The 56,378-nt window shown below is 72.1% G+C and carries 55 protein-coding genes and 2 pseudogenes (2 of these 57 running past the window's edge); 38 read left to right on the top strand and 19 right to left on the bottom strand.

Features of this window, described 5'->3' with window-relative positions:
- The 5 genes from FB382_RS12760 to FB382_RS12740 all read left to right on the top strand — a co-directional run.
- Positions 1-604 carry the 3' portion of a nucleotidyltransferase domain-containing protein gene (locus FB382_RS12760; protein WP_182539674.1) on the top strand. 50 nt of this gene lie to the left of the window's left edge, so only the last 604 of its 654 coding nucleotides appear in the window; its start codon lies beyond the left edge, outside the window; it ends in the stop codon at positions 602-604.
- A gap of 62 nt (positions 605-666) precedes the next feature.
- Positions 667-1,866 carry a cysteine desulfurase family protein gene (locus tag FB382_RS12755; protein WP_182539671.1) on the top strand — a complete coding sequence of 400 codons (1,200 nt, stop codon included), beginning with the start codon at positions 667-669 and terminating at the stop codon, positions 1,864-1,866.
- A 7-nt stretch (positions 1,867-1,873) separates the two neighbouring features.
- Complete coding sequence (gene mnmA, locus FB382_RS12750) at positions 1,874-2,980, top strand: tRNA 2-thiouridine(34) synthase MnmA (RefSeq protein WP_182539669.1); 1,107 nt, start codon at positions 1,874-1,876, stop codon at positions 2,978-2,980.
- A complete protein-coding gene (locus FB382_RS12745; RefSeq protein WP_182539667.1) occupies positions 2,977-3,978 on the top strand; it encodes a uroporphyrinogen decarboxylase/cobalamine-independent methonine synthase family protein in 1,002 nt (333 codons plus the stop codon). Before mnmA ends, FB382_RS12745 begins: the two co-directional genes overlap by 4 nt.
- Before the next feature lie 16 nt (positions 3,979-3,994).
- Positions 3,995-5,104 (top strand): hypothetical protein, encoded by a 1,110-nt coding sequence (locus FB382_RS12740; RefSeq protein WP_182539665.1) that lies wholly within the window; start codon positions 3,995-3,997, stop codon positions 5,102-5,104.
- 53 nt (positions 5,105-5,157) lie between these two features.
- Here the strand turns inward: FB382_RS12740 and FB382_RS12735 are convergent, their stop codons facing one another.
- The 3 genes from FB382_RS12735 to FB382_RS12725 form a co-directional block, all read right to left on the bottom strand.
- Entirely contained in the window at positions 5,158-6,798 is a 1,641-nt protein-coding gene (locus FB382_RS12735; protein ID WP_182539662.1) for an MFS transporter, read from the bottom strand.
- A 50-nt stretch (positions 6,799-6,848) separates the two neighbouring features.
- Complete coding sequence (locus FB382_RS12730) at positions 6,849-7,445, bottom strand: TetR/AcrR family transcriptional regulator (RefSeq protein WP_182539659.1); 597 nt, start codon at positions 7,443-7,445, stop codon at positions 6,849-6,851.
- 130 nt (positions 7,446-7,575) lie between these two features.
- On the bottom strand, positions 7,576-8,202 hold the full coding sequence (locus FB382_RS12725) for an alpha/beta fold hydrolase (protein ID WP_220481339.1): 627 nt from the start codon (positions 8,200-8,202) through the stop codon (positions 7,576-7,578).
- 65 nt (positions 8,203-8,267) lie between these two features.
- Here FB382_RS12725 and ligA point away from each other — a divergent pair, with 65 nt between their 5' ends.
- A complete protein-coding gene (gene ligA, locus FB382_RS12720) occupies positions 8,268-10,355 on the top strand; it encodes an NAD-dependent DNA ligase LigA (protein ID WP_182539657.1) in 2,088 nt (695 codons plus the stop codon).
- 6 nt (positions 10,356-10,361) lie between these two features.
- Here the strand turns inward: ligA and FB382_RS12715 are convergent, their stop codons facing one another.
- Positions 10,362-11,471 (bottom strand): PQQ-binding-like beta-propeller repeat protein, encoded by a 1,110-nt coding sequence (locus tag FB382_RS12715; protein WP_182539655.1) that lies wholly within the window; start codon positions 11,469-11,471, stop codon positions 10,362-10,364.
- Complete coding sequence (locus FB382_RS12710; protein ID WP_182539653.1) at positions 11,464-11,994, bottom strand: SigE family RNA polymerase sigma factor; 531 nt, start codon at positions 11,992-11,994, stop codon at positions 11,464-11,466. Before FB382_RS12710 ends, FB382_RS12715 begins: the two co-directional genes overlap by 8 nt.
- A 101-nt stretch (positions 11,995-12,095) precedes the next feature.
- Here FB382_RS12710 and FB382_RS12705 point away from each other — a divergent pair, with 101 nt between their 5' ends.
- The 10 genes from FB382_RS12705 to FB382_RS12660 all read left to right on the top strand — a co-directional run bounded on the left by FB382_RS12705 (position 12,096) and on the right by FB382_RS12660 (position 23,038).
- Positions 12,096-12,443, top strand: coding sequence for a hypothetical protein (locus FB382_RS12705; RefSeq protein WP_182539650.1), 348 nt, complete (start codon positions 12,096-12,098; stop codon positions 12,441-12,443).
- A gap of 54 nt (positions 12,444-12,497) precedes the next feature.
- On the top strand, positions 12,498-12,797 hold the full coding sequence (gene gatC, locus FB382_RS12700) for an Asp-tRNA(Asn)/Glu-tRNA(Gln) amidotransferase subunit GatC (RefSeq protein WP_125039245.1): 300 nt from the start codon (positions 12,498-12,500) through the stop codon (positions 12,795-12,797).
- A complete protein-coding gene (gene gatA / locus FB382_RS12695; RefSeq protein ID WP_182539648.1) occupies positions 12,794-14,329 on the top strand; it encodes an Asp-tRNA(Asn)/Glu-tRNA(Gln) amidotransferase subunit GatA in 1,536 nt (511 codons plus the stop codon). The genes gatC and gatA overlap by 4 nt, the downstream gene beginning before the upstream one ends.
- Positions 14,326-15,828, top strand: coding sequence for an Asp-tRNA(Asn)/Glu-tRNA(Gln) amidotransferase subunit GatB (gatB, locus tag FB382_RS12690; protein ID WP_182539646.1), 1,503 nt, complete (start codon positions 14,326-14,328; stop codon positions 15,826-15,828). The genes gatA and gatB overlap by 4 nt, the downstream gene beginning before the upstream one ends.
- A 132-nt stretch (positions 15,829-15,960) precedes the next feature.
- A complete protein-coding gene (locus FB382_RS12685) occupies positions 15,961-17,268 on the top strand; it encodes a phospholipase D-like domain-containing protein (RefSeq protein WP_182539644.1) in 1,308 nt (435 codons plus the stop codon).
- Positions 17,269-17,520: 252 nt separating this feature from the next.
- Positions 17,521-18,597, top strand: a complete 1,077-nt coding sequence (locus FB382_RS12680; RefSeq protein ID WP_182539641.1) for a prenyltransferase/squalene oxidase repeat-containing protein — start codon at positions 17,521-17,523, stop codon at positions 18,595-18,597.
- Positions 18,588-19,484 carry a hypothetical protein gene (locus FB382_RS12675; protein ID WP_182539639.1) on the top strand — a complete coding sequence of 299 codons (897 nt, stop codon included), beginning with the start codon at positions 18,588-18,590 and terminating at the stop codon, positions 19,482-19,484. The genes FB382_RS12680 and FB382_RS12675 overlap by 10 nt, the downstream gene beginning before the upstream one ends.
- Before the next feature lie 13 nt (positions 19,485-19,497).
- On the top strand, positions 19,498-20,619 hold the full coding sequence (locus FB382_RS12670; protein WP_182541502.1) for an energy-coupling factor transporter transmembrane component T: 1,122 nt from the start codon (positions 19,498-19,500) through the stop codon (positions 20,617-20,619).
- The gene (locus FB382_RS12665; RefSeq protein ID WP_182539637.1) at positions 20,616-22,202 is read left to right on the top strand and encodes an ABC transporter ATP-binding protein; all 1,587 of its coding nucleotides are present in this window, start codon (positions 20,616-20,618) and stop codon (positions 22,200-22,202) included. Before FB382_RS12670 ends, FB382_RS12665 begins: the two co-directional genes overlap by 4 nt.
- Positions 22,199-23,038, top strand: a complete 840-nt coding sequence (locus FB382_RS12660; protein WP_182539635.1) for an ECF transporter S component — start codon at positions 22,199-22,201, stop codon at positions 23,036-23,038. The genes FB382_RS12665 and FB382_RS12660 overlap by 4 nt, the downstream gene beginning before the upstream one ends.
- Here FB382_RS12660 and FB382_RS12655 read toward each other — a convergent pair.
- From FB382_RS12655 to FB382_RS12635, 5 genes are all read right to left on the bottom strand, one after another.
- Entirely contained in the window at positions 22,983-23,372 is a 390-nt protein-coding gene (locus FB382_RS12655; protein ID WP_182539633.1) for a hypothetical protein, read from the bottom strand. The two genes, FB382_RS12660 and FB382_RS12655, sit on opposite strands and share 56 nt — an antisense overlap.
- Complete coding sequence (locus FB382_RS12650) at positions 23,369-24,508, bottom strand: PQQ-dependent sugar dehydrogenase (RefSeq protein WP_182539631.1); 1,140 nt, start codon at positions 24,506-24,508, stop codon at positions 23,369-23,371. The genes FB382_RS12655 and FB382_RS12650 overlap by 4 nt, the downstream gene beginning before the upstream one ends.
- A gap of 1 nt (position 24,509) precedes the next feature.
- Positions 24,510-25,424 carry an alpha/beta fold hydrolase gene (locus tag FB382_RS12645; RefSeq protein ID WP_182539629.1) on the bottom strand — a complete coding sequence of 305 codons (915 nt, stop codon included), beginning with the start codon at positions 25,422-25,424 and terminating at the stop codon, positions 24,510-24,512.
- 95 nt (positions 25,425-25,519) lie between these two features.
- Complete coding sequence (locus FB382_RS12640) at positions 25,520-25,726, bottom strand: hypothetical protein (RefSeq protein WP_182539627.1); 207 nt, start codon at positions 25,724-25,726, stop codon at positions 25,520-25,522.
- A 140-nt stretch (positions 25,727-25,866) separates the two neighbouring features.
- Positions 25,867-26,721, bottom strand: coding sequence for an EamA family transporter (locus FB382_RS12635; RefSeq protein ID WP_182539625.1), 855 nt, complete (start codon positions 26,719-26,721; stop codon positions 25,867-25,869).
- A 50-nt stretch (positions 26,722-26,771) separates the two neighbouring features.
- On the opposite strand from FB382_RS12635, the gene FB382_RS12630 reads away from it, so the two are divergent.
- Positions 26,772-27,857 carry a beta propeller repeat protein gene (locus FB382_RS12630; protein WP_182539623.1) on the top strand — a complete coding sequence of 362 codons (1,086 nt, stop codon included), beginning with the start codon at positions 26,772-26,774 and terminating at the stop codon, positions 27,855-27,857.
- Between the two features lie 25 nt (positions 27,858-27,882).
- Here FB382_RS12630 and FB382_RS12625 read toward each other — a convergent pair whose 3' ends face one another.
- Entirely contained in the window at positions 27,883-29,553 is a 1,671-nt protein-coding gene (locus FB382_RS12625) for an APC family permease (RefSeq protein ID WP_220481337.1), read from the bottom strand.
- Between the two features lie 156 nt (positions 29,554-29,709).
- Here FB382_RS12625 and FB382_RS12620 point away from each other — a divergent pair, with 156 nt between their 5' ends.
- The 14 genes from FB382_RS12620 (at position 29,710) to efeB (ending at position 45,081) form a co-directional block, all read left to right on the top strand.
- Complete coding sequence (locus tag FB382_RS12620) at positions 29,710-30,171, top strand: SRPBCC family protein (RefSeq protein WP_182539619.1); 462 nt, start codon at positions 29,710-29,712, stop codon at positions 30,169-30,171.
- 129 nt (positions 30,172-30,300) lie between these two features.
- Positions 30,301-31,986 carry a dihydroxy-acid dehydratase gene (gene ilvD, locus FB382_RS12615; RefSeq protein WP_182539617.1) on the top strand — a complete coding sequence of 562 codons (1,686 nt, stop codon included), beginning with the start codon at positions 30,301-30,303 and terminating at the stop codon, positions 31,984-31,986.
- A 31-nt stretch (positions 31,987-32,017) separates the two neighbouring features.
- On the top strand, positions 32,018-33,244 hold the full coding sequence (locus FB382_RS12610) for an aminotransferase class V-fold PLP-dependent enzyme (protein WP_182539615.1): 1,227 nt from the start codon (positions 32,018-32,020) through the stop codon (positions 33,242-33,244).
- A gap of 5 nt (positions 33,245-33,249) precedes the next feature.
- Positions 33,250-34,263, top strand: coding sequence for a S66 family peptidase (locus FB382_RS12605; protein WP_182539613.1), 1,014 nt, complete (start codon positions 33,250-33,252; stop codon positions 34,261-34,263).
- A 53-nt stretch (positions 34,264-34,316) separates the two neighbouring features.
- A complete protein-coding gene (locus FB382_RS12600; protein WP_182539610.1) occupies positions 34,317-34,733 on the top strand; it encodes a VOC family protein in 417 nt (138 codons plus the stop codon).
- The gene (locus FB382_RS12595) at positions 34,730-35,389 is read left to right on the top strand and encodes a 4a-hydroxytetrahydrobiopterin dehydratase (protein ID WP_343055590.1); all 660 of its coding nucleotides are present in this window, start codon (positions 34,730-34,732) and stop codon (positions 35,387-35,389) included. Before FB382_RS12600 ends, FB382_RS12595 begins: the two co-directional genes overlap by 4 nt.
- Before the next feature lie 258 nt (positions 35,390-35,647).
- Positions 35,648-37,387, top strand: a complete 1,740-nt coding sequence (locus FB382_RS12590; RefSeq protein ID WP_246377173.1) for an acetolactate synthase large subunit — start codon at positions 35,648-35,650, stop codon at positions 37,385-37,387.
- Positions 37,387-37,935, top strand: a complete 549-nt coding sequence (gene ilvN / locus FB382_RS12585; protein ID WP_182539606.1) for an acetolactate synthase small subunit — start codon at positions 37,387-37,389, stop codon at positions 37,933-37,935. Before FB382_RS12590 ends, ilvN begins: the two co-directional genes overlap by 1 nt.
- Positions 37,936-37,983: 48 nt before the next feature.
- A complete protein-coding gene (gene ilvC / locus FB382_RS12580; protein WP_307718985.1) occupies positions 37,984-39,012 on the top strand; it encodes a ketol-acid reductoisomerase in 1,029 nt (342 codons plus the stop codon).
- 172 nt (positions 39,013-39,184) lie between these two features.
- Positions 39,185-40,849 carry an APC family permease gene (locus tag FB382_RS12575; RefSeq protein WP_182539604.1) on the top strand — a complete coding sequence of 555 codons (1,665 nt, stop codon included), beginning with the start codon at positions 39,185-39,187 and terminating at the stop codon, positions 40,847-40,849.
- Positions 40,850-40,970: 121 nt separating this feature from the next.
- Positions 40,971-41,675, top strand: a complete 705-nt coding sequence (locus FB382_RS12570) for a DsbA family oxidoreductase (RefSeq protein WP_182539602.1) — start codon at positions 40,971-40,973, stop codon at positions 41,673-41,675.
- Between the two features lie 93 nt (positions 41,676-41,768).
- Complete coding sequence (gene efeU / locus FB382_RS12565) at positions 41,769-42,644, top strand: iron uptake transporter permease EfeU (RefSeq protein WP_182539599.1); 876 nt, start codon at positions 41,769-41,771, stop codon at positions 42,642-42,644.
- 20 nt (positions 42,645-42,664) lie between these two features.
- A complete protein-coding gene (gene efeO / locus FB382_RS12560; RefSeq protein ID WP_182539597.1) occupies positions 42,665-43,816 on the top strand; it encodes an iron uptake system protein EfeO in 1,152 nt (383 codons plus the stop codon).
- Positions 43,813-45,081, top strand: coding sequence for an iron uptake transporter deferrochelatase/peroxidase subunit (gene efeB / locus FB382_RS12555; RefSeq protein WP_182541500.1), 1,269 nt, complete (start codon positions 43,813-43,815; stop codon positions 45,079-45,081). Before efeO ends, efeB begins: the two co-directional genes overlap by 4 nt.
- A 7-nt stretch (positions 45,082-45,088) precedes the next feature.
- Here the strand turns inward: efeB and FB382_RS12550 are convergent, their stop codons facing one another.
- Entirely contained in the window at positions 45,089-45,487 is a 399-nt protein-coding gene (locus tag FB382_RS12550) for a PPOX class F420-dependent oxidoreductase (RefSeq protein WP_182539595.1), read from the bottom strand.
- A 34-nt stretch (positions 45,488-45,521) separates the two neighbouring features.
- A complete protein-coding gene (locus FB382_RS12545) occupies positions 45,522-46,073 on the bottom strand; it encodes a hypothetical protein (RefSeq protein WP_182539593.1) in 552 nt (183 codons plus the stop codon).
- Between the two features lie 161 nt (positions 46,074-46,234).
- Here FB382_RS12545 and FB382_RS12540 point away from each other — a divergent pair, with 161 nt between their 5' ends.
- From FB382_RS12540 to FB382_RS12530, 3 genes are read left to right on the top strand one after another with little or no spacing between them, the layout of a single operon-like run.
- Complete coding sequence (locus tag FB382_RS12540) at positions 46,235-46,636, top strand: YbaB/EbfC family nucleoid-associated protein (protein WP_182539591.1); 402 nt, start codon at positions 46,235-46,237, stop codon at positions 46,634-46,636.
- Complete coding sequence (locus FB382_RS12535) at positions 46,633-46,947, top strand: type VII secretion target (protein WP_182539589.1); 315 nt, start codon at positions 46,633-46,635, stop codon at positions 46,945-46,947. Before FB382_RS12540 ends, FB382_RS12535 begins: the two co-directional genes overlap by 4 nt.
- Positions 46,944-47,858: a WXG100 family type VII secretion target gene (locus tag FB382_RS12530; RefSeq protein WP_182539587.1), complete on the top strand. Its 915-nt coding sequence runs from the start codon at positions 46,944-46,946 to the stop codon at positions 47,856-47,858. The genes FB382_RS12535 and FB382_RS12530 overlap by 4 nt, the downstream gene beginning before the upstream one ends.
- Before the next feature lie 8 nt (positions 47,859-47,866).
- Here FB382_RS12530 and FB382_RS23100 read toward each other — a convergent pair whose 3' ends face one another.
- From FB382_RS23100 to FB382_RS23090, 3 genes and pseudogenes are all read right to left on the bottom strand, one after another.
- Complete coding sequence (locus tag FB382_RS23100; RefSeq protein ID WP_425490134.1) at positions 47,867-48,277, bottom strand: ATP-binding cassette domain-containing protein; 411 nt, start codon at positions 48,275-48,277, stop codon at positions 47,867-47,869.
- 6 nt (positions 48,278-48,283) lie between these two features.
- Positions 48,284-48,373 (bottom strand): annotated as a pseudogene (locus FB382_RS23095) (ATP-binding cassette domain-containing protein); the annotation flags it as partial.
- A 570-nt stretch (positions 48,374-48,943) separates the two neighbouring features.
- A pseudogene (locus tag FB382_RS23090) lies at positions 48,944-49,414 on the bottom strand (ATP-binding cassette domain-containing protein); the annotation flags it as partial.
- A gap of 289 nt (positions 49,415-49,703) precedes the next feature.
- On the opposite strand from FB382_RS23090, the gene serA reads away from it, so the two are divergent.
- Positions 49,704-51,290, top strand: a complete 1,587-nt coding sequence (serA, locus tag FB382_RS12520) for a phosphoglycerate dehydrogenase (protein ID WP_182539584.1) — start codon at positions 49,704-49,706, stop codon at positions 51,288-51,290.
- 219 nt (positions 51,291-51,509) lie between these two features.
- Complete coding sequence (locus FB382_RS12515; protein WP_182539582.1) at positions 51,510-52,124, top strand: DUF4230 domain-containing protein; 615 nt, start codon at positions 51,510-51,512, stop codon at positions 52,122-52,124.
- Here FB382_RS12515 and FB382_RS12510 read toward each other — a convergent pair.
- Together FB382_RS12510 and yczR are read right to left on the bottom strand one after the other, a co-directional pair.
- Positions 52,121-53,188 (bottom strand): NlpC/P60 family protein, encoded by a 1,068-nt coding sequence (locus FB382_RS12510; RefSeq protein ID WP_182539580.1) that lies wholly within the window; start codon positions 53,186-53,188, stop codon positions 52,121-52,123. The two genes, FB382_RS12515 and FB382_RS12510, sit on opposite strands and share 4 nt — an antisense overlap.
- A 63-nt stretch (positions 53,189-53,251) precedes the next feature.
- A complete protein-coding gene (gene yczR, locus FB382_RS12505) occupies positions 53,252-54,685 on the bottom strand; it encodes a MocR-like transcription factor YczR (protein WP_182539578.1) in 1,434 nt (477 codons plus the stop codon).
- 62 nt (positions 54,686-54,747) lie between these two features.
- Between yczR and yczE the strand changes: the two genes are divergently transcribed.
- Complete coding sequence (gene yczE / locus FB382_RS12500) at positions 54,748-55,446, top strand: membrane protein YczE (protein ID WP_182539575.1); 699 nt, start codon at positions 54,748-54,750, stop codon at positions 55,444-55,446.
- Here the strand turns inward: yczE and FB382_RS12495 are convergent.
- Positions 55,420-55,986, bottom strand: coding sequence for an O-methyltransferase (locus FB382_RS12495; RefSeq protein WP_182539572.1), 567 nt, complete (start codon positions 55,984-55,986; stop codon positions 55,420-55,422). The genes yczE and FB382_RS12495 overlap by 27 nt on opposite strands.
- A gap of 369 nt (positions 55,987-56,355) precedes the next feature.
- Between FB382_RS12495 and FB382_RS12490 the strand changes: the two genes are divergently transcribed.
- Positions 56,356-56,378: the 5' portion of a hypothetical protein gene (locus FB382_RS12490; RefSeq protein ID WP_182539570.1), read on the top strand. 115 nt of this gene lie beyond the right edge of the window; only the first 23 of its 138 coding nucleotides appear in the window; it begins with the start codon at positions 56,356-56,358; its stop codon lies beyond the right edge, outside the window.

The following is a 56,378-nucleotide window of genomic DNA, read 5'->3' as shown; positions in this document are numbered from 1 at the left end:
CTGGGAGCGGCTCTACGGTCCGTGGGACTGCCTGGACCCTGCCGGCGTCGCGGAGTTCTTCGACGGCTTCGACCGTCCGTGGTGGATCGTCGGCGGCTGGTCGATCGAGGCCTTCACCGGCGCACCGCGCGAGCACGAGGACGTCGACGTCTCGATCCTGGTCCGCGACGTCGCCGCCCTCCGCGAGCACGTCGGTGACCGCTGGCAGCTGTGGAACATCGCCGACGGTGCGCTCCGCCCGCTCACCGACCGCTGGCCGGACCTGATGGACCCCGAGAGCCAGGTCTGGGTGCGGCGCGACGCCACGTCCCCGTGGGTGATGGACCTGCCCGTCACCCCCGACCGCGACGGACTCTGGACCAACAAGAAGCTGCCCGGCCACGTCCTCCCGGTCGAGGAGGCGACCCACGTCGCGGCGGACGGGATCCGCTACCTCAACCCCGAGATCGCGCTGATGTACAAGGCCCGACTGCAACGTGCCAAGGACCGTCGCGACCTCGAGGTGACGTGGCCGCTGCTCGCCCCGGAGGCGCGCGCCTGGCTGCGCGAGGCCGTGGGCCGGCTGCACCCGGACCACCCGTGGCTGGCGTGGATGGACGGGTGATGGACGGCTGATGGACCGGGAGTGGGGCGCGGCGTGGTGACCGCCGTACGCTGGACCACGCCATGAGCTCCCCGACCCCCACGACCCGGCCGCGCACGGTCTACCTCGACCACGCCGCCACCACGCCGATGCTGCCCTCGGCCGTGGAGGCGATGACCGCGCACCTGCTCGACGTCGGCAACGCGAGCTCGCTGCACGCCTCCGGCCGACAGGCCCGCAGGGTCGTGGAGGAGTCGCGCGAGACGATCGCCCAGGCCCTCAACTGCCGGCCCGGCGAGGTCGTGTTCACCTCGGGCGGCACCGAGGCCGACAACCTCGCCCTCAAGGGCGTCTTCTGGGCCCGGCGCGCCGCCGACCCGGCCCGCACCCGCATCCTGACCACCGCCGTCGAGCACCACGCCGTCCTCGACCCGCTGCACTGGCTCGGCGAGCGCGAGGGCGCCGACGTCGAGCTCCTGCCGGTCGACCAGCAGGCCCGCCTCGACGTCGACGCGCTCCGCGCCAGCATCGAGCGTGACCCGGGCTCGGTGGCCCTCATCTCGGTGATGTGGGCCAACAACGAGGTCGGCACACTCCAGCCCCTCGACGAGGTCGTGGCCCTCGCCGCCGAGCACGGCATCCCGGTCCACACCGACGCCGTGCAGGCCGTCGGCCAGGTGCCGGTCGACTTCGCGGCCTCCGGCGTCGACGCGCTCACGCTCACCGGCCACAAGGTCGGCGGGCCCTACGGCGTCGGCGCGCTCGTCGTACGCCGTGAGGTGGACGTGACCGCCCTCGTCCACGGCGGCGGCCAGGAGCGCAACATCCGCAGCGGCACCATCGACACCCCCGCGATCGCCGGCTTCGCGACTGCCGTCGAGCTGAGCGTCAAGCAGCAGGCCGACCACGCGGTCCGGGTCCGGGCGCTCCGCGACGACCTCGTGGCCCGGGTCATCGCGGCCGTCCCCGACGCCCACCTGCACGGCGCGCCGCTCGGCGATCGGCGCCTGCCCGGCAACGCCCACCTCGGCTTCCCCGACTGCGAGGGCGACTCGCTGCTGATGCTGCTCGACGCCCGCGGCATCGAGTGCTCCACGGGGTCGGCCTGCTCGGCCGGCGTCCCGCAGCCCTCGCACGTCCTGCTCGCGATGGGGTGCACCGACGAGGCCGCCAGGCACTCGCTGCGCTTCTCGCTCGGCCACACCTCCACCCGGGCCGACGTCGACGCGCTCGTCGACGCGATCGGACCCGTCGTCGAGCGGGCCCGGGCCTCGCGGCGGTGATCACCCGATGAAGGTCCTCGCCGCCATGTCCGGGGGCGTCGACTCGGCCGTCGCCGCCGCGCGCGCCGCCGAGGCCGGCCACGACGTCACCGGCATCCACCTCGCGCTCTCGCGCAACCCCGCGTCGTACCGCTCCGGCGCCCGCGGCTGCTGCACCATCGAGGACAGCAACGACGCGCGCCGCGCGGCCGACGTGATCGGCATCCCCTTCTACGTCTGGGACCTCTCCGACCGCTTCCACGCGGACGTGGTCGAGGACTTCATGGACGAGTACGCCGCCGGCCGCACGCCCAACCCGTGCCTGCGCTGCAACGAGAAGATCAAGTTCGCCGCGGTGCTCGACCGGGCCCTCGGGCTGGGCTTCGACGCCGTCGCCACGGGCCACTACGCCCAGCTGCGCTCCGGCGCGGACGGGCTGATCGAGATGCACCGGGCGGTCGACCACGGCAAGGACCAGTCCTACGTGCTCGGCGTGCTGGACCAGTCCCAGCTGGCCCACTCACTGTTCCCGCTCGGCGACACCAACAAGACCGCCGTCCGGGCCGAGGCGGCCGCGCGGGGTCTGCTGGTGGCCGACAAGCCGGACAGCCACGACATCTGCTTCGTCGCCGACGGCGACAACGCCGGCTGGCTGCGCGAGAAGCTCGGCGACCGCGCCACCAACCACGGCGGCGACATCGTCGACGACGCGACCGGCGAGGTGCTCGGACAGCACGAGGGCACGGTCGGGTTCACGATCGGCCAGCGCAAGGGCCTGCGCATCGGCACCCCGGCGCCCGACGGCAAGCCGCGCTTCGTCCTCGACATCGAGCCGGTCAGCGGCACCGTCACCGTCGGCCCGCGCGAGCGGCTGGCCGTCGACCGGCTGACCGGCATCAAGCCGCGCTGGTGCGGCACCGTCCCGGAGGTGCTCGAGGGCCCCGACGTCACCGTCCAGCTCCGTGCGCACGGCGACGAGCACCGCGCGGTCGTGACGGTCCGCGACGACGGTGTCGCCATCGAGCTGCTCGACCCCGCCCACGGCATCGCCCCGGGCCAGGCCGCGGTCTTCTACGACGGCAGCCGGGTCGTCGGCTCGGCCACGATCGCCGCGACCCAGCGGGTCCACACATGACGGTGGCCACCGGCGTCGGATCGATGCCCGGCGAGGACCAGGACGCCTTCGGCACCGCCGTGCGACTCGTCCTCGAGGAGCTCCCGGACCTGCCGCACCTGCCCGAGGTGCCCGGTCGCGGCGCCACCGCGTCGATGACGGGCCGCGGCCTCGCGGTGCTCAGCGACCTCGGCGCGGACCTCCAGCCCGCCGGTTGGCGGCTCACCGGGACGGACGGCCCGGGCGTCGACCACCGTCGCGCCCGCAGCCTGCTGGGCCAGGACCTCGACCACCTCGAGGAGCAGGCCGAGGGATACACCGGCTCCTTCAAGATCCAGGTGGCGGGGCCGTGGACCCTCGCCGCCACCGTCGAGCGGCCGCGCGGCGACAAGGTGCTCGCCGACCACGGCGCCCGGCGCGACCTGGCCCAGGCGCTGGCCGAGGGCGTGCGCGACCACGTTCGCGACGTACGCCGCCGGCTGCCCGGCGTGGACCGCCTGGTCGTGCAGGTCGACGAGCCGGCGCTGGCCACGGTCCTGGCCGGGAAGATCCCGACCGCGTCCGGCTGGGGACGGCACCGCACGGTGCACCCGCCCGAGGCCTCCGCCGCGCTGGCGTGGGTCTTCGAGGCGATCACCGACGAGGGCGCCGAGCCGTGGCTGCACTCCTGCTCCGCCGACGCGCCGCTGGGGCTGGCGCGTGGCGCCGGCGCGCGGGGGCTGTCCGTGGACCTGTCCCAGGTCGGGGCGGCGGGCCACGACCAGCTCGCCGAGGCCCTGGAGAAGGGCGAGACCGTCGTGCTGGGCGTCGCGCCGTCGACCGACCCGGCCAGGCAGCCCACCGACACCCAGCTCACCGAGTCGGTGCTGCGGTGGCTGGACATGCTCGGTCTCGATCCGGCAACGATCGGCGCCGGGCTCGCGATCAGCCCAACCTGCGGCCTTGCCGGTGCGTCGTACACCTGGACCCGCCGCGTCCTGCCGCTGCTGCGCACGACCGCGGGCAACCTGACCGACTGATCCCGGGGGAGCCGCCGTGCCACGCATCTCGATCCTGGTCGTGCTGGTGCTGCTCGCCGGCTGCGGCTCCCGGACCGGCGCGTCGCCCGACGAGGGCGGCGACGTCCCGATCACGCAGGCGGCGATCGCCGCCGTCGCGCTCGACCACCTCGACGTGGACGTCGACCACCTCCAGGCGACCTACACCGACCGCAGCAGCCCGCAAGGCCTGCTGGGCGCCGACATCCGCTACGGCTCGGAGCCGAGCGAGGACGGCGACCTGGTCCGGGTCACCCTCCAGCCGCATCTCGACCGGGACCCCTGCGCCGAGGCGTTCCACTGCGTCGACCTGGGCGACGGGGTCCACCTGAGGTGGGGCGAGGTCGTCCCGGAGGAGGACCCGGGAAGCGTCGCGGTGATCCTGCAGGGGCCCCGCGAGGACGTCATGGTGCTCTCGTCCGGTCCGGACATCACCGGCGACCCGCGTGACCTCGACCTGCAGGTCCCCGTCGAGGACCTGGAGGCGATCGCGCGGGACGACCGGCTTCACCTGAGCACGACGCAGGACGTCGTGGACGCCGGTGACGACCTCGAGGCGTGGGGCGGTCAGGAGCCGGACCCGCACGCCTACGACCGCGAGGCGTCGACCGACAGCTCCCTCGTCAACGCCTACCTCCTGCGGCGGGGTGGCTACGCCGGCTTCACCGACCAGGGGAGCTCCCCGCTGAAGGCGTCGTGGGGACCGGGCGCGGTCGGCGGACGCATCCACCGCCTCCGCGAGCTGGACGTCCCGGCCGCCGACATCGACGTGCTGGCCTCGATCAGCGGCCCGACCTGGGTGGCGGCGGAGGCCTGCCACACGCAGGCCTACGACCACTGCGCCCGGTTCCCGGGCGCCCGCTGGCCGCGCTACCTGCTGTGGCAGCCCGGACCGGACGGCCAGGTGTGGATGCTGCAGCGCCGCGAGGGGGAGTACGTCGGCGTACGGTTCAGCGGCTTCGACGTGCCCGAGGCGCAGGACGCGGTGGAGGTCGTCGCCGAGTGGTACCTCGTCAAGGGCTTCCTGGGCGACCGCAACCTGGGCCTGCGGTGCGACAAGGAGGTCGTCGAGTTCGACCTGGCGCAGGCGCAGGCCGAGGGACGATGAAATGACACCGACCCGTCGTCAGCTGACGACGGGTCGGCGCGGGTGGGACGGGGTCAGCCGACGTGGACGCCGCCCTCGGGGCCGTCCGTGGCCAGCTCCTCGTGCTTGACCGTCAGGAAGGTCCACACGACGAGCGAGGCGAGCAGGATCATGACCGACCCGGTGAGGAACGCGTGGGTCGCGCCCTCGGTGAAGGTCGACTGGAAACCGGCCGCCTGGATGAACGTCAGCGACGAGCCCGGGATCGGTGCGCTCGGGTCGATGCCCGCGTCCTGCGTGGCCTTGAGGAGGGCCGGGGCGATCGTGTCGGCGCGGTTGTTCACGAAGTGCAGCGAGACGGTGCTCAGCGTCGCGAGGCCGAGCGCGCCGCCGACCTGCTGCATCGTGTTGAGCACGCCCGAGCCGATGCCGGAGTCCTCGGCCCGCACGTGGTGCACGGCGGTCAGGGTCAGCGGGACGAACGTGAGGCCCATGCCGACCGACATCAGCAGGATGAACGGCAGGATCGAGGTCCAGTAGTTCACGTCCGCGCCGGCCGTGGCGCCGTGGGAGATCGCCGAGACCACCGCAGAGGGCGAGTCGTCGATCGAGAGCCGGGAGAACCCGAGCAGCGCGGCGGAGGCCATGAGCGTGCCGATGCCGGCGATGAAGCGCGCGTCGATCCGGCCTACCAGGTTGGAGGACAGGCCGGCGCCGATGACGATGCCGACGGAGAACGGCAGGAACGCGAAGCCGGTCCGCAGCGGCGTGTAGCCGACGAGCTGCTGGATGAAGAGGCTCAGGAAGAAGAACATCGCGAACATCGCGGCGGGGACCAGCATCATCACGATGAAGCTCGCGGCGCGGGTGCGGTTCTGGAAGATCCGGACCGGCAGCAGCGGGTGCTCGACGCGCGACTCGATGAAGGCGAAGAGCGCGAGCAGCGCCACGCCGGCGACGAGGGACGCGATCGTCACCGGGTCGCCCCAGCCGTGCGCGGCCTGGCCGGCGCGGGTGAGGCCGAAGACGAGGCCGAGGAGGCCCAGGGTGCCGGTCAGGGCGCCGGGGATGTCGAGCTGGCCGGGGTGGGACTCCGACTCGGCCAGCACACGCGGCGCGAGAGCGGCGGCGACCAGGCCGATCGGGACGTTGATGAGGAAGGTCAGGCGCCAGCCGCTCATCTCGATGCCGAAGGCGCTGTCGAGGCCGGTCAGCCAGCCACCGAGGATCAGGCCGACGGCGGCACCGGCACCCGACATCGCGGCGTACACCGCGAACGCGCGGTTGCGCTGCGGGCCGGCCGGGAAAGTCGTCGTGATCAGGGCGAGCGCGGCGGGGGAGGCGAGGGCGGCGCCGAAGCCCTGGAGGCCCCGCGCGCCCATGAGCAGCGGCTCGGAGGTCGCGAGGCCACCGAGCAGGGAGGCGATCGCGAAGACCGACAGGCCGATCATGAAGACCTTGCGACGGCCGTAGAGGTCGCCGAGGCGACCGCCCAGCAGCAGCAGGCCGCCGAAGGCCAGGGCGTAGCCGGTCACGATCCAGGAGAGGTTCGCCTGGCTGATGTCGAGGTCGCGGCCGATGAACGGCAGCGCGATGTTGGCGATGGTGGCGTCGAGCACCACCATCAGCTGGGCGATCGAGATGAGCACGAGGGCCCACCCGTAATGGGCCTTGGGGGCCTCGACCGGCACTTCGGTCTGCTGGAGGTCAGCCATGGGGTTTCCTTCGGGTGTCGTCGTTGACGGGAGGTACGTCGGGGAGCCGGTCAGGGCCGGCGCGTGGCGGCGGGCAGGATGATCTGGTCGATGACCCGCGTGATGAGGTCTTGGTCGGGGAGCTCCCCGATGAGGTACATGCGGTGCAGGACGATGCCCGCGAGGGCGGGGGCGAGCAGGGACAGGTCGACGCCGGGGGCGATCTCGCCGCGCGCGTCGGCGCGCTCGAAGATCTCCTGGGCGACGCGGGCCTTGGGGCCGATCACCTCGCGGCGGAACGCCTCGGCGAACTCCGCGTCGCGGCTGATGGCCGTGATGACCGCGGCGAACGTGCCGACCGACTGCTCGTCGGTGAGCCCGCCCATGCCGCAGAACGACTGGATGAGGTCCTCGCGGAGGCTGCCCGTGTCGGGGGCGGCGGGGGTGCTCTTGACCGACAGCAGGGCGTCGATCACGAGGGCGACCTTGCCGTTCCAGCGGCGGTAGAGCGTGGCCTTGGACGCCTTGGCGCGGGTGGCGACGGCGTCCATGGTTAGCCGGTCGTAGCCGACGTCACCGAGGACCTCCAGGGTGGCGTCGAGGATCTCCTGCTCACGGTCGCCCTCGACCCGCGGACGGGTCAGGACCGGCTCGGAACTGGGGGTCATGCGGTGTCCTCGATCTGTTCACATGGATGAAACGAAACGGTTTCGTTTCATCGCGAACAGCCGAGGACCGCCGATCCATTCCCGGCCGATCCGGAATCGGCCGGATGGTCTGGACCAGTTGTCGACCCGTTCAGAGCAGCGCGAGCGAGGCCCGGGCGGCGAGCTCGTTCCAGGCCCGCACCCGCTTGAACATGTAGTGGCCGACCGGCCCCATGTCCACGAAGTCGACCTCGGCGGCGACCTTGGCGGCACGCTCGACGTAGGCGCGGGTCGCCCGCGGGGAGGTGATGCGGTCGCGCCGTCCGTGGGCCGCCAGCAGCCGCTTGCCCGCGAGGGCCCCGACCGGCTCGCCCTCGGGCAGCCACGGGGCGAGCCCGACCACACCCACCACGTCCTCGTCGTCGGCCACGTGCACGGCGGTGCGCGCGCCCATCGAGTGCCCGAGCAGTACGACGGGGAGCCGGCCGAGCTCCCGTCGTACCTCGTCGAGGGCCCAGCGCGCGTCCTCGACGGGCGCCCCGCCGTTCCACCCGCGCTGCCGGTAGCCGACCAGCCAGGTGCTCACGCCGGCCTCGTGGAGGGTGTCGCCGATGGCGCGCTGCATCGCCGCCGACCGTCGCCACGAGGCACTGCGGCCGTCGACGGGGCGGGTCGACGTCTCCGTGCCGCCGTGCAGCATCAGCACCAGGGCGCGCCGCCCGGGGACGTCCCTCCGGGTCAGGGCAGGCGAGGCGGGTGTCGCGGTCTCGGTCGGCACGGGAGGTGTTCGGAGCCGACGCGCCCCCGGATGGGACGTCGGTGCCACCGGGCAAGATGTGCCCCATGAGCGACCCGACCCCGGCGACCCCCGAGGCCCGTGACGAGCACCGCCAGCTCGCGGAGGAGATCGAGGACGCGCGCTGGCGCTACTACGTTCTCGACGACCCCACGCTCTCCGACGGCGACTTCGACGTGCGGCTGCGCCGCCTCGAGGCGCTCGAGGAGCAGTTCCCCGAGCTGCGCACCCCCGACTCGCCCAGCCAGAAGGTCGGCGGCGCCGTCTCCACCGAGTTCACCGCGGTCGACCACCTGCAGCGCATGGAGAGCCTCGACAACGCCTTCTCGTTCAAGGAGATGGCCGCCTGGCACGCCCGGCTCGGCCGCGACGGGGTCGAGGCCCCGGCGCTGCTCTGCGAGCTCAAGGTCGACGGCCTCGCGATCAACCTGCTCTACGAGGAGGGCCGCCTCGTCCGGGCGCTCACCCGTGGCGACGGCCGCACCGGCGAGGACGTCACGCCCAACGTCAAGACGATCGCCTCCGTGCCCCACCGGCTGAAGGAGTCCGCCGACTTCCCGGTGCCCGCGCTGGTCGAGGTGCGCGGCGAGGTGTTCCTGCCCGTCGAGGCGTTCGAGCGGCTCAACGAGTCGATGACCGAGGCCGGCAAGCCGGTCTTCGCCAACCCCCGCAACGCCGCGGCGGGCTCGCTGCGCCAGAAGGACCCCCGCGTGACCGCGACCCGGGCGCTCGGCATGGTCTGCCACGGCATCGGGGCCCGGCAGGGCTTCGAGCCGCGGGCGCAGTCCCAGGCCTACGAGGCGCTCGCCGCCTGGGGCCTGCCGGTCTCCGACCAGGTGCGGGTGCTGCCGACCCTGAAGGACGTCGAGGGCTTCATCGCCCACGCCGGCGAGCACCGTCACTCGCTGGTGTCCTACGAGATCGACGGGGTCGTGGTGAAGGTCGACGACGTCGCCCTCCAGCGACGGCTCGGCTCCACCAGCCGTGCCCCGCGGTGGGCGATCGCGTTCAAGTACCCACCCGAGGAGGTCAACGCCAAGCTCCTCGAGATCCGCGTCAACGTCGGGCGCACCGGCCGCGTCACGCCCTACGGTGTCATGGAGCCGACCCGGGTGGCCGGCTCGACCGTGGAGAACGCCACGCTGCACAACTACTACGAGGTCGAGCGCAAGGACGTCCGTCCGGGCGACACCGTGATCCTGCGCAAGGCCGGCGACGTCATCCCCGAGATCGTCGGCCCGGTGCTGCCGCTGCGGCCCGACGGTCTCGCGAAGTGGGTCGGGCCGGGGGAGTGCCCCTCGTGCGGCACCGGCCTGGTGGAGCAGAAGGAGGGCGACAAGGACCGTCGCTGCCCCAACCACGAGAAGTGCCCCGCCCAGGTGCGTGAGCGGGTCTTCCACGTCGCCGGTCGCGGCGCGTTCGACATCGAGGGCCTCGGCTACGAGGCTGCGGTCGCCCTGCTCGAGGCCGGCGCGATCGCCAACGAGGGCGACGTCTTCGACCTCAGTCCCGACCAGCTGCTCACCACCGACCTGTTCACCCGCGCGGCGAAGAAGGACGAGGAGGGCGAGCGGGTGCTGTCGGCCAACGGCCAGCGGCTGCTGGACAACCTCGGCAAGGCCCGCGAGGTCCCGCTGTGGCGGGTGCTGGTCGGCCTCTCGATCCGCCACGTCGGGCCGACCGCCGCCCGGGCCCTGGCCACGGAGTTCGGCTCGATGGAGGCCATCCGGGCGGCCACCGAGGAGCAGCTCGCGGCCGCGGAGGGCGTCGGCCCGACGATCGCCGAGGCGGTCATCGAGTGGTTCACCGTCGACTGGCACCGCACCATCGTCGACAAGTGGGAGGCCGCCGGAGTCACGATGGCCGACGAGCGCGACGAGTCCACCCCCCGCACCCTCGAGGGCCTCACCGTCGTCGTCACCGGGTCGCTGGTCGACTTCAGTCGCGACTCCGCCAAGGAGGCGATCCTGTCCCGCGGCGGCAAGGCGGCCGGCTCGGTGTCGAAGAAGACCGACTACGTCGTGGTGGGGGAGAGCGCAGGCTCCAAGGCCGAGAAGGCCGAGCAGCTCGGCGTCCCGATCCTCGACGAGGCCGCCTTCAAGGTGCTCCTCGAAGGCGGCCCCGCCGCGCTGTGACGCGGGTCAGGACTCGTAGGTCTGGTTCGCCAGCCTCAGGTCGTCGGGCGCGACCCCGCCGCCCTCGGAGGGGATGACCTGGTCGCCCGTGACGCAGTCGCCCGACGTCGCCGAGCAGGTGACGACGTGGTGCTTGCTGACGGTGAACAGGTCGTCGCCTGGCGTCCACCCGTAGCCGAACGAGTAGCCGTCGAACGTCGCGGTGGTGTCGGAGTCGACGCCGTAGACGGTGAAGGACTTGCCGTCCTTGGCGTCGACCGTGGCGAAGCGGCCGTCGGGGGAGAGCTTGGCGTAGCCGTACTGGCCGACGGGGATCGCGAGCAGGGTCTTCCCGGTCGCCACGTCGAGGACCACGGCGTTGTCGCCGTCCCGGCCGACGGTGCGACCACCCTGGACGACGGGGTAGCCGCCGGTGACGACATCGGTCGTGCCGACCTTGCCGGTCCGCCAGTCGACGGTGCGGGTGACGCCGTCGGAGCCGACGTACACCGTGTCGCCGCTCAGCGCGACCGGAGGACCGGACCAGCCGCCCCAGGTGAAGTCGCCCGGCATCGCGACGCGGGCCACCTCCTTGTCCATGGCGACGTCGTGGACGACCACCTCGACGGTGCCGTCGGTGACCTCCGTGTAGGCCAGGTAGGGCTGGGCCGGGTCGACGCCCGGGACGCTCTCCTCGGTGACGACGGAGACGTGCCGCACGGTGCCCGACGGGGTGACGAGGGAGAACCGCTGCGGTCCGCCGCCGTCGCTGGCGTTGTTGTTGCCGTGCCGGACCAGCAGGCCCGCCGAGGTGTAGTAGCTCGACTTGACGGCCTTGTCGTCGATTGCGACGTGCTCGGTGCCCCCGTCGTAGAAGACGGTGGTGCCGAGGGTGAACATCGCGCCGTGCTCGTCGGTGGTCCCCGCCGGCTCTGCGGCCCGGTCGGGGTGCATGCCTCCGAGCAGGCCGGCCACGACGCCCAGCGTCGCGACGACGGCCACGGCCGCGATGCCCGTGACAGCCTGGTGACGGTGGTGCAGGCGGCGGCCCCGCGCGATGACCTGAGCAGCGTGCGGGGGCGGCACCGCGAGGTGCTCGGCCTCCTCGTGCAGGAGGGCGGTGAGTCGGTCAGTCATGCAGGGCTCCCAGGGTGTGCGGGACGACGGCGTCGCCGAGCAGCGTGCGCAGCCGGGCGAGCGCGTCGGAGGTCTGGCTCTTGACGGTGCCCTCGGAACAGCCGAGGGCGTGGGCGGTCTGAGCCACGGACAGGTCCTCGTAGAAGCGGAGGACGACGACCGCGCGCTGCCGCGGCGGTAGCTCCCCGAGAGCGGTCACGAGTGCGGGACGGTCGGAGGGGTCGTGGTGCACGACCTGCTCCGGGAGCTCCTCCGAGGGGCGCTCGTTCCGCCAGGACTTCTTGCGGAACCACGACGTGGCCGTGTTGACCAGCGTGGTGCGGGCATAGCCCGGCGCAGCGCTCAGGTCACGGACCTGGCGCCAGGAGGCGTAGGTCTTGGCCAGCGCCGTCTGGACGAGGTCCTCGGCCTCGGCGTGGTCGCCGAGGAGCAGGTACGCCGTGCGGTACAGCGAGGACCAGCTGGCATGGACGAACTCGGTGTAGTCGTCGTCGGACGGTGGGCGCCCGGGAAGGTGTGGCATCGGTTCTCCCTCGTGTCGTTCACCCTGTCAGATGCGCGAGGTCACACCTTGGTTGGGCGCGGCTCCGTTTGTGTCGTCGAGACCGGGGGAAGATCCCCTTCGTGCTCGAGTCCTACGCCCCCGACGGCGCCCCCTCCACCGACCGGCCGGCCGGCGTCGTCGTCGGTGTGGCAGCCCAGGCCGGCGTCGCGGTGGCGACGTTCGCCGGGACCGGCCTGCGGGACACGGCGTACGCCGCGGTCGGGCTGTTCTCCCTCGTCGTCGCGTTCTGCGGCTTCGCGGTCGCGCACGGCCTGGGCAACGCCGTGCTCGGCGTGGTGACCGGGTTGCTGGCGACGGCCCTGCCCACGGTGGCCCTCGAGTGCCGGGCGCGCTCGTGGCAGATCTGGCTGGCGATCCTGGCCGGGGCACTGCTGGACACCGCTGCCGTGGCCGTCTTCCTCCGCTGAGCCCGGGTCCGACCGGGGGGAGGCCGAGTCCGGGGCTCTCCTAGGATGGCCCCCATGCCTGACATTTCCCGTGACGAGGTCGCGCACCTGGCGAACCTCGCCCGGATCGACCTCGACGATGCCGAGCTCGACCACCTCGCACCGCAGCTGTCGGTGATCCTCGAGTCGGTCGCCTCGATCAGCGGAGTCGCCGGCGACGACGTCCCCCCGACCTCGCACGCGCTGCCGATGACCAACGTCTTCCGAGACGACGTCGTCCGCCCGTGCCTCACCGCCGAGCAGGCGCTGTCCGGTGCTCCCGCACACGAGCAGCAGCGCTTCTCGGTCCCTCGCATCCTGGGAGACGAGCAGTGACCGCCCCCACCACCGACTGGACCCGCCGGACCGCGGCCGAGCTCGCCGACGCCCTCGCGGCCGGCGAGGTCACCTCGGTCGAGCTGACCCGCGCCCACCTCGACCGGATCGCCGCGGTCGAGGCCGACGTGCACGCCTTCCTCCACGTCGACGCCGACGGCGCCCTCGCCGAGGCGGCGGCCTCCGACGCCCGCCGCGCCGCGGGCGCGCCCCTGTCGTCGCTCGACGGCGTCCCGATCGCGGTCAAGGACGTGCTGGCGACCGCCGGCCTGCCCACGACGTGCGGCTCGAAGATCCTCGAGGGCTGGGTGCCGCCGTACGACGCCACCGTCGTGCGCAAGCTGCGCGAGGCCGGCCTGCCCATCCTGGGCAAGACCAACATGGACGAGTTCGCGATGGGCTCCTCCACCGAGCACTCCGCCTACGGCGCGACCCACAACCCGTGGGACCTCGACCGGATCCCCGGCGGCTCGGGCGGTGGCTCGGCCGCGGCCGTGGCCGCCTTCGAGGCGCCGCTCGCCATCGGCACCGACACCGGCGGCTCGATCCGCCAGCCCGGCGCCGTCACCGGCACGGTCGGCGTGAAGCCGACCTACGGCTCGGTCTCCCGCTACGGCCTCGTGGCCCTGGCCAACTCGCTCGACCAGGCCGGCCCCGTCACCCGCACGGTGCTCGACTCGGCGCTGCTGCACGAGGTCATCGGCGGCCACGACGAGCTCGACTCCACCAGCATCGACCGCCCGGTCGGCGCCTACGTCGAGGCCGCCCGCCAGGGTGCCGCCGGCGACATGACCGGCGTCCGGATCGGCGTCGTCACCGAGCTCGGCGGAGAGGGCTACCAGCCCGGCGTGCTGGCCCGATTCCAGGAGTCGGTGGACCTGCTGGTCAAGGCCGGCGCCGAGGTCGTGGAGGTCTCCTGCCCGACGTTCGTGCACGCGCTGGCGACCTACTACCTGATCCTGCCGGCCGAGGCGTCCAGCAATCTCGCGAAGTTCGACGCGATGCGCTACGGCCTGCGGGTCCTGCCCGAGGGCATCGAGAGCCCGTCGGCCGAGGACGTCATGCGGGCCACCCGCGACGCCGGCTTCGGCGACGAGGTCAAGCGCCGCATCATCCTCGGCACCTACGCCCTGTCGAGCGGCTACTACGACGCCTACTACGGCCAGGCCCAGAAGGTGCGCACCCTGATCAGCCGCGACTTCGACGCCGCGTTCGAGAAGGCCGACGTGCTGGTGTCCCCGACCGCGCCGACCACGGCGTTCAAGCTGGGGGAGAAGCTCGACGACCCGATCGCGATGTACCTCAACGACCTCGCGACCATCCCCGCCAACCTCGCCGGCGTGCCGGGCATCTCGGTGCCCAGCGGCCTCGCCGACGAGGACGGCCTGCCGGCCGGCTTCCAGATCCTGGCGCCGGCCCTGGCCGACGAGCGCCTCTACCGCGTCGGCGCCGCCCTCGAGGCCGCGCTGCTCGACCAGTGGGGCGGCCCGCTGCTCGACAAGGCCCCCGCCCTGAACGGAGCTGCCCGATGAGCACCAGCATCGAGACCCTCGTTCCGTTCGAGGACGTCCTCGCGGCGTACGACCCGGCGATGGGCCTGGAGGTCCACGTCGAGCTGAACACCAATTCCAAGATGTTCTGCGGCTGCCCGACCGAGTTCGGCGCCGAGCCCAACACGCAGGTCTGCCCGACCTGCCTGGGCCTGCCCGGTGCCATGCCCGTGGTCAACGGCAAGGCCGTGGAGTCGGCGATCCGGATCGGGCTCGCGCTCAACTGCGACATCGCCGAGTGGTGCCGCTTCGCGCGGAAGAACTACTTCTACCCGGACATGCCGAAGAACTTCCAGACCTCCCAGTACGACGAGCCCATCGCCTTCGACGGCCACATGGACGTCGAGGTCGACGGGGAGACCTTCCGGGTCGAGATCGAGCGCGCCCACATGGAGGAGGACACCGGCAAGTCGCTGCACGTCGGCGGCGCGACCGGTCGCATCCACGGTGCGGACTACTCGCTGGTCGACTACAACCGCGCCGGCATCCCGCTGATCGAGATCGTCACCCGCCCGATCATGGGCGCGGGTGAGAAGGCGCCCGAGATCGCCAAGGCGTACGTCGCCCAGCTGCGCGAGCTCATCGTCGCGCTCGGCGTCTCCGACGCCCGGATGGACCAGGGCTCGATCCGTGCCGACGTCAACCTGTCGCTGTCGCCGAAGGGGACCGGGACGCTCGGCACCCGCTCGGAGACCAAGAACGTCAACTCCCTGCGCTCGGTCGAGCGCGCGGTCCGCTACGAGATGCAGCGCCACGCGGGCATCCTCGACGCCGGCGGCTCGATCCTGCAGGAGACCCGCCACTGGCACGAGGACACCGGGATCACGACGAGTGGTCGCGAGAAGTCCGACGCCGAGGACTACCGCTACTTCCCCGAGCCCGACCTGGTGCCCGTGGCGCCGTCGCGCGAGTGGGTCGAGGAGCTCCGCGGCACGCTGCCGGAGAACCCCACCCAGAAGCGCGCCCGCCTGCAGGCCGAGTGGGGCTTCTCCGACCTCGAGATGCGCGACACCGTGGGTGCCGGCGCGTTCGGCCTGGTCGAGGAGACCATCGCGGCCGGGGCCACCCCGCAGGCCGCCCGCAAGTGGTGGCTCTCGGAGATGGCGCGCCGCGCCAACGACTCCGGCGTCGAGATCGGCGCCCTGGGCGTCTCCCCGGCGCAGGTCGCGGCCGTGCAGGCGCTCGTCGACGGAGGCACGATCAACGACAAGCTGGCCCGCCAGGTCTTCGACGGCCTGCTCGCCGGTGAGGGCACCCCCGAGGAGATCGTCGCCGCCCGCGGGCTCGCCATCGTCTCCGACGAGGGCGCGCTGTCGGCGGCCGTCGACAAGGCCATCGCCGCCAACCCCGACGTCGCGGACAAGATCCGCGACGGCAAGGTGGCGGCCGCCGGCGCCCTGATCGGTGCGGTCATGAAGGAGATGCGCGGCCAGGCCGACGCCGGCCGGGTGCGCGAGCTGATCCTGGAGAAGCTGGGCTGAGACCCTGCCCACAGTGGGAGTCCGCGATGCGTGTGTGACATCGGGGCGGCCACCCGTGGTTGGTAAAGTCTGCGGTCGCTCCGGGAGAGCCGACCCTGACCGCAACCAATCCTTTGGGAGCTGGCCGCTTCGATGTCCACCCGCTCAGCACGACTTCCTTCCCTGTTCGTCGCCCTGGTCGCCACGCTGGCGATCGGAGCCGGCGCGTTCGCCGCGCCGGCCTCCGCCGTGGGGCACTACACCCCGCCCGCGGGGGTGAAGACCAACAACCCCCTCGGTGACCGGACCGAGCGCCGCGTGATCATCCGGCACGTCATCCGTGCCATCGACAGCACGCCGCGGATGTCGCACATCCGGATCGCCAGCTGGAACATCCGCAGCGACGCGATCGTCAACGCGCTGATCGCCGCCCACAAGCGGCACGTGTCGGTCCGCGTGATCATGGACCGCGGCAACGCCAACCCCGACAACCCCAACGAGGGCGTCAACCGGCTGCAGCGGGCGCTGAAGAACAACGGCAACCGAACCCGCCGCCCGGCGATGCGCAGCCACCTCGAGAAGTGCCGCAGCTCGTGCCGCGGCACGCGCGGTATCGCGCACTCGAAGTTCTTCCTCTTCGACCACGTCGGTCGCGCCCACGACGTCGTCATGAACGGCTCCTTCAACGCCACCGACCTCGCGGTCAGCGGCCAGTGGAACGACCTCTACACCGTGGTGGGCCGCCCGAAGGTCTTCAAGGAGTTCCGCAAGGTCTTCTCGCAGATGTTCAGGGACCAGCCGGTCGCGCAGGGCTACCGCGTGCACCGCTACCGGTCCCTGACCACGATGGCCTTCCCCTACACCGGGGCGCACACCACCAAGGACCCCGTCATGCGGGAGCTGGACCGGGTCACCTGCTCCGGCGCCCGCAACACCGGGGACGGCCACACGAGCCTGCGGATCGCCCAGACCTCGTGGTTCGGCGACCGCGGCAAGCGGATCGCCTGGCGGATCCGGCACATGCAGAACAACGGCTGCCGCATCCGGATCGTGTACGCCGTCATGGGCAACGAGGTGCTGCGCATCCTGCGCCGCGGGGGAGATCACCCCGTCCCGATGCGCCAGATCGTGCAGGACTTCAACGCCGACGGCGTCTACGACAAGTACCTCCACATGAAGGTCATGACGATCCAGGGGCACTACCGCAAGGACCACGCGGCGACCATCACGCTCAACGGGTCGGCCAACTGGTCCCCGGCGGTGCTGGCCAGCGACGAGGCCGTGCTCCGGCTGAGCCGCCCGGTCACGCTGAACCGCTACAACGGGTGGATCAACCACCTGTTCCACAACCCGCCGAAGAAGTACCCCAACGGCAAGGACCCCGCCGGCACCGGCACCAACCTGCCGGGCCGCTGGAGCACCACCTCGGTTGATCCGTACGCCCTCGTCGAGGCGGACTGACCCACGGCGTCCACGGACGGACCGGCCCCCTCACGGGGGTCGGTCCGCCGGTATGCTGCGCTCACACAACTCATCACGCCCGCAGTGGGGGAAGCCGGTCCGAATCCGGCGCTGACCCGCAACCGTGTGCTCGCCGAGGTTCGCCTCGGGGAGCGAGCCGGACCACCTGCCGCGACGCGTCCTGATCACACGCTGTCGTGGAAACCAGCGGGTGGCCCCGGGCCTCCCGTTGTGCAGCGGGAAGGAACCCTCATGTCACGCCTCTCCAGGAGCTCGGCGCTCGTCGCCGTCTCCGCCCTGCTCCTCACGCTCGTCCCCGGAGCCGCCCAGGCGGCCCCCGACGACCGGGCCGGCACCTGGCTCACCCACCAGCTGACCGACGGCCTGGTCCACAACGACCAGTACTCCTTCGACGACTACGGCCTCACCGCCGACGTCGCCTTCGCGCTGCTCGCGACCGGGGGCCAGGCCTCCCACGTCGCCGACATCCGCAAGTCGCTGGCCACCCACGTCGACAGCTGGACGACCGGCGTCGACTTCGGCTCCGACGACGTCTACGCCGGCTCCGTGGCCAAGGCGGTCGTCCTGGCCGAGGCCACCGGCGGCGATCCGCGCTCGTTCGGCGGCGTGGACCTCGTCCAGCGGCTCGGCAAGCGCGTCAGCACCGACGCCCCGACGGTCGGCCGGATCCAGGACAGGTCCGCGACCGACTACGCCAACACGATCGGTCAGGCGTTCGCGGCCCGCGGGCTGGCCGTGGCCGGCTCGGGGAAGGCCGACGAGGCGATCCGCTTCCTGTTGAAGCAGCAGTGCGCGGGCGGCTGGTTCCGCCTCAACTTCGCGGGCAAGGCGAAGGCCGACCAGTCGTGCGACGCCGGGAAGCGGGCCACGACCAGTGCACCCGACACCGACGTCACCGCTCTCGCGGTGATCAACCTGCGGCCGGTCCCGCACAAGTCCGCCGCGGTGAAGGCCGCGATCAAGGACGCCGTTGCGTGGCTCAAGCACCACCAGAAGGACAACGGCAGCTTCGGCGGCGGCCCTGCCACCGAGGCGTCCAACGCCAACAGCACCGGCCTCGCGGCCTGGGCCCTCGGCGGCTCCGGCGCGTGCGGTGCGGCCTCGAAGGCGGCGGCCTGGGTGAAGAAGCTCCAAGTCGGTGACGTCGCGAGCGGCAAGCCGCTCCACGGCCAGCGCGGTGCGATCGCCTACGACCGGACGGCGTACGACGCCGCCGCGCAGGACGGCATCACGACCGAGACCCAGGACCAGTGGCGGCGCGCCACCTCGCAGGCGGCGCCGGGCCTGGGCTACCTGACGTGCGGCTGACGCTCGCGTCGCTCGTCGCCGCGGTCCTCGTGACCGCGGCGACGGGTGTGATCCCTGCGGCGCCGACCCAGGCGGCCGCCTGCTCGACCGCGAGCGGGGTCACGGTCGTCGTGGACTTCCACGAGCTCGGCGGCGGTGTGCAGCAGGTCTGCGACGCCGGTGGTGCCGGGGACGACGCGGCGACCCAGTTCGAGGACTCCGGCTTCGCCCTGACCCGGGTGCAGCGCCAGCCCGGCTTCGTGTGTCGGGTGAACAACGCGCCGTCCTCGGACCAGGAGTCCTGCGTCAACACCCCGCCTGCCGACGCCTACTGGGGCCTGTGGTGGTCCGACGGCACGTCCGGGACGTGGACCTACGCCAGCCAGGGCGTCGACTCGCTGACCGTCCCCGAGGGCGGGTACGTCGCCCTCTCGTGGAACGGCAGCAGCACCAAGTCGCCGCCGGGCGCGGCCCCCACGGCCCACAAGACCGCGTCGCCGACCCCGTCGCCCTCACCGAGCCACCAGCCGACGCAGCAGCCGACCCAGCAGCCGACGCACGCGCCGAGCCAGCAGCCGGGCACCGGCGGAGGGACGACTGCCCCGGCGTCGGGCGCGACCGCTCCCTCTGTGTCCGCCTCCTCGGCCGGCTCCAAGCCCGATGGCAAGCACGGGGGCAAGCACGGGCAGAAGAAGCGCCACCACGCCTCGCCCTCGGCCGGCGCGAGCAGCTCGGCCACGGCCGACCCGTCCGGATCGGCCTCCCCGGCGGCGGGCGACGTACCGGCTGCTGAGGCGCCGACCCCGGACGACGGCGGCCTCCCCGCCTGGGTGGCGCCGGCGGCCATCGCGGTGCTCTTCGCGGCGGCCGGTGCCACCGCGCTCGTGCGCCGCCGCAGGGCCGGCTGAGCCCGTGCCCACGATGCGGCCCCCGACGCGGCTCCCGCGCGACCTGCACCCCGTGGCCTGGTGGGTGTGGGCGATCGGGCTTGCCGCGGCGGCGTCGCTGACGACCAACCCGCTCGTGCTGCTCCTGCTCGTGGCGGTGGCGAGCGTGGTCGTGATGGCGCGACGTTCCGACCAGCCGTGGGCTGCGTCGTTCCGGATCTACGTCTGGCTCGGGGTCGTGATCGTCGCGGTCCGGCTGGCGTTCCGGGTGGTCTTCGGGGCCGGTGACGTCGGCACCGTGCTGGTCCCGCTCCCGGCCGTGCCCCTGCCGCACTGGGTCGCCGGCATCACCCTGCTGGGGCCGATCACGCGCGAGGCGCTGCTCGCGGGCCTGTACGACGGCCTGCGGCTCGCCACGATCGTGATCTGCATCGGCGCGGCCAACGCGCTCGCGAACCCCAAGCGGCTGCTGCGCTCGGTGCCGCCGGCGCTCTACGAGATCGGGACCGCCCTGGTGGTGGCCGTGACGGTGCTGCCGCAGTTCGCCGACAGCGTGCGCCGGGTCCGGGCCGCACAGAGCCTGCGGGCGGGGGAGACCGGCCGGATCGGGCGGCTGCGCCGCTTCCTGGTGCCGGTCCTCGAGGACGCGCTGGAGCGGTCGCTGGCCCTCGCGGCGGGGATGGACGCGCGCGGCTACGGCCGGGCCGGCAACCTCGGCCGGACCGCCCGCCGCACCACCGGCGCCCTGATGCTGACCGGGCTGGTCGGGATCTGCGTGGGCACCTACGCCGTCCTCGACCAGACCGCCCCCCGCTGGCTCGCGCTGCCGATGCTCGCGCTCGGGGCCGCGACGGCGACCGCCGGGCTGCTCAGCGCGGGGCGACGGGTGGAGCGCACCCGCTACCGGCCCGACCACTGGCGGCTGCCCGAGCTCGTCGTCGTCGCGTCCGGCGTCGCGGTGGCGGCCCTCGCGTGGTGGGTCGGCGGCCACCAGGTCGCCCTGGCCTACCCCGACCTCGCCACGGTCCCGCGCGTCGGCGGCGCCTCCCTGCTCGGTGCCGCGATCGGCCTGCTCGGCGGGCTGGCCTCGCCGCCGGTCGCCGCGCCGTACCGCCCCGTGGCCGAGCTCCGCGGCCACGCGGAGGCCGCCGCATGATCGAGCTGCGCGACATCACGTTCGGCTACGCCGAGGGGCCTCCCGTCCTCGACCGGGTCTCGCTGACCATCGAGGAGGGCGAGCTCGTCGTCGTCTCCGGGCCGACCGGCGTCGGCAAGTCCACGCTCCTGGGGGTCGTGACCGGGCTGGTGCCGCGGTTCAGCGGCGGCCACCTCTCCGGCGACGTGCTGCTCGACGGCGCCAGCGTCGTGCGCACCCCGCCGCGCGACCGGGCCCACCTCGTGGGCTACGTCGGCCAGGATCCCGCGGCGGGCTTCGTGACCGACACGGTCGAGGAGGAGCTCGCCTACGGGATGGAGCAGCTCGGCCTGCCCGCCGACACGATGCGCCGCCGGGTCGAGGAGACCCTCGACCTGCTCGGCATCGCCGAGCTCCGCAACCGGGACCTGCGCACCCTTTCGGGTGGTCAGCAGCAGCGCGTGGCGATCGGGTCGGTCCTCACGATGCACCCCCGGCTGCTGGTGCTCGACGAGCCCACCTCCGCCCTCGACCCGACCGCCGCCGAGGACGTCCTCGCGACCCTCACCCGGCTCGTGCACGACCTCGGCGTCAGCGTGCTGATGGCCGAGCACCGGCTCGAGCGGGTCGTCCCGTTCGCCGACCGGATGTGCCTGATGACCGGCGGGGGTGCCGTGCGGGTGGGCGAGCCGGCGACCCTGCTGGCCGACTCGCCGGTGGTCCCGCCGATCGTCGAGCTCGGCCGCGCCGCCGGCTGGGACCCCCTCCCGCTGAGCGTGCGCGACGCCCGCCGGCTGGCCCGCGGTCTGGCCGACCGCCTCGGCGCGGCCCCGGTGGCGTCCCACGAGACACCATCCGACGACGTCGCCCTCCGGGCCCGACGCCTCTCGGTCGTGCACGGCCCGACCGTCGCGCTGCGCGAGGTCGACCTGGCCCTCGGAGCGCGTCGGGTCACGGCCCTGATGGGGCGCAACGGCTCGGGCAAGTCCTCGATGATGTGGGCCCTGCAGGGCAGCGGCCGGCGTGCGGCGGGCGACGTACACGTCGGCAGCCACGACCCGGCGGCGCTCGACGCTGCCGGTCGCCGCAACCTCGTGGGCCTGGTGCCGCAGAACGCCGCGGACCTGCTCTACCTCGAGACCGTCGCCGAGGAGTGCGCCGCCGCCGACGGCGGCTCGGGCGCCTGCCGGGCGATCCTCGAGCGCCTCGTGCCGGGCATCGCCGACGACACCCACCCGCGCGACCTCTCGGAGGGCCAGCGGCTGGCCCTCGCGCTCTCCCTGGTCCTCGTCTCGCGGCCGGACGTGCTGCTCCTCGACGAGCCGACGCGCGGCCTGGACTACGCCGCCAAGCACGAGCTCGCGGGCATCCTCCGCACCCTGGCCGAGGAGGGGCACGCCGTCCTCGTCGCCACCCACGACGTCGAGTTCGTGGCCCAGGCCGCCCACGACGTGGTGGTGCTGGCCGAGGGCGAGGTCGTCTCCTCCGGGCCCGTACGCCGCGTGGTGGCCGAGTCACCCGCCTTCGCCCCCCAGGTCACCAAGGTGCTCGGCGCGCCGTGGCTGCGGGTCGACGAGGTGGCCGCACGGCTGGACTCGGCATGAGCGCCCGCGTCTCCGCGGTCCCGATCGCGCCGCGCACCGCCCTCGTGCTCGGCGTCGCCTCGCTGGCCGGGCTGATGATGCTCTGCTGGCCGCTGCTCGTGCGGGTCGGCGACGAGCCGCGGGTCGACCCGCCGTTCCTCTTCCTCGGACTGCTGCCGGTCGTGATCGCCGTCGTGCTCGCCGAGATCAGCGAGGGCGGCATGGACCCGCGGGTGCTGGCGATCCTGGGGGTGCTCTCGGCGATCAACGCCGTCCTGCGCGGCATCTCGCCCGGCACGGCCGGTGTCGAGCTCGTCCTCTTCCTGCTGATCCTCGCCGGGCGCGTCTTCGGCCCCGGCTTCGGCTTCGTCCTGGGCTGTACGTCGCTCTTCGCGTCGGCCCTGATGACCGCCGGCGTCGGCCCCTGGTTGCCCTTCCAGATGCTGGTGTCCGCCTGGGTGGGGATGGGCGCGGGACTGCTCCCGCGGCGGGTCACCGGGCGGGCCGAGATCGCCATGCTGGTGGTCTACGGAATCGTCGCGGCCTACGTGTTCGGCCTGCTGATGAACCTCTCGGGCTGGCCGTTCCTGCTCGGCGTGGAGGTGCCCGGCCACGGGAGCTCGCTGTCGTTCGTGGCCGGCGCACCGGTCGCGGACAACCTGCACCGCTTCGCGGTCTACACGCTGCTCACGTCGACCGGCAGCTGGGACACCGGTCGGGCGATCACCAACGCGGTGGCGATCGCGGTGCTGGGCCCGGCCGTGCTGTCGACGCTGCGCCGGGCCTCCCGCCGGGCGACGGTCACCGGGACTGTTCAGCCCACGGCGTCCAGTGCACCCCGACCCCACAGCTCCTGAGCTCGTCGAGCGCGGCGTTCAACCCTCGGGCGGCGAGCCGACGGGGCTTGCCGTTGCGCGCGTTGCGGCCGACGGCCACGGTCACGGCGTCACCCTCGGCGCGGACCAGCAGCTCGGTCCGGTAGGACGTCTCGCCGACCAGGATCCAGCCCCGGGCGAAGTGCACCGCGCGGAAGCCGGTCGGGGTGGCGTCCTTCGTCTTGAACCCCGCGATGTCGAGGTGTCGGGCCAGCACCCCGAGTGTCTCCTCGCGCGGCGCACCGACGCGCAGCTCGAGCTCGGGGCTGACCATCGTGACCGACCACGTCGGCAGCTGCTCGTCCCCGCTCGTCACTGCTGTCCTCCAGTCGGGTCGACCAGCAGGATCCGGTCGTCGCCCTCGACGGGGGCGCCGCGGCCGTCGCGGTTGCTGGTGGTCACCCACAGCCGTCCGTCGGGAGCCACGGCGACCGTGCGCATCCGGCCGTACTCGCCCACGAAGAAGTCGGTCGGGTGGGAGGCGCGGGTGCCGTGGACGTCGATGCGCCACAGGCGCATGCCGCGCAGGGAGCCGAGCCAGAGCTCGCCGTCGAGGTAGGCCAGTCCCGACGGCGAGGCGACCGACGGGTCCCACACGACCTGCGGGTTGGTCATGCCTGCGGCATCGCCCCGTCCCTCGACGACCGGCCAGCCGTAGTCGTGGCCGGCCACGATGAGGTTGAGCTCGTCGAACAGGTCGTGCCCGAACTCCGAGGCCCACAGGTGCCCGGCGTCGTCGAAGGCCAGGCCCTGCACGTTGCGGTGGCCGTAGGAGAAGACCGGCGTGCCGAAGGGGTTGCCCGGTGCCGGGTCGCCGTCGGGGGTGATCCGCAGGATTTTCCCGCCGAGGGAGTCCTTGTCCTGGGCCAGGGAATCGTCGCCCGTTTCGCCGGTGGAGGCGTAGAGGTAGCCGTCGGGCCCGAAGGCGAGCCGGCCGCCGTCATGGATGTAGCCGTTGGGGATGCCGTCGAGCACCACCTCGAGGTCGCCGAGCCGCCCGCCGTCGTACGTCGCCCGCTCGATGCGGTTGTCCGAGGGCGTGGTGACGTAGAAGTAGAGGAGGTGGTCGCTGGCGAAGTCGGGGGAGACGGCCACGCCGAGCAGGCCGGACTCGCCCGCGGCGCCCTCCCCGACGGGCTCGCCGATGGTGGTGATCACCCGGACCACGTGGCGGGGGCCGTGGATCAGCAGCACCCGTCGGGTGTCCCGCTCGGTGACGATCGCGTCGCCGTCGGGCAGGAACGCCAGCCCCCACGGCACGGCCAGCCCGGTGGCGATCGTCCCGACCACCCGCGGGGTGCCGGCGGGTTTCGAGGGGCCCTCGGAGGTGGCGCCCGACGCGGGTGCCGGTGAGGCCGTGACGGTGTCGTCCGTCTGGTTGGAGGAGTCGCCCCCGGAGGTGCAGCCGGCCAGGGCAGCGATCGCGACCAGGGCGACCGCCCCCCGGCGCACGTCAGCCCACCCGCTCCAGGAAGTCGAGCAGCAGCTCGTGCACGCGCTCGGGCTGCTCCATCTGGATGAAGTGGCTGCCGCGGAGCTCGACGTAGGTCGCCCCCTCGATCCGGTCGGCGGCGGTGCGCATGTCGCGGGCGCCGGCCAGCACGTCGTACGTCGCGGCGACGAACATGGCCGGCACGGTGATGCCGCTGAGCGAGACGCGGGCGTGCTCGGAGGTCTTGAGGGCGAGGTGGAAGTACCAGTCGACGGGCGTGGTGAGGAACTCCGCGATCGCGACCGCGGCGAGCTCGGGGTCCGGCACGGGGAGCATGAAGCCGCTGTGGGTGATCAGGTCGACGGCGCGCGGGCCGACCGGCAGCCGTGAGGCGATCGGCGTGAGCAGCCGGCCGCCGAGCTTCATGGCACGCGAGAGGCTCACGGTGAGCGCACGGGCCGCGAGGTGCGGCAGGTGCAGCGGGCCGAGCATGGTGGCGAACGTGTCGCCGGGGACGCCCGCGACGGCGAAGAGGCCCGTGACGCGCTCCGGGTGGCGGACCGCGAGCTCGAACATCGTGTTGACGCCCATGGACCACCCCATGAGGACCGCCCGGTCGACCCCGAAGTGGTCCATGACCGACAGGCCGTCCTCGACGAACTCCTCGATGCCGACGCGCTGCGGGTCGCTCGGGCGATCCGACCCGCCCGTGCCGCGGTGGTTCCACGACACGACGCGGACCCCGCAGTCGGGGTCGAGCAGCGCCGGCCAGGTCCAGGGGCTGGTGCCGAGCCCGTTGCAGAGCACCACGGTCGGGCCGTCGATGCGGCTCGCGGGGTCGTTGGTCCACGCCCGCAGCCGCGTCCCGTCGTCGGAGAGGACGTCGTGGAAGGTGATCTGGTCGTCCGTGGCGGCGCGGGCGGCGGAGGCGGGCATGGGCCCGATTGTGCCCCAGCCTCAGTGACGGGTGCGGGAGGTGTGGCTGAGTTCACCGGGTGCCCAGGGAGGTGGGCCGACCCGGTGAACCCAGCTCACAGAGCAGCCTGGGCTGCGACCTCCGCGGCCGGGGACCCGCCGGCTGACCCGGTCAGTCCGGCGAGGAAGTCCTCGACCTCGTCGCGTTCCGCACGTCGTTGGGCGAGCGCGGTGGAGGCGATCATGGCGTTGCGACGGGCGACCTGCTGCGACTCGACCGGCCACTGCGTGAGATGGCGGTGGAGCGACTTCCAGAGGTTCATGACTGGCTCCCGGGACGACGTCGGCAACTGCGATGGGTGGTGCAGCACTCCTGCTCTTGCAACGAACCTAGGAGGCTGCGAGGTCACCGGCGTCAACGTCGTGTGACGGTTGGGTGAACTTGCCGGCGCCTCCGTCGACCTCAGTCCGGGACGGGGTCGGCGAGGGTGGCCCCGCTCCGCGTCGCGCCGACGCTGGCCACGACCACGCAGGCCATCGCGACCCACTGCACGGGCGAGAGGAACTCCCCGAGCACCACGATCCCGGCGAGAGCCGCGGCGGCCGGCTCCAGGCTCATCAGCACGCCGAAGACGGCCGGACGGATGGAGCGCAGCGCCACCATCTCGCAGCTGTAGGGGATCACCGAGCTGAGCAGCCCGACGGCGGCGCCGAGCAGCAGCACCCGCCCGTCGCCCAGCTTGTCGCCGCCGACGTGCAGGGCGAACGGGGTGAGCAGCAGGGTCGCCACGACGCTGGCCACCGCCAGCCCGTCCAGGCCTGGCCAGCGTCGTCCGGTCTCCGCGCTCAGCAGGATGTACGCCGCCCACGCGGCGCCGGCCAGCAGCGCGCAGAGCACGCCGGGCCAGGTGAGGTGGGCCCGTTCGACCCCGAGCAGCGCCACGCCCAGTCCGGCGAGGCCGACCCAGACCAGGTCGCGCGCGCGGCGCGACCCGAGCACGGCCAGCGTCAGCGGCCCGACGAACTCGATGGTGACCGCGATGCCCAGCGGGATCCGGGCGAACGACTGGTAGATCGCCCAGTTCATGGTGCCGAGCGAGGCGCCGAGACCCAGCACGACCAGCCAGTCGCGCCGGCTCCGGCCGCGCAGGACCGGTCGCGCGGCGAGCGCGAGGACCACCGCGCTGGTGACCAGCCGCAGCCACACGATCAGGGTCGGCTCGACCTCGTCGAAGAGGCTCTTGGCGATGCCCGCGCCGAACTGGACCGAAAAGATCCCGACGAGCACCAGCCAGACCGGTGAGAATCGGGTGGTCACCGGGTCACACTACGAAAGACCCGGGATCGACGTACGAAGGGAAGTTGACCGTGGACAGGACAGTGCTGCTCGTGGGCACCCGCAAGGGACTGTGGATCGGGACCTCCGACGAGGCCCGCGTGGACTGGGAGTTCACCGGTCCGCACTTCGACATGGAGGAGGTCTACTCCTGCATGGTCGACACCCGCGGCGACCAGCCACGGCTGCTGGCCGGTGCGTCGTCGAGCTGGCTGGGTCCCCAGGTGCGGCACTCCGACGACCTGGGCGCGACGTGGGCGGAGACCCCCAACGGGGCCATCCGCTTCCCGGAGTCGACCGGCGCGACCCTGGAGCGGGTCTGGCAGCTGGTGCCCGGGGCCGAGCCGGGGGTCGTCTACGCCGGCACCGAGCCCGGCGCCGTGTTCCGCTCCACGGACGGCGGCGAGACGTTCGCGCTCGAGCAGGCGCTCTGGGACCACCCGCACCGGCCGCAGTGGAACGCCGGCTTCGGCGGCCAGGCCTTCCACACCGTGCTCCCGCACCCCACGGACCCGCAGTCCGTGACCGCCGCGCTCTCGACCGGTGGCGTCTACCAGACCAACGACGGCGGGGCGTCGTGGGAGCCGCGCAACCAGGGCATCCGTGCGGAGTTCCTGCCCGAGGGGCAGCAGTACCCCGAGTTCGGGCAGTGCGTGCACAAGGTCACCCGGCACCCGGCCCGCCCCGAGCGGATGTACCTCCAGAACCACGGCGGCGTCTACCGCTCCGACGACCACGGGGCGTCCTGGCAGTCGATCGCCGACGGGCTTCCGGCCGACTTCGGGTTCCCGATCGTCGTGCACCCCCACGAGCCGGACACCGTCTACGTCTTCCCGATCGGCGGCGGTGACCGGCGCTACCCGCCGGACGCCAAGGCTCGGGTATGGCGCTCGCGCGACGCGGGGGAGACGTGGGAGGAGCTCGCCGCGGGCCTGCCCGACGGGTTCTTCGTGGCGGTGATGCGCGACGCCATGTGCGCCGACGGCCACGAGCGGGCCGGGCTCTACTTCGGCGCCCGCAACGGCGCCGTGTGGGGCTCCGCTGACGAGGGCGACACGTGGCGCCAGATCGTCAGCGACCTCCCCGACGTGATGTGCGTACGGGCCGCCGCGATCTGATCGCGACGGCCCCGCACGCATCCGGTCACGGCGCGGCGCCGAGCTCCTGCTCCTCGACCTCGGCCTCGGCCTCGACGGCCGCGATGTGGCGCTCCATCTCGGCCTTCGGCAGGCAGAACTTCATCGCCAGCGCGTAGATGGCGACGGAGAAGACCAGGATCAGCGGCACCGACGTCTCGAACGTGAGGACGTTCAGGTTGCCCGCGGCCGGCTCCGGGTAGTTGCCCAGGTAGGACAGCAGGACGAGCCCGCCCAGCCACGGCAGCACCCAGCTGGCGCCGGCGGCGAAGTCCAGGTCGGGCACGTCCTTGCCGAGCGCCTTGTAGATCGGCAGCAGCACGAAGCCGATCGCGACCGCGATGGCGAGCTTCCAGACGATGTCCCAGCCGGACCAGTAGACGATCAGGTTGGAGGCGAAGAAGGCCACCACCGGGATGACGTGGCCACCCGGCACCCGGAAGGGACGCTCGGCCTCGGGCAGGCGCCGGCGCAGCGCCCCGAGGACCAGCGGACCGGAGGCGAAGGACAGCACCGTCGCCGAGGTGATGAAGCCGACCAGCTGCTGCCAGCTCGGGAACGGCAGGAAGACGATCAGGCCGACCAGGAACGTCACGATGAGCGAGATCATCGGCACGCCGCGGTCCGTGGTGCGGGCCAGGCCTTGCGGGGCGTTGCCGTTCTTGGCCATCGCGTAGGAGATCCGGGACGTGGTCGTGGTGTAGATCAGGCCCGTGTCGCCGGGGGAGACGATCGCGTCGGCGTACAGCAGGATCGCCAGCCAGCCCAGGCCCAGGGTGGTCGCGACGGCCGCGAGGGGGCCGAAGTCGCCGTTGAACGTGAGGTTGGACCAGGAGCCGGACTTCTCGAGGTCGCGGGGGTCGAGGGCGCCGATGAAGGCGACCTGCAGGGCGACGTAGATCAGGCCGGTGATCAGGACCGAGCCCACGACGGCGATCGGCACGTTGCGACGCGGGTTGTCGGTCTCGCCCGCGAACTCGATGCCCTGGCGGAAGCCGAGGTAGGAGAAGACCACGCCCGACGTCGCGATCGCGGTGAAGACGCCGTGCCAGCCCTGCGGCATGAAGCCGTGGCTGCTGAAGTTCTCACCGTGCACCGCGGTCAGGAGGAAAGCGGCCACGACGAGCAGGATGATGAAGACCTTCCAGCCCACGAGCGCGTTGTTGATCCGGGCGAACCAGCGCACGCCGTAGAAGTTGACGACCACGAACAGCGCCATCAGCACCACGGCGCTGGCGTAGCCGAGGCCCGTGAGGGTGTAGACCGTCTCCCCGCTCACGGTGTGCGCGGAGGTGAAGGGGGCGTACTTCGTGGCGTACTGCAGCGCCGCCTCGACCTCGATCGGCGCGGTCGTGGCGACCGCCACCCAGGTGATCCAGCCTGCGGAGTAGCTCGCGAACGAGCCGAACGCGAGGTGGGGGAAGCGCACGACGCCTCCCGACAGCGGGAACATCGTCCCGAGCTCGGCGTAGACGAGGGCGATCATCAGGATCATCACTCCGCCGAGTGCCCACGAGATGATCGCCGCCGGTCCTGCGGCGACCGAGGCGTTCAACGCGCCGAACAACCAGCCGGAGCCGATGATCGAGCCGACGCTGGCGAAGAGCAGGCCGACGACGCCGACGTGTCTCTTCAGCTGTGTCTGCTCGGCGGGGGCTGACTCCGTGTCCACGGACATGTGCACCATCTCTCACAGGGGGATCGGACGCCGGAGACCACGAGGTCCCCGCCCTGTGTCCCTACCCGGACGATGTCCGCTCAAACGCCACGGGCGTCCGCATGATTCGCCCCGAACGCTCCCGTGGATCCCCCGTGGTGCGCGAAGATGCGCGCCATGAGCGAGTTCGAGATCTCCCGTTCGGCGACGATCGAGGCGGACCCCGGGCGGGTGCACGCGTTGGTCAACGACTTCCACGAGTGGACCGCGTGGTCGCCGTGGGAGGACGTGGATCCCGCTCTGGAGCGGACCTACTCCGGCCCCGCCAGCGGCACCGGCGCCCACTACGCCTGGTCGGGCAACCGCCGCGCCGGGCAGGGCAGCATGGAGATCACGGCGTCGGTGCCCGAGAAGATCGGGATCCGGCTGGCCTTCCTCAAGCCCTGGAAGGCCACCAACGACGTCACCTTCACGTTCGTCCCGTCCGCCGCGGGCACCGGCACCGACGTCACGTGGACGATGACCGGGGAGCACAAGGGCTTCGGTGTGGTCATCGGCAAGCTGTTCAACATGGACAAGCTGGTCGGCAAGGACTTCGAGAAGGGCCTGGCCCGGCTCAAGGTCGCCGCCGAGGGCTGAGCGCCGTCGACTCGGCGCAACTGCCGGCCCTGAGAGGTCGAGTCGACGCAACTGCCGGCGTACGCCGTGCCTTCTCGCGGGCCGGTCCCGTCAGCACCACGGGCGCCCCACGCGACTAACCTCGGCTCCATGAGCGACGAGACCGGCCAGATCGACATCAAGCCCCGTTCCCGCGACGTGACGGACGGTCTCGAGCGGGCCGCGGCCCGCGGCATGCTCCGCGCGGTCGGCATGGGCGACGACGACTGGGAGAAGCCCCAGATCGGCGTGGCGTCGAGCTGGAACGAGATCACCCCCTGCAACCTCTCGCTCGACCGGCTCGCCAAGGCCGTGAAGAACGGCGTGCACGCGGCGGGTGGCTACCCGCTGGAGTTCGGCACGATCTCGGTCTCCGACGGCATCTCGATGGGCCACGAGGGGATGCACTTCTCGCTGGTCTCCCGCGAGGTGATCGCCGACTCGGTCGAGACCGTGATGATGGCCGAGCGGCTCGACGGGTCGGTGCTGCTCGCCGGCTGCGACAAGTCGCTGCCCGGCATGATGATGGCCGCCGCGCGCCTCGACCTCGCGGCCGTGTTCCTGTACGCCGGCTCCATCATGCCCGGCCAGGTCGACGGCAACGACGTGACGATCATCGACGCCTTCGAGGCCGTCGGCGCCTGCCTGGCGGGCAAGATCACGCGCGACGAGGTCGACCGGATCGAGCGGGCCATCTGTCCGGGGGAGGGGGCCTGCGGCGGCATGTACACCGCCAACACGATGGCCGCCGTCGGCGAGGCCCTCGGCCTGTCGCTGCCCGGTTCGGCTGCGCCGCCGGCGGTCGACCGCCGCCGCGACGGCTTCGCCCACCGCTCGGGCGAAGCGGTCGTCAACCTGCTGCGCCAGGGCATCACCGCCCGCCAGATCCTGACCAAGGAGGCCTTCGAGAACGCCATCACGGTCGTGATGGCGCTCGGCGGCTCCACCAACGCAGTCCTGCACCTGCTGGCGATCGCCCGCGAGGCCGAGGTCGACCTGACCCTCGACGACTTCAACCGGATCGGCGACAAGGTGCCGCACCTCGGCGACCTCAAGCCCTTCGGCAAGTACGTCATGAACGACGTCGACAAGGTCGGCGGCATCCCCATGGTCATGAAGGCGCTGCTCGACGCCGGTCTCATGCACGGCGACTGCCTGACCGTCACCGGGAGGACGATGCGCGAGAACCTCGAGGCGCTGGCCCCGCCGGCCGTCGACGACGACGTGATCCGCGACCTCGACCGGCCGATCCACAAGACCGGCGGCCTGACCATCCTCAAGGGCACGCTGGCCCCGGAGGGCGCGGTCGTGAAGTCCGCCGGCTTCGACGAGTCGGTCTTCGAGGGCACCGCCCGCGTCTTCGACGGGGAGCGCGCCGCGATGGACGCCCTCGCCGCCGGGCAGGTCACCGCCGGCGACGTCGTCGTGATCCGCTACGAGGGCCCCAAGGGCGGCCCCGGCATGCGCGAGATGCTCGCCATCACCGGCGCCATCAAGGGCGCCGGCCTCGGCAAGGACGTGCTGCTGCTGACCGACGGCCGCTTCTCGGGAGGTACGACGGGCCTGTGCGTGGGCCACGTCGCGCCCGAGGCCTCCGACGGCGGCCCGATCGCCTTCGTCCGCGACGGCGACAAGATCACCCTCGACGTCCTCAACCGCCGCCTCGACGTGGAGATCGACGACCTCGAGGCCCGCAAGGAGGGCTGGAGCCCGAAGCCGCCGAAGTACACCCGCGGCGTCCTCGGCAAGTACGCCAAGGTCGTCCAGTCCGCCGCCCACGGCGCCGTCACGAGCTGACCGGAGGTCGCGCTGCGGTAGACATGTCCGTGTGACCAGCGCGCCCACCGACCTCGCCGCCCAGCTCGACCGCCAGGACCCGCTCGCGGGATTCCGCGAGCGGTTCGTCGGTGCCGGCGACCCGCTCGTCTACTTCGACGGCAACAGCCTCGGCCGGCCGCTCAGGGCGACGGGCCCGCGGCTCCAGCGGTTCGTCGACGAGGAGTGGGGCGGCCGGCTGATCCGCGGCTGGGACGAGGGCTGGATGGACCTGCCGCACCGGATCGGCGACGACCTCGGCCGGATCTGCCTCGGCGCCGCCGCCGGGCAGACGGTGGTCGGCGACTCCACGACGGTGCTGCTCTACAAGATGATGCGAGCCGCGGTCGCGGCCCGACCGGGCCGCACCGAGATCGTGATCGACCGCGACAACTTCCCGACCGACCGCTACGTCGCCGCCGGCATCGCCGAGGAGCTCGGCCTGACGCTGCGCTGGATCGAGGTCGACACCACCGAGGGCGTCACGGCAGAGCTGCTGGCTGAGGCCGTCGGCCCGGCCACCGCGCTGGTCGTCGTCAGCCACGTCGCCTACCGCTCGGCCTGGCTCGCCGACCTGCCCGAGCTCGTGCGGATCACCCACGACGCCGGCGCGCTGATCCTCGCCGACCTGTGCCACTCCGCCGGCTCGGTCCCGCTCGCGCTCGACGCGTGGGACGTCGACATCGCCGTCGGCTGCTCCTACAAGTACCTCAACGGCGGCCCCGGCGCGCCGGCCTTCGTGTACGTCGCGAGCCGGCTGATCGACGAGCTGACCCAGCCGATCCGGGGCTGGATCGGCAACGACGACCCGTTCCTGATGGGCCCCTCCTACACCCCTGCGCCGGGCATCCGGAGGTTCCTGTCCGGGACCCCACCGATCCTCGGCATGCTCGCGGTGCGCGACATGCTCGAGCTGCTCGAGGAGGCCAGCATCGACGCGGTGCGGGACAAGTCGGTCGCCCTCACGCAGTACGCCATCGACCTCACCGACGAGGTCCTCGCGCCGGCCGGCGCCGTGCTCGCGAGCCCGCGGGAGGCCGACCGCCGCGGCGGCCACGTGACCGTCAACCACCCCGCGATGCGCGAGGTGACCGCGCGACTGTGGGCGCAGGACGTCATCCCGGACTACCGCGATCCCGGCGGCCTCCGGCTCGGCCTCTCGCCGCTGTCCACGTCCTTCGGCGAGGTCGAGCGCGGGGTGGAAATCGTTCGCGCCACGCTGGACGCCCTGACAGCCTGAGCGCCATGGAGTTCCCGCGCCCCCTGCGCCCCGGTGACCGGATCGGCGTCACCTCGCCCTCGAGCGGCGTCTCCGACAGCCTGCGTCCCCGGCTCGACGTCTGCGTGGCCTCGTTGCGCGAGCGTGGTTTCGAGGTCGTCGTCGGCGACTGCATGGACGGGGAGCGCGTCACGTCGGCTCCGAAGGAGCAGCGCGCCGCCGAGCTGGGCGCGATGCTGCTCGACCCTGCGATCAGGGCGGTCGTCCCGCCGTGGGGCGGCGAGCTCGCGATCGACCTGCTCGACCAGCTCGACTGGGACGCCCTCGCCGCCGCGGAGCCCACCTGGACCGTCGGCTGGTCCGACACCACGTCGTGGATGCTGCCGCTCTCGCTGCGGCTGGGCTGGGCCAGCATCCACGGCTGGAACCTCATGGACACCGCGTACGCCGCTCCCGACGGCCTCCTGCACTGGGTCGATGTCGCCTCGGCCACGGCGCCGTTCACGCAGCGCAGCCCCGGCCGCTACCGCAGCGACGGGTGGGGTGACTACCGCGTCACCCCCGAGATCTCCGAGATGCAGCTCGACGCGCCTGGCTCGTGGACGGTCGTCGGCGGGGGAGACCTCGACGTGTCCGGGCGGCTGGTCGGCGGCTGCCTGGAGTGCGTCATGCCGCTCGCCGGCACGCCGTACGCCGACGTGCCCGCCCACGGCCGCGCCCACGCCGACGAGGGGCTGCTGGTCTACCTCGAGGCCGCGGAGCACGGGTCCTACGACGTGTGCCGCGCCCTCCACGCACTGCGCCTGGCCGGGTGGTTCGAGCACGCCAACGCCATCCTCGTCGGCCGCACCCCCGCGCCCGGCCACGACGACATGAGCCAGCACGACGCCGTGATCGACGCGCTCGGCATGCTCGACATCCCGATCGTGCTGGACATGGAGATCGGCCACACCCAGCCGTTCCTGCCGCTGGTCAACCACGCCCTGGGTCGGGTCGTGGTCGACGGCGACCGGCACGAGGTCACCCAGACCCTCGCCTGAGCCCCTCGCCCGGGCCCTCGGCGGTGTCCCCGGACCGTGGCAGGGTGGACGGCATGGACCAACGGATCAGCTTCGTGACCCTGGCGGTGGCCGACCTGGACCGCAGTCGCGCCTTCTACCTCGACGGCCTCGGCTGGACGGCCGCGCTCGACGTGCCCGGCGAGGTGCTGATGTTCAAGGCGGGGGAGCACCTCGTCCTCTCGCTCTGGAGCGAGGCCGGCTTCGAGGCCGAGGTCGGCCCGATCCGGCGCGGTGAGGGCGTCGCGCCGCTGACGCTCTCCCACAACGTGCGCACCGAGGCCGAGGTCGACGCCATCCTCGGGACCGCCCGGGCGGCGGGCGCCGACCCGGTGACCGAGGCCGTCGAGCGCGACTGGGGCGGCTATACCGGCTACTTCGGCGACCCCGACGGCTTCCGCTGGGAGATCGCCACCAACCCCGGTCCGATCGGGCAGGAGGTGCTCCCGTGAGCGACAAGACCCTGCGGACCCACACGGACACGGTCGGCGCCGAGGGCCTCGACGACTGGCGCTGGATGTTGCGGGCACTGCACGCCCGATTCCGCACCGGTGACTTCGTGACCGGGCTGCGGTTGGCGACCGCGATCGCCGAGGCCGCCGAGGAGATGGACCACCACCCCGACCTCGACCTGCGCTACCCCCACCTCAACGTCCGGCTCAGCAGCCACGACGTCGGCGGCGTCACCGACCGCGACCTGCGGCTGGCCCGCCGGATCAGCGAGCTGGCCGCCGGGGTCGGGGTCGCGGCCGACCCGTCGGCCGTGCAGGTGCTCGAGCTCGCGCTCGACACCGCGGACCTCGAGGGGGTCCGGCCGTTCTGGCTGGCCGTGCTCGGGATGTCGGAGACGGCCAGCCCCGACGAGCTGGTCGACAAGGGCGGCTCGTTGCCGACGCTGTGGTTCCAGGAGACCGACCCCCACGACGAGCCGCGGCAGCGCTTCCACGTCGACATCACCGTGCCGCCCGAGGTCGCGCCCGGCCGGATCGAGGCGGCGCTGGCGGCCGGGGGCACGCTGGTCAGTGCGGCCCGGGAGCCGGCCTTCACGATCCTCGCCGACGCCGAGGGCAACAAGGCGTGCGTCTGCACCAGCGCCGGCCGCGACTGACGGGGCGACGGACAAGGAGTGAGACAGGCGTCCCGCATCGTGGGACGCCTGTCACACTCGGGTGACGCACGAGGGAGCCGACGGCTACCGTGGCGGCATGCGCGAGATTCTTCTTGTATGCACGCGACGCGTGAGCTGAGTTCAGACCGAACCAGCCAGCGCGTCACCCCTCGTTGCCCACGGGCCGAGGGGCTTTTTTATGGGCACAGGCCACACGGGCACAGGTCAACCGGCAGCACAGGAGAGGGAAGCACGGCGATGAGCGAGCAGATCACGGGCGCACAGAGCCTGATCAAGTCGCTGGAGGCGGCTGGGGCCGACAACATCTTCGGCATCCCGGGTGGGGCGATCCTCCCGGCGTACGACCCCCTCATGGACAGCTCCATCCGGCACATCCTGGTCCGCCACGAGCAGGGTGCGGGCCACGCGGCACAGGGGTACGCCGCCGCCACGGGCCGGGTCGGCGTGTGCATGGCCACCTCCGGCCCGGGCGCCACCAACTTGGTGACCCCGCTGGCAGACGCCCACATGGACTCCGTGCCGATGGTCGCGATCACCGGCCAGGTCGGTGCCTCGATGATCGGGACCGACGCCTTCCAGGAGGCCGACATCCGCGGCATCACGATGCCGATCACCAAGCACAACTTCCTGGTCACCGACCCCGCCGAGATCCCGCGCACGGTCGCGGAGGCGTTCTACATCGCCAGCACCGGCCGTCCGGGCCCGGTCCTCGTCGACGTCGCCAAGTCGGCGCTGCAGTCGATGACGACCTTCCGGTGGCCCACCGAGCTGCACCTGCCCGGCTACCGCCCGGTGACCAAGCCGCACGCCAAGCAGATCCGCGAGGCGGCCAAGCTCATCCTCGAGGCCCGCCGCCCCGTCCTGTACGTCGGCGGCGGCACGATCCGCGCGGCCGCCTCCCGCGAGCTGCGTGTCCTGGCGGAGTTCACCGGCATGCCGGTCGTGACGACCCTCATGGCCCGCGGCGCGTTCCCCGACAGCCACCCGCAGCACCTCGGCATGCCCGGGATGCACGGCACCGTGGCGGCCGTGGCCGGCCTGCAGAAGTCCGACCTGATCATCAGCCTCGGCGCCCGCTTCGACGACCGGGTCACCGGCAACCTCGACTCCTTCGCGCCCGGCGCCAAGGTCATCCACGCCGACATCGACCCGGCCGAGATCGGCAAGAACCGCGTCGCCGACGTCCCGATCGTGGGGGACTGCCGTGAGGTCATCAGCGACCTGATCGTGGCGCTCAAGGCCGAGGCCGACGCCGGCCACGCCGGCGACTACGAGGCGTGGGTGCAGTTCCTCGCCGGGGTGAAGCAGACCTATCCGCTGGGCTACGACAAGCCGGCCGAGGGCCTCGCCCCGCAGTACGTCATCGAGCGGCTCGGCAAGATCGCGGGACCCGACACCATCTTCACGTCGGGTGTCGGGCAGCACCAGATGTGGGCGGCCCACTTCATCGGCTACGAGAAGCCCAACACCTGGCTCAACTCGGGCGGTCTCGGGACCATGGGCTACTCCGTGCCGGCCGCGATGGGCGCCAAGGTCGGGATGCCCGACTCCACCGTCTGGGCGATCGACGGCGACGGCTGCTTCCAGATGACCAACCAGGAGCTGGCCACCTGCGCGATCAACGACATCCCGATCAAGGTCGCGATCATCAACAACGAGTCGCTCGGCATGGTGCGGCAGTGGCAGACGCTGTTCTACAACGAGCGCTACTCCAACACCGACCTGCACTCCAAGCGGATCCCCGACTTCGTCAAGCTCGCCGAGGCCTACGGCTGTGTCGGCCTCGCCTGTGAGAGCCCCGACGACGTGGACGCCGCGATCAACAAGGCCATGGAGATCAACGACGTCCCCGTGGTCGTGGACTTCCGGGTCCACCGCGACGCGATGGTGTGGCCGATGGTCGCGGCCGGCACCAGCAACGACGACATCAAGTACGCCCGCGACCTCGCCCCGCAGTTCGAGGAGGACGAGCTCTGATGAGCAAGCACACCCTGTCCGTGCTGGTCGAGAACAAGCCGGGCGTCCTGGCCCGCATCGCCGGCCTGTTCAGCCGTCGCGGCTTCAACATCGACTCGCTCGCGGTCGGTCCGACCGAGCACCCCGAGGTCTCGCGGATGACCATCGTGGTCAACGTCGAGGAGTCGCCGCTCGAGCAGGTCACCAAGCAGCTGAACAAGCTCGTCGAGGTCATCAAGATCGTCGAGCTCGACGGCCCCGCCTCGGTCAACCGCGAGCTGCTGCTGGTCAAGGTCAAGGCCGACCCCGAGTCGCGCGGCCAGGTCCTCGACGCGGTCTCGCTGTTCCGCGCGCGCGTCGTCGACGTCGCCACCGACGCCGTGACGATCGAGGTCACCGGCAACGCCGACAAGCTCGCGTCCTTCCTCAAGGTCGTGGAGCCCTTCGGGATCCGTGAGCTCGTGCAGTCCGGCATGGTCGCGATCGGCCGCGGCTCCCGCTCCATCAGCGAGCGCACGCTCCGTCCCGTCCCGATCCCTGCCCCGCCCGCGGCCACCGCAGCCCGGTGACCCACCACCCGACGTACCCAGAGAAGTCCAACCAGAAGGAGAGCCCCCGTGGCTGAGATGTTCTACGACGACGACGCCGACCTGTCCCTGATCCAGGGCAAGAACGTCGCCGTGATCGGCTACGGCAGCCAGGGCCACGCCCACGCGCTGTCGCTGCGCGACTCCGGTGTCGACGTCCGCATCGGCCTGCAGCCGGGCTCGAAGAGCCGGGCCAAGGCCGAGGCCGAGGGCCTGCGCGTCCTCACCCCCGCCGAGGCGGTCCAGGAGGCCGACGTCGTCGTGATCCTGGCCCCCGACCAGCACCAGCGGAAGCTGTACGCCGAGGAGGTCGAGCCGCACCTCGCCGAGGGCGACACCCTCGTGTTCGGCCACGGCTTCAACATCCGCTTCGGCTACATCACCCCGCCCGAGGGCGTCGACGTCTTCATGGTCGCCCCCAAGGGCCCGGGCCACCTCGTGCGTCGCGAGTACGTCGACGGCCGCGGCGTGCCCGTGCTCGTCGCCGTCGAGAAGGACGCCTCGGGCAACGCCTGGCCGCTCGCGCTCTCCTACGCAAAGGCGATCGGTGGCCTGCGTGCCGGCGGCATCAAGACCACCTTCACCGAGGAGACCGAGACCGACCTGTTCGGCGAGCAGGCTGTCCTCTGCGGTGGCGCCAGCCAGCTGGTGCAGTACGGCTTCGAGGTCCTCACCGAGGCCGGCTACCAGCCCGAGGTCGCCTACTTCGAGTGCCTTCACGAGCTCAAGCTCATCGTCGACCTGATGTACGAGGGCGGCATCGCCAAGCAGCGCTGGTCGGTCTCCGACACGGCCGAGTTCGGCGACTACGTCTCGGGTCCGCGGGTCATCGACGAGCGCGTGAAGCAGAACATGGTCGGCGTCCTCGAGGACATCAAGAACGGCTCGTTCGCCGAGCGCTTCATCACCGACATGGACAACGGCTCGCCGGAGTTCACGAAGTTCCGCGAGCAGGGCGAGAACCACCCGATCGAGAAGACCGGCCGCGAGCTGCGCAAGCTGATGGCCTGGGTGAAGTCGCACGACTCCGACTACACCGAGGGCACCGCCACCCGCTGATCCACCCGTACGTCGCGCACCGACCCGTCCCGCTCACCGGGGCGGGTCGGTCGCATTTCGGAACACATCCGAACTCGCAGGAGTGATCCACCGACGAGTGGGTAGAGGTGGAGGTTGGGGGCCTTGCAGGCCCCCTTCGTCCATCTTCGATCCCCTGTAACTCGGAGGACGCATGACAACGACCCAGGCGCCGTCACCAGGCACAAAGAAGCGCAACACCAAGCTGGTCCGTGAGGTCGGCATCATCGGCCTGACCTGGGCCTCGATGGGCTCGATCATCGGCTCAGGCTGGCTGTTCGGCCCCCAGGAGGCCCTGATCGCCGCCGGACCGGCCGCGATCATCTCGTGGGTCATCGGTGGCGTCGCCATCGTGGTCCTCGCGCTCGTGCACGCGGAGCTGGGCGGCATGTACCCCGTGTCCGGCGGCACGGCCCGCTTCCCGCACTACGCCTTCGGCGGTGTCGCGGGTGCCTCGTTCGGCTGGTTCGCGTGGCTCAACGCCGCGACCGTGGCCCCGATCGAGGTGTCCGCGATGCTGACGTACGCCGGTCACTACGACTTCGCGAACGGCTGGATCAACCCCGACAACGGTGTCCTGAGCTTCACCGGCATCGTCGTGGCGATCATCCTGATGGCGATCCTGACGGCCATCAACTTCCTCGGCGTCAAGAAGCTCGCGGCCACCAACAGCGCCGCGACGTGGTGGAAGATCGCGATCCCGATGCTCACCATCCTGGTGCTGGCGATCGCCAACTTCGACACCAGCAACCTGACGGCTGCCAACGGCTTCAACCCGGCCGGCCTCAAGGGCATCTTCGCCGCGGTCTCCACCGGCGGCATCATCTTCAGCTACCTCGGCTTCGAGCAGGCCGACCAGCTCGCAGGCGAGTCGGCCAACCCCAAGCGCGACGTCCCGTTCGCGATCATCGGCTCGGTCGTCTTCGGCACGATCCTCTACATCCTGCTGCAGCTGGTCTTCCTCTTCGCGCTCCCCAAGAGCGCGATCGGCGACACCTGGGACCAGGTCGGCAACGGCCTCTACACGACCTTCACCGGTCCGTTCGCCGAGATCGCGAGCCTGCTCAGCATCGGCTGGCTGGCCGCGATCATCTACGCCGACGCGATCATCAGCCCCGGAGGCACCGGCCTGATCTACACGACCGGCAGCTCGCGCCTGGCCTACGGCCTCTCGCGCAACGGCTACGTCCCCTCGGCCTTCGAGTGGACCAACAAGCGCAACGTGCCGTGGGTGGGCCTGCTGGCTGCGTTCATCACCGGCTGCATCTGCTTCCTGCCGTTCCCGAGCTGGCAGTCGCTCGTCGGCCTGATCACCAGCGCGTCCGTCCTGATGTACGGCGGTGCGCCGCTGTCGCTGGGTGCCTTCCGGCGCCGCCTGCCCAACGCGGAGCGCCCCTACCGGCTGCCCGCCGCGGGGTTCCTGTCGCCGGTGGCGTTCATCATCGCCAACCTGATCATCCTGTGGACCGGCTGGGACACGATCTGGAAGCTCGGCATCACGATCCTGATCGGCTACGCCATCCTGGTCGCCAACCGCGTCTTCAAGCTCAACGAGCACAAGCCGACCCTGGACTGGAAGGCCGCGTCTTGGCTGATCCCCTACCTCATCGGCATGGGCGTCATCGTCTACATCAGTGACTTCGGTCCGAAGGGCGACGACGCGCTGATCCCGTTCGGCTGGGACGCCCTGGTCGTCGCGGCCTGGAGCCTGGTCGTCTACTACTGGGCGATGGCCGTCGCCCTGAGCACCGAGCAGATCGAGGAGATGATCGGCGAGGTCGAGGAGCCCGAGGAGGGCATGGCGCCGGCCGCCCACTGACCCGTCGCTCCTTCACCACCCAACGCGTCGACCCGTCGTCAATTGACGACGGGTCGACGCGTTCCTGCGTCAACGAGCGACGGGTCGGGAATGTCCGGAGCGGTTGAACGTTGTACCAGTCATGCGTATCGAGATCTGGTCCGACGTCGTCTGTCCCTGGTGCTACGTCGGCAAGCGCCGGCTGGAGACCGCTCTGGCAGGCTTCGAGCACCGTGACGACGTCGAGATCGTCTACCGCTCCTTCGAGCTCGACCCTTCGGCGCCGCAGCACGGGCACGAGCTGACCACCCCCGTGCTCGCGCGCAAGTACGGCCGCAGCGAGGACGAGATGCGGCAGATGCAGCTCCAGCTGACCGAGGTGGCGGCCGAGGAGGGGCTGGCGTTCCGGCTCCTCGAGAACGTCCACACCAACACCGTCGACGCCCACCGGCTCCTGCACCTGGCCCTTGACGAGGGCGGCCCCGCGCTCCAGCGCGACCTCAAGGAGGCCCTGCTGGCGGCGTACTTCGTGCGCGCCGAGGACGTCGGCGACCACGACGTGCTGCACGCCGCGGCCACCGAGGTGGGCCTCGACGACGTGCGGGTCAAGGAGGTGCTGACCGGCGACGCGTACGCCGCCGCCGTGCAGGCCGACATCGCCCAGGCGCGGGCGTACGGCGCCACCGGCGTCCCGTTCTACGTCGTCGACCAGAAGTTCGGGATCAGCGGCGCCCAGCCGGCCGAGGTCTTCGCCCAGGTCCTCGAGCGGGCGTGGGCGGAGGCCCGGCCCACCCTGGAGATGGCGCCCGGGGGAGAGGCCTGCGGCCCCGACGGCTGCGCGGTGTGACGCACGCCCCGGCGGACCCCCTGCCGGGAACCTGCCAGTCTTGTGTAAGGTAAGGCGCACCTAAGTAAGTGTTGCCTCACCTAAGGGACAGTCATGCTGGCGAACTACCTGATCGGGCTCCGCGAGGGACTCGAGGCCGCGCTGGTCGTGAGCATCCTCGTGGCCTACCTGGTCAAGTCCGAGCGACGGCACCTGCTGACCCGCATCTGGGTCGGCGTCGCCCTGGCCGTCGGGGTCAGCCTCGCCTTCGGCGCCCTGCTGACCTACGGCCCCAGCGGCCTGACGTTCGAGGCCCAGGAGGCCATCGGCGGGACGCTCTCGATCATCGCGGTCTGCTTCGTGACCTGGATGATCTTCTGGATGGCCCGGGCCGCCCGCGCGATGAGCGGCGAGCTCCGCGGCCAGATCGACAAGGCCGCCGAGGGCAGCCGCTGGTCGCTGGTCCTGGTCGCCGTCCTGGCCGTCGGCCGGGAGGGCCTGGAGACGGCGCTCTTCCTCTGGGCCGCCACCAAGGCCGGCACCCGCGAGGCGGCCGGCTCGGCCACCCCCACCTGGGAGCCGCTGCTCGGCGCCGCCCTCGGCCTGGCGACCGCGGTCGTCATCGGCTACCTGCTCTACCGCGGCGCCATCTCGATCAACCTGTCGCGCTTCTTCACCTGGACCGGCTACTTCCTGATCCTCGTCGCCGCCGGCGTGCTGTCCTACGGCGTGCACGACCTTCAGGAGGCCGGCATCCTGCCCGGCCTGGACACCATCGCCTTCGACGTCTCGGACACCATCGACCCGAGCACGTGGTACGCCGTGCTCCTCAAGGGCGTCTTCAACTTCTCGCCCGTCACGACCGTCCTCGAGGCCGTCGTCTGGGTCCTCTACGTCGTGCCGACCCTGCTGCTCTTCATCGCCGGCGTACGCCGCCGCGCCGTCTCCACCCCGCCCGCCACGCCGGCCCCCTCGCCGGCCGCCCGCTGACCCCGAAGGATCCCCCTCCGATGCGCATCCCCCTGCTGCTCGCTGCCCTCGTCGCGACCCCGGCCCTGGCCGCCTGCACCCAGAACGCCACGGTCAAGACCGGCGACGACCGCACGATCCTGGTCACCTCGACCGACGACGCCTGCGACGTCTCGCCGCTCGACGCACCGTCCGGCACGCTGACCTTCGAGGTCACCAACGACGGCTCGGAGGTCACCGAGTTCTACCTCTACGCCGAGGACGGCCAGCGGATCCTCGGCGAGGTCGAGAACGTCGGCCCCAAGCTGTCCCGCGAGCTGACGGTCAGCGTCGCCCCCGGCACCTACGTCACTGCCTGCAAGCCGGGGATGAAGGGCACGGGCATCCGCGCCGACTTCACCGTCTCCGACAGCGGCGCCAAGGTCGCGGCCCAGAGCGACGACGAGCAGATCGCGCACGCGACCGAGGAGTACCAGGAGTGGGTCCAGGACGAGTCCGGCCAGCTCCTGGCGCAGACCAAGGCGTTCGTCGCGGCGTACACGTCCGGCGACGACCGCAAGGCCAAGGCGCTCTACCCCGTGGCGCGCACGCACTGGGAGCGGATCGAGACGGTCGCCGAGTCCTTCGGTGACCTCGACCCGAAGATGGACGCCCGGGAGGCCGACCTCGAGCCCGGCCAGAAGTGGACCGGCTGGCACCGCCTCGAGAAGGACCTGTGGCCGGCGCGGGCCGGCAAGTACGCCGCCCTGACGATGAAGGAGCGGGCGACGTACGCCGACGACCTGCTCGCCGACACCGTCACCCTCGACGGGCGGATCAAGGACCTCGAGTTCACCGTCGACCAGATCGCCAACGGCTCGCGGGCCCTCATGGAGGAGGTCGCGACGGGCAAGGTCACCGGTGAGGAGGAGTACTGGTCGCGGACCGACCTCTGGGACTTCCAGGCCAACGTCGAGGGCGCGAGGAAGGCGTTCGAGCTGCTCGAGCCCGTGCTCGGCCAGAAGGACCCCGAGCTCGAGGAGACACTCGACGAGCGCTTCGACGACCTGCAGGAGCTGCTCGACGAGCAGAAGGTCGGCGACGGGTTCAAGACCTACGACCAGCTGACGCCGCAGGAGGTCAAGAAGCTCGCGGACGCCGTCAACGCCGTCTCCGAACCGCTGTCCCAGCTCACCGCGGCGGTGCTCTCCTGAGCGCCGACGGGGCCGGGCGGGTCTCCCGGCGCGGGCTGATCGGTGGCGGCGTCGCCGTCGCCGGGGTCGCCGGCGCCTACGTGGCCGGGCGCGAGAGCGAGTCCGCCCACGCCGCCTCGGGCGAGGCGCTGACCTATCCCTTCCGCGGCGAGCACCAGGCCGGCATCGTGACGCCCGCCCAGGACCGCCTGCACTTCGCGGCGTTCGACGTGACCACGAGGTCCCGGGCCCAGCTCATCGCGCTGCTGAAGGCCTGGACCGAGGCGGCCGACCGGATGACCCGTGGCCGGCCGGCCGGCGAGATCGGTCCGGTCGAGGGGGCCGCCAACCTCCCGCCGGACGACACCGGCGAGGCGATCGGCCTGTCGCCGAGCGGCCTGACGATCACCTTCGGCTTCGGCCCGACACTCTTCCGCGACGCCGGCGGCAAGGACCGCTTCGGCCTCGCCGACCGGCAGCCGGCCGCCCTGGAGCCGCTCCCGCACTTCCCGGGCGACAACCTCGACGAGATGCGCTCCCACGGCGACCTCTGCGTCCAGGCCTGCGCCAACGACCCGCAGGTCGCGGTCCACGCGATCCGCAACCTCGCCCGGATCGGTTTCGGCACGGTCGCGGTCCGCTGGTCGCAGCTCGGCTTCGGGCGTACGTCGACCACCTCGACGTCCCAGTCCACGCCCCGCAACCTCTTCGGCTTCAAGGACGGCACGGCCAACGTCAAGGCCGAGGAGACCGACGAACTCGCCGAGCACGTCTGGGTCGCGTCCTCCGACGACGCGAGGGCCGGGTGGATGGCGGGCGGCTCCTACCTCGTCGCGCGCCGGGTCAACATGACCATCGAGGTCTGGGACCGGCAGCCGCTCGGTGACCAGGAGTCGTTCGTCGGTCGCACCAAGGACACCGGCGCGCCGCTGTCCGGCGGCGGCGAGCTCTCCGAGCCCGACTTCTCGATGCCCGGCCACGACGGCCCGGTCATCCCGAAGGACTCCCACGTCAGCGTGGTCCACCCCGACCACAACGACGGGGTGCGGATCCTGCGTCGCGGCTACAACTTCGTCGACGGCACCGACCAGCTCGGCGGTCTCAACGCGGGGCTGTTCTTCCTCGCCTACCTGCGCGACCCGCGCACGCACTTCATCCCGATGCAGCTGCGGATGGCGAAGATGGACGCGCTGATGGAGTACCTCAAGTTCACCGGGTCGGCGCTGTTCGCCGTGCCGCCCGGCGCCGGCGACGGCGAGTACGTCGGCCAGGCGCTGTTCGCCTGAGCGCCCGCTACCCGTCGAGCCGCACCAGCACCACGGTGTCGGCGTAGGTCAGCCCCTTGCGGCCCTGGCCCCCGACCCAGGCGAAGACCTTGGTCAGCTTGGTCATGAAGCCGTACTTCGCCCGCACCCGGCTGTGCACCTCGTCGAAGAGCTGGCCCGACTGCACCATCTCGGCCGTGCCGGTCACCGCGTCGCTCCCGTCCTTGACGTTGCCGCGCACGTCGGAGGGCTGGACCGCGACGCGCGGGTCGTTGCGCAGCCGCTTGGTCTTGCCGGTGCCCATGGCGGTCCAGAAGCCGATCCGGCCGTCGCTGACCGGCACCACCCACACGGGCGTGCTGACCGCGTCGCCGGTCTTCCGGTAGGTGGTGAACGCGAGGTACTTCTCGTCCGAGAACGTCGTCATGCCCCGAGCCTAGGCACCTGCCCTGCCCGCCGCGTCAGCGCGGTGGCGGCGTCAGGTTGCCGGGGTCCTCGATGGCGGCGCGGGTGTGCTCGTCGGCGGCCAGCCGCGGGTTGCGGGCGAGTGCCGGCTGCAGGATGCGCAGGACGTCGGCGATGTCGCGGACCCAGGGCGTGCTCACGCCCATGGCCGTCCTGCCGGGCTGGCGCACCACGACCCGCCAGGTGCCGCTGACCGTCGAGCCGACCGCCTGACGGGTGTAGCCCAGCTCCACGGTGGTGGGTTCGTCCAGGGAGATGGCGACGTCGCGGAGGACGACGTACTGGTGGATCTCGTTGCGGTCGTAGTCGATCCAGACCTTGTTGGTGAACGCCGCCACGGCGCCGACCACGGACGCGAGTGCGGCGATGACCAGGATCGGGAAGCCGATCTTCCAGACGAGGGTCCACTCGAGGTCACCGTGCAGGATCCGCGGCAGGTTCTGGAGCAGGCCACCGCAGAAGAACACCGCCACCAGGGAGAACAGGACCTTCATCGCCGGCGCGGGCGTCAGCACCTCGCTGCGGGCGGACTGGGGTGTGGTCGACACGTGCTTCTCCTCCTCGGGGCCGAGTCCGGGGGAAGGTGCTCCCGGAAGCGGTCCCATGCTCGCACCCGGCGCGCGTCGGGTGTTTGCGACGGGCGGTGCCGGGCATGGTGGGATTCGTACGCCGGCGACACGGCCGGCAGCATCGACGGGGGAGTCGAACCATGTTCACCAGCGAGGAAGAAGCCTTGGCGAGCGTCGACCGTGCGGTCGCCGAAGCCCGGGCCCATGCCATCCGCGCCCAGGCGCTGAGCGTCGATCTCGACGCCCTGCGCGTGACCGGGCAGTCGCGGGACGGAGCCGCCGAGGTCACCCTCAGCCACACCGGCGCGGTCACCGACGTCTACTTCGGTCGGAGGCTCGAGAATGCCGGGCTGGACCAGCTCCGGACCGCGTTCCTCCAGGCCAACGCTGCGGCACAGTCCCAGCTCGCCGCCCGGGTGACGGAGCTCTCCGGCCGGGCCTTCGGCGACGACTCGGCGACGACGCGCGAGCTCGCCGCTCGCTACCGCCAGATGTTCCCGCCCGCCGAGGGTGGCAGCGATCACCCGGGGGTCCTGCGATGAGCGGCGAGATCGCGGTCGTGACGGATGCGATGCGCCGGCACGCCGGTGATCTCGACCGGCTGGCGTCGTGGACCTACCAGGGTGTCGAGGCGGGCCGGACGGTCAGCACGCCCGGCGACGCCTATGGCGTCCTCTGCTCCTTCATCGGCGCCGCCATGGTGCCCGCGCAGGCCACCGGCATCGCCAGCACCGCCCTCGCCGTCGCCAGCCTGGGGGCCACCGCGGCCCAGCTCCGCGCCGTCGCCGAGGTCTTCGACGAGGTCGACGACGTCGTCGGGTCGGCCATGAACCGTTTCCGGGGGAACTCATGAGCGGCAACGACCTCGTCGTCGGTGCCGTCGACTCGAGCACCGCCTTCACCGGGGCCGGTGCGCTCGAGTCGCTGGTCGGCACCGCCAACGCCCTGGAGAACCACGACTGGGTCGAGGCGAGCGTCATGGGGGTGGCCACGGGGCTGGAGACCCTGGGTGCGATCGCGGACCCCTTCGGGGCCCTGGTCTCCGCCGGGATCGGCTGGCTGATCGAGCACCTCGAGCCCTTCCCCACCTGGCTCGACCAGCTGGCCGGGAGCCCGGACCAGATCCATGCCTTCGCCTCGACGTGGGGCAACATCGCCACCCGGGTGCACGACAGCAGCAGCGAGTTCCTCGACGCCGTCGGGCGGGCCAGCTCGGAGTGGGACGGCGTCGCCATCGACGCCTACCGCACCGCGGCCCGCGCCCAGGCTGCGATCATCGACGGGTTCGGCTCCATGGTGTCCGGCGTCGCCGGAGCCACCGAGGCCGCCGGCGCGATCGTGGCCGGGGTCCGGGAGATCGTGCGTGACGCGATCTCGCAGCTGATCGGCTACGGCCTGTCCAAGGCCGTCCAGCTCCTGACTGTCGCCCTCGCGCCCAAGGCGATCGCCGAGATCTCCGCCAAGGTCGCCGAGTGGGCCGCGCGGATCTCTGCCTTCGTCAAGGGACTGGTCAAGTCGATGGGCAACCTCAGCGGCCACCTCGACGAGCTGCTCCGTGCCTCCGAGGAGCTCGGGGGGTCGGTGAAGTCGCTGTCGGAGAAGTGGGCCAAGACATCGGTCGGCAACGCGGAGTACGACTTCGACCGGATCTTCGCCGGGGGTGCCAGCCCGGGCCACGGCATGCCGAGCCTGGCCAACATCACCTACCAGGGCGGCAGCGGCGCGGTGAAGCACACCGTCGGCCTCGACGACCGGCCGAACTGACGCGTCGGCTACGTCGCCTCGGCAACGGGCTGCCCGAGCGCCACGACCCGGTCGATCCCGACGTCCTCGAGGAACGCCTCGTCGTGGCTGGCGACGACGAGGGCGCCGCGGTAGGAGGCGAGGGCTGAGGCCAGGGCGTCGTACGACGCGAAGTCGAGGTTGTTGGTCGGCTCGTCGAGGAGCAGCAGCTGGGGTGCGGGGTCGGCCAGCAGCAGCGCCGCGAGCGTGGCCCGGAAGCGCTCGCCGCCGGACAGGTCGCCGACCCGCTTGTCGGCCGCGGAACCACGGAAGAGGAACCGCGCGAGCCGGGCCCGGACCTCGTTCATGTCCGCGCCGGGTGCCCGGCACGCGACGTTGCCGGCGACCGTGTCGTCGGCGTCGAGCAGGTCCAGCCGCTGGGGGAGCAGCCCGACGGGCACCCGCGCCTGGTCGACGAGCCGGTGCAGGAGCGTGGTCTTGCCCGAGCCGTTGGGTCCGACGAGACCGATCCGGTCGGGGCCGCTGATCGGCAGCTCGCCCTCGAGCACGACACGGCCGCGCGGCACGGCGGTCCCCGGCAGGTCGATGCGGATCTCGCGGTCGTCGCGCAGCCGCGCCTCGGCCTCGGTCAGCTTGCCGCGGGCGTCCTCGAGCCGGTCGGCATGGGTCTGGCGGTACTTCGCGGTCGACTTCTCCGAGCGGTTCTTGCGCCAGTCGCGCTCGGCCTTGCTCATCCCGATGCCCTGCTTCTTCGCGATCCGGGCCCGCGAGGCCAGGAACCGCTCGGCCTCGAGCACGTCGTTGCGCTGCCGGCGTACGTCGGACCGGGCGGCCGCCACCGCGGTGCGGGCGGCGTGCTGCTCGGCCTCGACCTGCTCGGCGTAGGAGGAGTAGCCGCCGCCGTACCAGCGCACCGCACCGCCGCGCAGGTCGCCGATCCGGTCCACCCGCTCCAGCAGCTCACGGTCGTGGCTCACCACGAGGAGGGTCCGCGACCAGGACGCCACCACGTCGTACAGGCGGTCCCGGGCGCGCGCGTCCAGGTTGTTGGTGGGCTCGTCGAGGACGAGCACGTCGGGGCGGCCCAGGAGCAGGCGGGCCAACCCGAGCTGGGTGACCTCGCCGCCCGACAGCTCGCCGAGCCGGCGCTCGAGGACCGAGCCGGGGAGGCCGAGCCGCTCGAGCTCGGCGACCGCGCGGTCCTCGACGTCCCAGTCGTCCCCGATGACGGCCAGGGCGTCGGCCAGGGCGTCCTCGTCGAGGTCGCCGGCCGCGACCGCGGCGACCGCCCGCTGCACCGCGGCGACGCCGAGGAAGTCCGCGACGCCCTGCGTGGTGTCGAGGGTGAGGTCCTGGGGCAGGTAGCCGACCTCGCCGGTGACCTGCACGTGACCGCGCGTGGGCGCGAGGACGCCGGCGACCAGCCGGAGGATGGTCGACTTGCCGGACCCGTTGACGCCGACCAGCCCGGTGCGGCCGGGGCCGATGAGCAGGTCGAGGCCGTCGAGGACGGGGGTGCCGTCGGGCCACGCGAAGTGCAGGCCGGACAGGGTGATGACGGAGGTCGGAGCAGGCATGGAAGTCTCCCGGTGAGCGGCTCGAGGATGCGGCGGGACACGCCGGGAGCGGGCTCGCTCGACCGGCGGGGATGACGTCGTACGGCGACGACGGCGCGACCTCAGAAGTTCAACGGACCTGCTTGCGGGAGGGGATGGGACGACACGGATCGTAGGGCTGACGACGCGCGGACGCCACGGATTTCCTCATGTCGGTGGGGGTAGAGTTCACAACTCGGGCACAGCGTCGTGCACGGCCGCTCCGACCGGCCACCTTCCACCGCATCGACCACCAAACGAGGGAATCGCTGTGAGCAAGCCCGTCGTACTCATCGCCGAAGAGCTCAGCCCGGCCACCGTCGAGGCGCTCGGTCCCGACTTCGACGTCCGCAGCTGTGACGGCTCGGACCGGGGTCAGCTGCTCGCCGCGATCGTCGACGCGGACGCGCTCCTGGTCCGCTCGGCGACCAAGGTCGACGTCGAGGCGCTCGAAGCGGCCACCCGGCTGAAGGTCGTCGCCCGGGCCGGTGTCGGGCTCGACAACGTCGACGTCCGGGCCGCGACCCAGGCCGGCGTGATGGTCGTGAACGCCCCGACCTCCAACATCGTCTCCGCCGCCGAGCTGGCCGTCGCGCTGATGCTCGCCGCGGCCCGGCACGTCTCGCCGGCCCACCACTCGCTCAAGGGCGGGGAGTGGAAGCGGTCGCGCTACACCGGCATCGAGCTCTACGAGAAGACCGTCGGCGTCGTGGGGCTGGGCCGGATCGGGGTGCTGGTCGCCCAGCGGCTCTCGGCCTTCGGCATGAAGGTCATCGCCTACGACCCCTACGTGCAGGCCGGGCGCGCCGCGCAGATGGGGGTGCGGCTCGTCGACCTCGACACCCTGCTGGCCGAGGCCGACTTCATGTCGGTCCACCTGCCCAAGACCCCCGAGACCGTGGGGCTGATCGACGCCGAGGCGCTGGCCAAGGTCAAGCCGTCCCTGGTGCTCGTCAACGCGGCGCGGGGCGGCATCGTGGACGAGGCCGCCCTCTACTCCGCCCTCAAGGAGGGCCGGGTCGCGGCCGCCGGCCTCGACGTGTTCGCCCAGGAGCCCTGCACCGACAGCCCGCTCTTCGAGCTCGAGAACGTCGTGGCCACCCCGCACCTCGGGGCCTCCACCGACGAGGCCCAGGAGAAGGCCGGGCTCGCGGTCGCCCGGTCGGTGCGGCTGGCGCTGTCCGGCGAGCTCGTGCCCGACGCGGTCAACGTCCAGGGCGGCGTGATCGCCGAGGACGTCCGTCCCGGCATCCCGCTGACCGAGAAGCTCGGCCGGGTCTTCACCGGCATCGCCGGCCAGGTGGCGGAGTCGATCGACGTCGAGGTGCGCGGCGAGATCACCGACTTCGACGTCAAGGTCCTCGAGCTCGCCGCCCTCAAGGGCGTCTTCACCGACATCGTCGAGGAGCAGGTCTCCTACGTGAACGCGCCGCTCCTCGCGGCCGAGCGCGGCTGCGCGGTCCGGCTCGTGACCGACCCCGAGAGCCCCGACCACCGCAACCTGATCACCATCCGCGGCACCCTCGCCGACGGCTCGCAGGTCTCGGTCAGCGGCACCCTCGTGGGGATCAACCAGAAGGAGCGGCTCGTCGAGGTCAACGGCTTCGACGTCGACATCGAGCCCACCGAGCACCTCGCGTTCTTCCGCTACGCCGACCGGCCCGGCATGGTCGGCACCGTCGGCGGGATCCTCGGCGACGCCGGCGTCAACATCGCCGGCATGCAGGTCGCGCGGGACGCCAAGGGTGGCCACGCGCTGGTCGCGCTGTCGGTCGACTCCGCGATCCCGACCGAGGCGCTGGCCGAGATCCAGACCGCGATGGACGCCGACCTGGTGCGGGCCGTCGACCTCGTCTGATGCTGCGGGCGGGGTAGTCACCTACGAAGCGGGCGTCGTCGCGGGGGTTCGATGACCCGATCGACCCGTGACCTAGCGGCCACGGGCGACTTGCATCGACTTTCCCCCTGATGACGCGTCATGGATGGCCGTGAGGCGCGTCTTCCCTCCGACGCCTCGCGTCGCGTGCTCGAGCGGTTCGGGCCACGATCACATCGAGTCCTCTCGGAGGGACAACCCATGCGCTTCTTCGCCAAGCTTGCCGCCGTCGCCGTCGTTTGCATGATGGTCATCGCTGTTGGCATCGCTGCTGCCTGGAAGCTGGGAGTCAATCTCCCCTTCGGCGTCACGGACGTCGACCGGAGTCAGCCCGCCGTGCTCAAGTCCATCCAGGACATCAGCGAGTTCCACGCGGCCGTGGGGAACTTCGAGGTCGTGCTGGACTACGAGCACGACGTGAACTGGGTGCCAAGCTTCATCGCGGGCGAGCGTTCGCTCTTCGTCGCGGCGGGCACCGTCGATGCGTACGTCGACTTCTCCGGGCTGGCCTCGGGTGACGTCAGACTGTCTGACGACGGCAAGTCCGTGGTGGTCCGGCTCCCGGATGCGCAGCTCTCCAAGCCGAACCTCGACCAGGACCGCACCTACCTCTTCTCGCAGGACCGGGGTGTCCTTGACCGGGTCGGGGACGCCCTGTCGACCGATGACCAGCAGGAGCTGTACCAGCTCGCCGAGACGAAACTGGAGGCTGCCGCGGAGGAGTCCGAGCTCGAGCGGCAGGCGCAGGACAACACTCAGGCGATGCTGGTGGGCCTCTTCGGCTCGATGGACATGAAGGTGACGTTCGTCAGTTAGTGCAGGTAGCGCCGGGCCCCGGCGTACTCGCTGCGCAGCGGCTCCTGCTCGAACGACACGACCTGCACCTGCTCGCCGGTGCGTGGCGCGTGGATCATCAGGCCGTCGCCGACGTACATCGACACGTGGTGCACCAGCCCGTCGCTGGCGTAGAAGAGCAGGTCGCCCACGTGGCGTGCAGTGCGGCGGCCGTGCTGCGACTGCGGCAGCGCGTCACGGGGGATCCGGATGCCGTGCACGCGGTAGTCGAGCCACGTCAGGCCGGAGCAGTCGAGCCCGAACCCGGACAGGCCTCCCCACAGGTAGTACAGGCCGAGGAACGACCTCGCGGTGCGTCGCAGGCCGGTGCGGGTGGCGGGGAGGGCAGCCTCGCGCGGGGCACGGACGACCGCGACCCCCTCGAGCAGCCGCCGGACGTCGCCGCGCGGGGTCAGGACCCGCAGGTAGTGACCGGTTCGGCCCACCACGTGCAGCCGGGTCCCGGCGCTCACCTCGGTCGTCCTCGCGCTGGCGGCGTCGTCGGTGCGGAGCCAGGCGGTGCGCCGGGTCACCGTGGCGACCTTCGCCGTCCAGGCCGGGACGCGCGCGGTGAGCTGGCGGCGCGGGATCCAGCCGGGGTAGCCGCCGCGGGCCTTCGGGCTGGGTTGCGACGGCACCACGACGCGGACCCAGTGCGGCCGGAGCTCGCGGACCACGACCCGGTCGCCGAGCAGGGCCTCGGTGTCGCTCCGCTCGAACAGCGCGCGCCGCTGGTCCAAAGTCATGGCCTGCAGCCACGCCCGGAAGCGGACCGGGCTCCGCAGGGCCGGCGCGTCCACCGGCCACGGTGACGACGGCGACTGCCACAGCCGGGCGACCGCCACGGCCACCCACGCGTTGGCCCCGACGGCGAGCTCGTGCCCGGCCGCGGGCTCCGGTGCGCTCGAGGCCGGCGACCCGGTGGGGGTGGCCGGCGACGCCACGGAGGACGACGGGCGGGCCGCCGGTGGGGCCGGCGCGTTGCCGCAGGCTGCGGCCGTGGCCAGCAGTGCAGCGGCCACCACGACGCGGATGCGCGGTCCCACGTCGTCAGGGTCACCCACGTCCGCGGCGATCGACAAGGGCCGTTCGGCAGGGTCAGGCGCCGCTCAGGCCACCATCACCCGCACCCCGGGCCTCGTCCGCTGCGACTGCCGGTCCCGTACGACGGCCCACGCGGCCGCGAGCCGGCGCACGGCCTCCTCGAGCTCGGCGCCGGGGCGGGTCCACGGGATCCTCACGAAGTGGTCGAGGCCCCCCTCGGCGGCGAACACCGGGCCGGGGGTGACGATCAGCCCGAGCCGCTCGGCCTCGTCGGCGACGGCCGTGCCGAGGGGAGCGGGGAGCTGGCACCACACGGCGAGACCCCCGGTGGGCAGCAGGAAACGCCACTCCGGGAGGTGCTCGCGCAGGGCGGCGGCGAGCAGGTCGCGCTGCTCGCGCAGGCGCGCGACGTGGTCGGGGAACACCGGCCCCTGGGCCAGCAGCCGGGTCAGGACCAGCTGCTCCATCACCGGGGCGCCGAGGTCCATCGCCACCCGGGCGTGAGTCAACGCGTCCATCCGCCCCTCGGGCGCGCGGACCCAACCGAGCCGCAGCCCGCCCCAGAAGCTCTTGCTGGCGCTGCCGATCGTGATCGTCTCCGGCGCGAAGCACGCGAACGGGCGCGGCATCTCCTGCCCCTCGAGGGCCAGCGCCTGGTGGGCCTCGTCGACGACCGCGACCGTGCGGGTGCGGCGGAGGTGGCCGGCGTACTCCTCGCGCTGGGCGTCGGTCATCACGTGGCCGGTGGGGTTCTGGAAGTCGGGGATCAGGTAGGCCAGCCTCGGCGACGCCTGCCGCAGCGTCGCCCCGACCGCGTCGAGGTCCCACCCGTCGGGGTCCACCGGCGACGCCACGAGGCGCACGCCGGAGTGCCGGATCGCCTGCGTGGCGTTCGGGTAGACCGGGCTCTCGACGACGACGCGGTCGCCCGGCCCCGCGCAAGCCCTGGCCACGATCGACGCGGCGCTCAGGGCTCCCGGCGTGACCATGATCTGCTCGGGCGCGGTGGGCAGTCCCCGGGCGTCGTAGGACGCCGCCACTGCCGCCTGCAGCTCGGGCAGGCCGGCGGGGAAGTAGCCGTGACCGCCGAGGTACGCCGGCAGGTCGGCCGCCGCCTCGACGTACGCCGCCGCGAGCCCCGGGGGAGCGGTCGCCGCCGCGCAGTTGAGGTCGATCGCTTCGTGGTCGCCGGGCCGCGGCAGCAGCGCGCGGTCGTGGGCGCGGCTGCGCCCGCCGGGGACGCGGGTGAACGTGCCGGCGCCGCGGCGCGCCTCGGCGTAGCCCGCGTCGCGCAGGGCGGCGTAGGCGCGGGTCACCGTCGTGCGGGAGACCCCGAGTGCCTCGGTGAGCTCGCGCTCGCTGGGCAGCCGGGTGGCGAGGCCGATGCGCCCGTCGCCGATCAGCAGGACCAGCGCGTCGGCGAGGCCGGCATAGGCGGGACTGCGGTCGAAGTCGCCGACCAGGGTGGCCACCCTGGTGGCGCTGATGGCACCACTCATGCAGTCCACTGTCCCACGATTGGCTATTTGAGAGAAGGCCAATCCACCGCAGACTGGTCACCATGAGCCTGACCGCCCCCGCCGGAACTGCCCGTCGCGGCCTGACCGACCTCGGCCCGATCGCCCAGCTGCGGGCCGGCCGGCTCGTCCGGCGCCTGAGCCAGCTCTACGTCGGCCTGCTGCTCTACGGCGTCTCGCTGGCCATGATGGTGCGCGGCGACCTCGGCCTCGCGCCGTGGGACGTCCTGCACTCCGGCCTGATCCGGCACGTGCCGATCACGCTGGGCCAGGCCGTCGTGGTGATGAGCTTCGTGGTGCTGGTCGCGTGGATCCCGCTCCGCGAGACCCCGGGCATCGGGACGATCTCCAACGCCCTCGTCGTCGGCTTCTCGGCCGACGCGACGCTGGCGCTCCTGGACCGCCCGGACCTGCTGGTGGCACGCATCGCGCTCATGCTCGGCGGGGTCGGGCTGTGCGGCCTGGCCACCGCGCTCTACATCGGCGCGCAGCTCGGCCGCGGCCCGCGCGACGGGCTGATGACCGGCCTGCACCGGCGTACCGGCCTCTCGCTGCGCCTGGTCCGCACGGGCCTCGAGGTCGCCGTGGTCGTGCTCGGCCTGCTGCTCGGCGGGGTCGCCGGCCTCGGCACGCTGCTGTTCGCGCTGGCGATCGGGCCGATCACCCAGGCGCTGCTGCCGTGGTTCACCGTGGAGGTGACGGCACCGGCGCCGCGCTCAGCGCTTGGTGGCGATCAGGGCTGAGGCGTCCGAGGCGACCATCACCTCGACGGCGGTGAAGCGCTCGTCGGTGAGCCACTGCTCGCGCAGCGTGTCGACCCGGCCGTGGGTGATCGGTGGCCACATCTCGCACGGCGTGAAGTCGTCGAGGACCACGATCCCGCCGGCCTCGACGAGGTCGGCGATCGCGTCGACGCCGACCTCGGTGGGCTCGCCCGAGTCGAGGAACAGCAGCGAGAACGGGCCCTTGTCGAGCAGCGTCGACCAGTTGGCCGAGAGCACCTCGACCTGCGGGTCGTCCTCGAAGATCTCGGCCGCGGCGCCGGCCAGGCGCGCGTCGAGCTCGGCCGTCACGATCCGGGCCTCCCCGCGTACGCCGCTGCGCAGCCAGGCCGTCCCCACCCCGCAGCCGGTGCCGAACTCCGCCATCGTGCCGACCCGCGTGGCGGCCAGGGTGGCCAGCAGCCGACCGGTCTCGTTGCGGCAGAACGACACGTAGCCCGCCTTGCGGGACACGTCGAAGGCACGGGACACGACGTCGGGGAGATCGGGCGGGGCACTCATGCTGCGAGTCTTTCATCCTGGGAATGCCGTCTCGCATCCTGAGCAGGATCGGAAAAGGCGTGTCGCGCGGCGGGCGCACGTCGTACGGTTTTCGGACCATGCGGAGCGTGTTCGTACTCATCGAGCGCCGCGGCGAGGCTTCTTAGGTGGAGCCACCTCGCCGCGGAGTTCGGCGTTGTTCGGCCCACCGTCCTCACTGAAGACGCCTCCGCGGCGGATGCGCGACCACAGCACGCGCGACCCGCCTTCTGCATTGGTTCCTCTCCCTCATGTGACCCATGAGCGGCCAGCGCCCCCGACGCGGGGCGTCTTCCTCCGCAGCACCGCCATGACCCGTCACAGACCCATCACATGACCAGGAGACGACCCATGTACGACATGTACCCCGAGTG

The sequence above is a fragment of the Nocardioides ginsengisegetis genome (genome assembly GCF_014138045.1).
GTDB classification, from domain to species: Bacteria; Actinomycetota; Actinomycetes; order Propionibacteriales; family Nocardioidaceae; genus Nocardioides; species Nocardioides ginsengisegetis.
The sequence above is the reverse complement of the archived record's forward strand: the minus strand, read 5'-3'. Positions and strand labels throughout refer to the sequence as shown.

Bases quoted from the DNA above. Each gene is read 5' to 3' on its own strand.
- FB382_RS12590 (WP_246377173.1), top strand. From the start codon at position 35,648: ATGAGCGAGCAGATCACGGGCGCACAGAGCCTGATCAAGTCGCTGGAG.
- FB382_RS12575 (WP_182539604.1), top strand. From the start codon at position 39,185: ATGACAACGACCCAGGCGCCGTCACCAGGCACAAAGAAGCGCAACACC.
- yczR (WP_182539578.1), bottom strand. From the start codon at position 54,685: ATGAGTGGTGCCATCAGCGCCACCAGGGTGGCCACCCTGGTCGGCGAC.
- efeO (WP_182539597.1), top strand. From the start codon at position 42,665: ATGCGCATCCCCCTGCTGCTCGCTGCCCTCGTCGCGACCCCGGCCCTG.
- FB382_RS12625 (WP_220481337.1), bottom strand. From the start codon at position 29,553: ATGTCCGTGGACACGGAGTCAGCCCCCGCCGAGCAGACACAGCTGAAG.
- FB382_RS12730 (WP_182539659.1), bottom strand. From the start codon at position 7,445: ATGACCCCCAGTTCCGAGCCGGTCCTGACCCGTCCGCGGGTCGAGGGC.
- ilvN (WP_182539606.1), top strand. From the start codon at position 37,387: ATGAGCAAGCACACCCTGTCCGTGCTGGTCGAGAACAAGCCGGGCGTC.
- FB382_RS12665 (WP_182539637.1), top strand. From the start codon at position 20,616: ATGATCGAGCTGCGCGACATCACGTTCGGCTACGCCGAGGGGCCTCCC.
- FB382_RS12755 (WP_182539671.1), top strand. From the start codon at position 667: ATGAGCTCCCCGACCCCCACGACCCGGCCGCGCACGGTCTACCTCGAC.
- FB382_RS12540 (WP_182539591.1), top strand. From the start codon at position 46,235: ATGTTCACCAGCGAGGAAGAAGCCTTGGCGAGCGTCGACCGTGCGGTC.
- ilvD (WP_182539617.1), top strand. From the start codon at position 30,301: ATGAGCGACGAGACCGGCCAGATCGACATCAAGCCCCGTTCCCGCGAC.
- ligA (WP_182539657.1), top strand. From the start codon at position 8,268: ATGAGCGACCCGACCCCGGCGACCCCCGAGGCCCGTGACGAGCACCGC.
- FB382_RS12670 (WP_182541502.1), top strand. From the start codon at position 19,498: ATGCGGCCCCCGACGCGGCTCCCGCGCGACCTGCACCCCGTGGCCTGG.
- FB382_RS12550 (WP_182539595.1), bottom strand. From the start codon at position 45,487: ATGACGACGTTCTCGGACGAGAAGTACCTCGCGTTCACCACCTACCGG.
- FB382_RS12600 (WP_182539610.1), top strand. From the start codon at position 34,317: ATGGACCAACGGATCAGCTTCGTGACCCTGGCGGTGGCCGACCTGGAC.
- FB382_RS12640 (WP_182539627.1), bottom strand. From the start codon at position 25,726: ATGAACCTCTGGAAGTCGCTCCACCGCCATCTCACGCAGTGGCCGGTC.
- FB382_RS12620 (WP_182539619.1), top strand. From the start codon at position 29,710: ATGAGCGAGTTCGAGATCTCCCGTTCGGCGACGATCGAGGCGGACCCC.
- FB382_RS12735 (WP_182539662.1), bottom strand. From the start codon at position 6,798: ATGGCTGACCTCCAGCAGACCGAAGTGCCGGTCGAGGCCCCCAAGGCC.
- FB382_RS12535 (WP_182539589.1), top strand. From the start codon at position 46,633: ATGAGCGGCGAGATCGCGGTCGTGACGGATGCGATGCGCCGGCACGCC.
- FB382_RS12570 (WP_182539602.1), top strand. From the start codon at position 40,971: ATGCGTATCGAGATCTGGTCCGACGTCGTCTGTCCCTGGTGCTACGTC.
- FB382_RS12515 (WP_182539582.1), top strand. From the start codon at position 51,510: ATGCGCTTCTTCGCCAAGCTTGCCGCCGTCGCCGTCGTTTGCATGATG.
- FB382_RS12745 (WP_182539667.1), top strand. From the start codon at position 2,977: ATGACGGTGGCCACCGGCGTCGGATCGATGCCCGGCGAGGACCAGGAC.
- gatB (WP_182539646.1), top strand. From the start codon at position 14,326: ATGAGCACCAGCATCGAGACCCTCGTTCCGTTCGAGGACGTCCTCGCG.
- FB382_RS12530 (WP_182539587.1), top strand. From the start codon at position 46,944: ATGAGCGGCAACGACCTCGTCGTCGGTGCCGTCGACTCGAGCACCGCC.
- FB382_RS12605 (WP_182539613.1), top strand. From the start codon at position 33,250: ATGGAGTTCCCGCGCCCCCTGCGCCCCGGTGACCGGATCGGCGTCACC.
- FB382_RS12645 (WP_182539629.1), bottom strand. From the start codon at position 25,424: ATGCCCGCCTCCGCCGCCCGCGCCGCCACGGACGACCAGATCACCTTC.
- mnmA (WP_182539669.1), top strand. From the start codon at position 1,874: ATGAAGGTCCTCGCCGCCATGTCCGGGGGCGTCGACTCGGCCGTCGCC.
- gatC (WP_125039245.1), top strand. From the start codon at position 12,498: ATGCCTGACATTTCCCGTGACGAGGTCGCGCACCTGGCGAACCTCGCC.
- FB382_RS12710 (WP_182539653.1), bottom strand. From the start codon at position 11,994: ATGCCACACCTTCCCGGGCGCCCACCGTCCGACGACGACTACACCGAG.
- efeU (WP_182539599.1), top strand. From the start codon at position 41,769: ATGCTGGCGAACTACCTGATCGGGCTCCGCGAGGGACTCGAGGCCGCG.
- FB382_RS12685 (WP_182539644.1), top strand. From the start codon at position 15,961: ATGTCCACCCGCTCAGCACGACTTCCTTCCCTGTTCGTCGCCCTGGTC.
- FB382_RS12495 (WP_182539572.1), bottom strand. From the start codon at position 55,986: ATGAGTGCCCCGCCCGATCTCCCCGACGTCGTGTCCCGTGCCTTCGAC.
- FB382_RS12660 (WP_182539635.1), top strand. From the start codon at position 22,199: ATGAGCGCCCGCGTCTCCGCGGTCCCGATCGCGCCGCGCACCGCCCTC.
- yczE (WP_182539575.1), top strand. From the start codon at position 54,748: ATGAGCCTGACCGCCCCCGCCGGAACTGCCCGTCGCGGCCTGACCGAC.
- FB382_RS12715 (WP_182539655.1), bottom strand. From the start codon at position 11,471: ATGACTGACCGACTCACCGCCCTCCTGCACGAGGAGGCCGAGCACCTC.
- FB382_RS12680 (WP_182539641.1), top strand. From the start codon at position 17,521: ATGTCACGCCTCTCCAGGAGCTCGGCGCTCGTCGCCGTCTCCGCCCTG.